53 protein-coding genes and 7 pseudogenes (2 of these 60 only partly in view) are annotated in these 56,052 nt (G+C 57.5%); 19 read left to right on the top strand and 41 right to left on the bottom strand.

Annotated features, from left to right (window positions below):
- A protein-coding gene (locus AC4PCC_RS08180; protein ID WP_345827968.1) for an NAD-dependent epimerase/dehydratase family protein crosses the window boundary here: on the top strand, positions 1–630 show its 3' portion. It extends 123 nt beyond the left edge of the window; the window shows 630 of its 753 coding nt (coding positions 124–753); its start codon lies beyond the left edge, outside the window; the stop codon is at positions 628–630.
- 142 nt (positions 631–772) lie between these two features.
- Here AC4PCC_RS08180 and AC4PCC_RS08175 read toward each other — a convergent pair whose 3' ends face one another.
- A complete protein-coding gene (locus AC4PCC_RS08175; RefSeq protein ID WP_345827969.1) occupies positions 773–1,237 on the bottom strand; it encodes a winged helix-turn-helix transcriptional regulator in 465 nt (154 codons plus the stop codon).
- A gap of 192 nt (positions 1,238–1,429) precedes the next feature.
- Between AC4PCC_RS08175 and AC4PCC_RS08170 the strand changes: the two are divergent.
- From AC4PCC_RS08170 to AC4PCC_RS08150, 5 genes and pseudogenes are all read left to right on the top strand, one after another.
- Positions 1,430–1,690 (top strand): annotated as a pseudogene (locus AC4PCC_RS08170) (MFS transporter); the annotation flags it as partial.
- 115 nt (positions 1,691–1,805) lie between these two features.
- Complete coding sequence (locus AC4PCC_RS08165; RefSeq protein ID WP_492127020.1) at positions 1,806–2,693, top strand: EamA family transporter; 888 nt, start codon at positions 1,806–1,808, stop codon at positions 2,691–2,693.
- 244 nt (positions 2,694–2,937) lie between these two features.
- Positions 2,938–3,501 carry a DUF4142 domain-containing protein gene (locus AC4PCC_RS08160; RefSeq protein WP_492127019.1) on the top strand — a complete coding sequence of 188 codons (564 nt, stop codon included), beginning with the start codon at positions 2,938–2,940 and terminating at the stop codon, positions 3,499–3,501.
- Between the two features lie 156 nt (positions 3,502–3,657).
- Positions 3,658–3,816, top strand: a pseudogene (locus AC4PCC_RS08155) (IS3 family transposase); the annotation flags it as partial.
- Between the two features lie 3 nt (positions 3,817–3,819).
- A pseudogene (locus AC4PCC_RS08150) lies at positions 3,820–4,365 on the top strand (substrate-binding domain-containing protein); the annotation flags it as partial.
- Positions 4,366–4,494: 129 nt separating this feature from the next.
- Here AC4PCC_RS08150 and AC4PCC_RS08145 read toward each other — a convergent pair.
- Complete coding sequence (locus AC4PCC_RS08145; RefSeq protein WP_492127018.1) at positions 4,495–4,677, bottom strand: hypothetical protein; 183 nt, start codon at positions 4,675–4,677, stop codon at positions 4,495–4,497.
- A 241-nt stretch (positions 4,678–4,918) separates the two neighbouring features.
- Here AC4PCC_RS08145 and AC4PCC_RS08140 point away from each other — a divergent pair, with 241 nt between their 5' ends.
- The 4 genes from AC4PCC_RS08140 (at position 4,919) to AC4PCC_RS08125 (ending at position 8,771) form a co-directional block, all read left to right on the top strand.
- Complete coding sequence (locus tag AC4PCC_RS08140) at positions 4,919–5,680, top strand: hypothetical protein (RefSeq protein ID WP_492127017.1); 762 nt, start codon at positions 4,919–4,921, stop codon at positions 5,678–5,680.
- 73 nt (positions 5,681–5,753) lie between these two features.
- On the top strand, positions 5,754–6,392 hold the full coding sequence (locus AC4PCC_RS08135) for a TetR/AcrR family transcriptional regulator (protein ID WP_345827989.1): 639 nt from the start codon (positions 5,754–5,756) through the stop codon (positions 6,390–6,392).
- Positions 6,393–6,548: 156 nt separating this feature from the next.
- The gene (locus tag AC4PCC_RS08130; RefSeq protein ID WP_492127016.1) at positions 6,549–7,931 is read left to right on the top strand and encodes a D-arabinono-1,4-lactone oxidase; all 1,383 of its coding nucleotides are present in this window, start codon (positions 6,549–6,551) and stop codon (positions 7,929–7,931) included.
- Between the two features lie 18 nt (positions 7,932–7,949).
- On the top strand, positions 7,950–8,771 hold the full coding sequence (locus AC4PCC_RS08125) for a glycosyltransferase family 8 protein (RefSeq protein WP_492127015.1): 822 nt from the start codon (positions 7,950–7,952) through the stop codon (positions 8,769–8,771).
- A 50-nt stretch (positions 8,772–8,821) separates the two neighbouring features.
- Here the strand turns inward: AC4PCC_RS08125 and AC4PCC_RS08120 are convergent, their stop codons facing one another.
- From AC4PCC_RS08120 to AC4PCC_RS08015, 22 genes are all read right to left on the bottom strand, one after another.
- On the bottom strand, positions 8,822–9,259 hold the full coding sequence (locus tag AC4PCC_RS08120) for a lysozyme (protein WP_492127014.1): 438 nt from the start codon (positions 9,257–9,259) through the stop codon (positions 8,822–8,824).
- On the bottom strand, positions 9,243–9,578 hold the full coding sequence (locus tag AC4PCC_RS08115) for a phage holin, lambda family (protein WP_345827993.1): 336 nt from the start codon (positions 9,576–9,578) through the stop codon (positions 9,243–9,245). Before AC4PCC_RS08115 ends, AC4PCC_RS08120 begins: the two co-directional genes overlap by 17 nt.
- Before the next feature lie 72 nt (positions 9,579–9,650).
- Entirely contained in the window at positions 9,651–11,024 is a 1,374-nt protein-coding gene (locus AC4PCC_RS08110; protein WP_492127013.1) for a lytic polysaccharide monooxygenase, read from the bottom strand.
- Between the two features lie 27 nt (positions 11,025–11,051).
- On the bottom strand, positions 11,052–12,287 hold the full coding sequence (locus AC4PCC_RS08105; RefSeq protein WP_492127012.1) for a glycosyl hydrolase family 18 protein: 1,236 nt from the start codon (positions 12,285–12,287) through the stop codon (positions 11,052–11,054).
- Positions 12,288–12,797: 510 nt separating this feature from the next.
- Positions 12,798–13,643 (bottom strand): oxidoreductase, encoded by an 846-nt coding sequence (locus AC4PCC_RS08100; RefSeq protein WP_492127011.1) that lies wholly within the window; start codon positions 13,641–13,643, stop codon positions 12,798–12,800.
- 40 nt (positions 13,644–13,683) lie between these two features.
- The gene (locus AC4PCC_RS08095; protein WP_492127010.1) at positions 13,684–15,477 is read right to left on the bottom strand and encodes a thiamine pyrophosphate-requiring protein; all 1,794 of its coding nucleotides are present in this window, start codon (positions 15,475–15,477) and stop codon (positions 13,684–13,686) included.
- A gap of 93 nt (positions 15,478–15,570) precedes the next feature.
- Positions 15,571–16,077: an Lrp/AsnC family transcriptional regulator gene (locus AC4PCC_RS08090; RefSeq protein WP_492127009.1), complete on the bottom strand. Its 507-nt coding sequence runs from the start codon at positions 16,075–16,077 to the stop codon at positions 15,571–15,573.
- 138 nt (positions 16,078–16,215) lie between these two features.
- Positions 16,216–17,532: a 4-aminobutyrate--2-oxoglutarate transaminase gene (gene gabT / locus AC4PCC_RS08085; protein ID WP_492127008.1), complete on the bottom strand. Its 1,317-nt coding sequence runs from the start codon at positions 17,530–17,532 to the stop codon at positions 16,216–16,218.
- 118 nt (positions 17,533–17,650) lie between these two features.
- Positions 17,651–18,778 (bottom strand): M20 aminoacylase family protein, encoded by a 1,128-nt coding sequence (locus AC4PCC_RS08080; RefSeq protein WP_492127472.1) that lies wholly within the window; start codon positions 18,776–18,778, stop codon positions 17,651–17,653.
- Between the two features lie 130 nt (positions 18,779–18,908).
- Entirely contained in the window at positions 18,909–19,835 is a 927-nt protein-coding gene (locus tag AC4PCC_RS08075) for a 2-hydroxyacid dehydrogenase (protein ID WP_492127007.1), read from the bottom strand.
- Complete coding sequence (locus AC4PCC_RS08070) at positions 19,835–20,680, bottom strand: GNAT family N-acetyltransferase (protein ID WP_492127006.1); 846 nt, start codon at positions 20,678–20,680, stop codon at positions 19,835–19,837. The genes AC4PCC_RS08075 and AC4PCC_RS08070 overlap by 1 nt, the downstream gene beginning before the upstream one ends.
- An 8-nt stretch (positions 20,681–20,688) precedes the next feature.
- Positions 20,689–22,020 (bottom strand): NAD(P)/FAD-dependent oxidoreductase, encoded by a 1,332-nt coding sequence (locus AC4PCC_RS08065; RefSeq protein WP_492127005.1) that lies wholly within the window; start codon positions 22,018–22,020, stop codon positions 20,689–20,691.
- Between the two features lie 109 nt (positions 22,021–22,129).
- Positions 22,130–23,794, bottom strand: coding sequence for an ABC transporter ATP-binding protein (locus AC4PCC_RS08060; protein WP_067710067.1), 1,665 nt, complete (start codon positions 23,792–23,794; stop codon positions 22,130–22,132).
- Entirely contained in the window at positions 23,791–24,642 is an 852-nt protein-coding gene (locus AC4PCC_RS08055) for an ABC transporter permease (protein ID WP_345831599.1), read from the bottom strand. Before AC4PCC_RS08055 ends, AC4PCC_RS08060 begins: the two co-directional genes overlap by 4 nt.
- Before the next feature lie 2 nt (positions 24,643–24,644).
- Positions 24,645–25,598: an ABC transporter permease gene (locus AC4PCC_RS08050; RefSeq protein ID WP_492127004.1), complete on the bottom strand. Its 954-nt coding sequence runs from the start codon at positions 25,596–25,598 to the stop codon at positions 24,645–24,647.
- Between the two features lie 29 nt (positions 25,599–25,627).
- Positions 25,628–27,229, bottom strand: coding sequence for an ABC transporter substrate-binding protein (locus AC4PCC_RS08045; RefSeq protein WP_492127003.1), 1,602 nt, complete (start codon positions 27,227–27,229; stop codon positions 25,628–25,630).
- Between the two features lie 31 nt (positions 27,230–27,260).
- Positions 27,261–28,538 carry an NAD(P)/FAD-dependent oxidoreductase gene (locus AC4PCC_RS08040; protein WP_492127002.1) on the bottom strand — a complete coding sequence of 426 codons (1,278 nt, stop codon included), beginning with the start codon at positions 28,536–28,538 and terminating at the stop codon, positions 27,261–27,263.
- A gap of 20 nt (positions 28,539–28,558) precedes the next feature.
- On the bottom strand, positions 28,559–29,227 hold the full coding sequence (locus AC4PCC_RS08035; protein ID WP_067710075.1) for a haloacid dehalogenase type II: 669 nt from the start codon (positions 29,225–29,227) through the stop codon (positions 28,559–28,561).
- A gap of 240 nt (positions 29,228–29,467) precedes the next feature.
- Positions 29,468–30,937 (bottom strand): aldehyde dehydrogenase family protein, encoded by a 1,470-nt coding sequence (locus AC4PCC_RS08030; protein ID WP_492127001.1) that lies wholly within the window; start codon positions 30,935–30,937, stop codon positions 29,468–29,470.
- A 377-nt stretch (positions 30,938–31,314) separates the two neighbouring features.
- A complete protein-coding gene (locus AC4PCC_RS08025; RefSeq protein ID WP_492127000.1) occupies positions 31,315–32,775 on the bottom strand; it encodes an NAD-dependent succinate-semialdehyde dehydrogenase in 1,461 nt (486 codons plus the stop codon).
- Positions 32,776–32,902: 127 nt separating this feature from the next.
- Positions 32,903–33,859 carry an HTH-type transcriptional regulator Cbl gene (cbl, locus tag AC4PCC_RS08020; protein ID WP_067710079.1) on the bottom strand — a complete coding sequence of 319 codons (957 nt, stop codon included), beginning with the start codon at positions 33,857–33,859 and terminating at the stop codon, positions 32,903–32,905.
- A gap of 232 nt (positions 33,860–34,091) precedes the next feature.
- The gene (locus AC4PCC_RS08015; RefSeq protein ID WP_492126999.1) at positions 34,092–34,622 is read right to left on the bottom strand and encodes an O-acetyl-ADP-ribose deacetylase; all 531 of its coding nucleotides are present in this window, start codon (positions 34,620–34,622) and stop codon (positions 34,092–34,094) included.
- A gap of 181 nt (positions 34,623–34,803) precedes the next feature.
- Here AC4PCC_RS08015 and AC4PCC_RS08010 point away from each other — a divergent pair, with 181 nt between their 5' ends.
- Positions 34,804–35,013 (top strand): SymE family type I addiction module toxin, encoded by a 210-nt coding sequence (locus AC4PCC_RS08010; protein ID WP_492126998.1) that lies wholly within the window; start codon positions 34,804–34,806, stop codon positions 35,011–35,013.
- A gap of 278 nt (positions 35,014–35,291) precedes the next feature.
- Here the strand turns inward: AC4PCC_RS08010 and AC4PCC_RS08005 are convergent, their stop codons facing one another.
- The 4 genes and pseudogenes from AC4PCC_RS08005 to xerC (AC4PCC_RS07990) form a co-directional block, all read right to left on the bottom strand.
- Positions 35,292–35,570, bottom strand: a complete 279-nt coding sequence (locus AC4PCC_RS08005) for a hypothetical protein (protein ID WP_492126997.1) — start codon at positions 35,568–35,570, stop codon at positions 35,292–35,294.
- Positions 35,571–36,094: 524 nt separating this feature from the next.
- A complete protein-coding gene (locus AC4PCC_RS08000) occupies positions 36,095–36,418 on the bottom strand; it encodes a type II toxin-antitoxin system RelE/ParE family toxin (protein WP_067710085.1) in 324 nt (107 codons plus the stop codon).
- Positions 36,415–36,678, bottom strand: a complete 264-nt coding sequence (locus AC4PCC_RS07995; RefSeq protein ID WP_067710087.1) for a type II toxin-antitoxin system ParD family antitoxin — start codon at positions 36,676–36,678, stop codon at positions 36,415–36,417. The genes AC4PCC_RS08000 and AC4PCC_RS07995 overlap by 4 nt, the downstream gene beginning before the upstream one ends.
- Positions 36,679–36,731: 53 nt before the next feature.
- A pseudogene (gene xerC, locus AC4PCC_RS07990) lies at positions 36,732–37,544 on the bottom strand (site-specific tyrosine recombinase XerC); the annotation flags it as partial.
- 52 nt (positions 37,545–37,596) lie between these two features.
- Here xerC (AC4PCC_RS07990) and AC4PCC_RS07985 point away from each other — a divergent pair.
- Positions 37,597–37,860: pseudogene (locus AC4PCC_RS07985) on the top strand (helix-turn-helix domain-containing protein).
- Positions 37,861–38,023: 163 nt separating this feature from the next.
- On the top strand, positions 38,024–38,176 hold the full coding sequence (locus AC4PCC_RS07980; RefSeq protein WP_492126996.1) for a SymE family type I addiction module toxin: 153 nt from the start codon (positions 38,024–38,026) through the stop codon (positions 38,174–38,176).
- Positions 38,177–38,233: 57 nt separating this feature from the next.
- On the opposite strand, the gene AC4PCC_RS07975 is transcribed toward AC4PCC_RS07980, so the two are convergent.
- From AC4PCC_RS07975 to AC4PCC_RS07960, 4 genes and pseudogenes are all read right to left on the bottom strand, one after another.
- Positions 38,234–38,611: a CDI toxin immunity protein gene (locus AC4PCC_RS07975; RefSeq protein WP_492126995.1), complete on the bottom strand. Its 378-nt coding sequence runs from the start codon at positions 38,609–38,611 to the stop codon at positions 38,234–38,236.
- Positions 38,612–38,616: 5 nt separating this feature from the next.
- Positions 38,617–39,018 (bottom strand): annotated as a pseudogene (locus AC4PCC_RS07970) (hypothetical protein); the annotation flags it as partial.
- Positions 39,019–40,242: 1,224 nt separating this feature from the next.
- Positions 40,243–41,298: a site-specific tyrosine recombinase XerC gene (gene xerC / locus AC4PCC_RS07965; protein ID WP_492126994.1), complete on the bottom strand. Its 1,056-nt coding sequence runs from the start codon at positions 41,296–41,298 to the stop codon at positions 40,243–40,245.
- A gap of 28 nt (positions 41,299–41,326) precedes the next feature.
- Complete coding sequence (locus AC4PCC_RS07960; protein WP_492126993.1) at positions 41,327–44,389, bottom strand: CHC2 zinc finger domain-containing protein; 3,063 nt, start codon at positions 44,387–44,389, stop codon at positions 41,327–41,329.
- Between the two features lie 112 nt (positions 44,390–44,501).
- On the opposite strand from AC4PCC_RS07960, the gene AC4PCC_RS07955 reads away from it, so the two are divergent.
- Together AC4PCC_RS07955 and AC4PCC_RS07950 are read left to right on the top strand one after the other, a co-directional pair.
- Positions 44,502–44,927, top strand: a complete 426-nt coding sequence (locus AC4PCC_RS07955) for a helix-turn-helix domain-containing protein (protein ID WP_492126992.1) — start codon at positions 44,502–44,504, stop codon at positions 44,925–44,927.
- Positions 44,928–45,008: 81 nt separating this feature from the next.
- A complete protein-coding gene (locus AC4PCC_RS07950; protein ID WP_492126991.1) occupies positions 45,009–45,218 on the top strand; it encodes a SymE family type I addiction module toxin in 210 nt (69 codons plus the stop codon).
- Positions 45,219–45,258: 40 nt separating this feature from the next.
- Here the strand turns inward: AC4PCC_RS07950 and AC4PCC_RS07945 are convergent, their stop codons facing one another.
- From AC4PCC_RS07945 to AC4PCC_RS07930, 4 genes and pseudogenes are all read right to left on the bottom strand, one after another.
- The gene (locus AC4PCC_RS07945; RefSeq protein ID WP_492126990.1) at positions 45,259–45,555 is read right to left on the bottom strand and encodes an immunity protein CdiI family protein; all 297 of its coding nucleotides are present in this window, start codon (positions 45,553–45,555) and stop codon (positions 45,259–45,261) included.
- Positions 45,552–46,364 (bottom strand): annotated as a pseudogene (locus AC4PCC_RS07940) (VENN motif pre-toxin domain-containing protein); the annotation flags it as partial. The gene AC4PCC_RS07945 and the pseudogene AC4PCC_RS07940, both read right to left, overlap by 4 nt.
- Positions 46,365–47,196: 832 nt before the next feature.
- A complete protein-coding gene (xerC, locus tag AC4PCC_RS07935; protein WP_492126989.1) occupies positions 47,197–48,252 on the bottom strand; it encodes a site-specific tyrosine recombinase XerC in 1,056 nt (351 codons plus the stop codon).
- Positions 48,253–48,280: 28 nt separating this feature from the next.
- Positions 48,281–51,340, bottom strand: a complete 3,060-nt coding sequence (locus AC4PCC_RS07930; RefSeq protein WP_492126988.1) for a CHC2 zinc finger domain-containing protein — start codon at positions 51,338–51,340, stop codon at positions 48,281–48,283.
- 111 nt (positions 51,341–51,451) lie between these two features.
- Between AC4PCC_RS07930 and AC4PCC_RS07925 the strand changes: the two genes are divergently transcribed.
- The 4 genes from AC4PCC_RS07925 to AC4PCC_RS07910 all read left to right on the top strand — a co-directional run bounded on the left by AC4PCC_RS07925 (position 51,452) and on the right by AC4PCC_RS07910 (position 52,770).
- Complete coding sequence (locus AC4PCC_RS07925) at positions 51,452–51,877, top strand: helix-turn-helix domain-containing protein (RefSeq protein ID WP_492126987.1); 426 nt, start codon at positions 51,452–51,454, stop codon at positions 51,875–51,877.
- Positions 51,878–51,960: 83 nt separating this feature from the next.
- The gene (locus AC4PCC_RS07920) at positions 51,961–52,170 is read left to right on the top strand and encodes a SymE family type I addiction module toxin (protein WP_492126986.1); all 210 of its coding nucleotides are present in this window, start codon (positions 51,961–51,963) and stop codon (positions 52,168–52,170) included.
- 14 nt (positions 52,171–52,184) lie between these two features.
- On the top strand, positions 52,185–52,568 hold the full coding sequence (locus AC4PCC_RS07915) for a RepB family protein (RefSeq protein ID WP_492126985.1): 384 nt from the start codon (positions 52,185–52,187) through the stop codon (positions 52,566–52,568).
- Positions 52,480–52,770, top strand: coding sequence for a hypothetical protein (locus tag AC4PCC_RS07910; RefSeq protein ID WP_492126984.1), 291 nt, complete (start codon positions 52,480–52,482; stop codon positions 52,768–52,770). The genes AC4PCC_RS07915 and AC4PCC_RS07910 overlap by 89 nt, the downstream gene beginning before the upstream one ends.
- A gap of 34 nt (positions 52,771–52,804) precedes the next feature.
- Here AC4PCC_RS07910 and AC4PCC_RS07905 read toward each other — a convergent pair whose 3' ends face one another.
- From AC4PCC_RS07905 to AC4PCC_RS07885, 5 genes are all read right to left on the bottom strand, one after another.
- Positions 52,805–53,101, bottom strand: coding sequence for a contact-dependent growth inhibition system immunity protein (locus tag AC4PCC_RS07905; RefSeq protein ID WP_313856306.1), 297 nt, complete (start codon positions 53,099–53,101; stop codon positions 52,805–52,807).
- Positions 53,098–54,801 carry an RNase A-like domain-containing protein gene (locus tag AC4PCC_RS07900; RefSeq protein ID WP_492126983.1) on the bottom strand — a complete coding sequence of 568 codons (1,704 nt, stop codon included), beginning with the start codon at positions 54,799–54,801 and terminating at the stop codon, positions 53,098–53,100. The genes AC4PCC_RS07905 and AC4PCC_RS07900 overlap by 4 nt, the downstream gene beginning before the upstream one ends.
- A gap of 529 nt (positions 54,802–55,330) precedes the next feature.
- Positions 55,331–55,492, bottom strand: coding sequence for a hypothetical protein (locus AC4PCC_RS07895; RefSeq protein ID WP_492126982.1), 162 nt, complete (start codon positions 55,490–55,492; stop codon positions 55,331–55,333).
- Between the two features lie 184 nt (positions 55,493–55,676).
- On the bottom strand, positions 55,677–55,976 hold the full coding sequence (locus tag AC4PCC_RS07890) for a type II toxin-antitoxin system RelE/ParE family toxin (RefSeq protein WP_492126981.1): 300 nt from the start codon (positions 55,974–55,976) through the stop codon (positions 55,677–55,679).
- Positions 55,973–56,052 carry the 3' end of an antitoxin of toxin-antitoxin stability system gene (locus AC4PCC_RS07885; protein WP_492124953.1) on the bottom strand. The gene runs 199 nt beyond the window's last position, so the window shows 80 of its 279 coding nt (coding positions 200–279); the start codon falls outside the window, past its right edge — the gene reads right to left on this strand; it ends in the stop codon at positions 55,973–55,975. Before AC4PCC_RS07885 ends, AC4PCC_RS07890 begins: the two co-directional genes overlap by 4 nt.

The following is a 56,052-nucleotide window of genomic DNA, read 5'->3' as shown; positions in this document are numbered from 1 at the left end:
AATTCTCCTCACCTCTTTTTTCAGGCAGACCTTTCAAAGCCGAACGCGGCAGAGGCGCTACTGAATGCGTCGGAGCCTGACGCAATAGTCCACCTGGCAGGGATCCCTCACGCCGATGCCCCATTCGAACAGCTGTTGCCGGCTAACATTTTGTCCATTACCTGGCTGCTTGAAGCGGTTGCTGCCACATCTTGCCAACGCTTTGTTTTTGCCAGCAGTGCGCAGACGATTGAGGGTTATCCGGTTGATATACAAATCCATCCGGGTCTGCCCGTGGCACCAGCCAATATCTATGGCGTCACGAAATGCTATGGTGAGGCGCTCTGTTCCTTTTATGCCACTCAGCATGGGCTTTCCTGCGTAGCGCTCAGAATAGGCGCTTTTGAACCCAAAGATGCCGATGCGCTTAAGACTGCCCGGGATTACAGCGCCTGGCTCAGCCCGCAGGATGCAGTTAGCCTGATAACCAGCGCTATAGAAGCTGCAGATATAACCTTTTTTGTCGGCTATGGGATTTCAGATAACAGGTTTAAACGATTTGATCTGTCACATACCAGAAAGGTATTGGGTTATCATCCAGTCGATGATGCCTTTCGGGAATTTAAACCGGGTCCGGATCTGTTTAAATAACATATCTAGCATGAGAACGTCTTCATGCTTAAAAAATAAAGATAGCCGAAATTATGCTGCTGGCATGTAGCTTTGCCTGTAACAGTACCTGGCGCAAAACGGACGCTATCTCTGGTTAATTCTTCATCAAGAAATATTAAGGTCACTCTTGTTTTTTTCCTGATATCACGCGCTGACGATAACAATCGGCTGGCTCAAGTTTATGCCCCTGCAATGAGTATACTTCTAACGGTTGCAAAGGCTCTCCATTCACATTATCCAGCAATACAGAATGTGTCTCGCCCTCTTCAAACATATAACGTTCGCCCCATTGCCGCATGGCGACAACAATTGGAAAAACAGAACGGCCCCTTTCGGTCAGGATGTATTCCTTATACGCGCTGCCATCTGAAGCAGGACAAATCTCAAACAAGCCGAGCTCAACCAGGTGCTTAAGGCGTGAAGCCAGAATATTTTTCGCCAGCCCCAGATTCTTCTGGAACTCACTGAATCTGCGTACATCATCAAACGCCTCACGAATGATCATTAAACACCAGCGCTCGCCTATCGATTCCAGGGTCCTGGCGACGGGGCATTCACTGGTTCTCAGCGATTCCTGCTTTGCCATCTTTACTCTCTCCATACTCACGCTTAGTGACGCCAGCATAATCTGTCTGAAAAGTAGTTGCAAAAAAAAACCGTTACTGATAATTATGCCTCTTTCTGGTTGCAAAAAAAAACCAAAAAGGAAACCAATATGTGCTGTGCAGCAGGTAAGGATTCTGGCTCCCGGGCAGACAGGCTTTCAGTAGAAGCTTCGATGCCATCATCTCGGATAGTATTTCTGTTTTCACTTACGTGTGCGCTGGCGGTGGCCAATGTTTATGCCACTCAGCCCTTACTGGAGTCGATATCCGCGAGCCTGCATGTCTCGCCCGGAATAATGGGCACTGTTGTCACCGCGACGCAGACAGGCTATGCAATTGGTTTACTTTTTCTGGTACCGCCTGGCGATCGGTTTGATCGGAAAAAGCTGGTTATTGCCCATCTGCTGCTTTCAGTTCTGGCGTTAACAGCGGCAGCGGCGGAATAGCCGCAACCCAGCTTTATGCGCTATGGGGATGGCATTCAGTCTGCTACGCAGGCGCATTCGTAAGTGCCTGTGCCCTAATTTTCTGGTTTGGAACCCGTCAATCATGAAATTACACCATTTGCTACTCGCCGTTTTGATCACCGCAGTCTGGGGCGTAAACTTTTCCGTTATTAAGTTAGGGCTGCACTCGGTCGATCCTTTTATTTTGGCAGGTATTCGCTTTATCTTGTGTGCCATACCGGCGATGCTATTTATTAAAAAACCGAATGTCCCATGGCGCTATCTTATTGGCTATGGTCTGGTTTTTGGTATTGGTCTATGGGGGCTGGTCAATCTGGGTATAAAAACCGGGCTCTCTGCAGGAATTGCCTCGCTTCTGCTACAGTTCAGTGCCTTTTTCACCCTCTTCTCTGGAAGCTGGGTGTTTAAAGAGCGCCTCAGCCGCTATCAAATTGCTGGTTTTGCTTTCTCATGTGCAGGATTACTAAGCATATTTTTTATCACTGATGGTTCCGTCACCCTCTCGGGGCTGCTTCTTGTGCTTATGGGGGCGATAGCATGGAGTATTGCCAACATTATTATCAAAAAAGCAGATACAAAACAGGTGTTTGCTTTTTTAGTTTGGTCCAGCGCCATTTCTCCAGTCCCCCTTTTTCTGCTGGATGGGTGGGTGAATGGCACCTCTGGCTATAGCTCGCTATTCAGCCATATTGATGCTCGTGCTGTGATATCCATACTTTTTCAGGTATATCCCAATACCTTATTTGGTTATTGGATATGGAATTCTCTGCTTAAACAATATCCCGTCTCCACGGTGGCCCCCCTCTCCCTGCTGGTGCCGGTTTTCGGCATTCTGGGCTCAACGGTGATATTTGGCGAAAACATCCCGCCGATGAAGATCGTCGCTCTGTTCCTGATTCTCATCGGGTTGGTTTTAGGTCTGTATGGCCAGCGGCTAAAGCGATATTTTTTTGAAAGGCGCATCGAATAAGGGGAGTTTTCCTTTCTATTCTCAAGGTCTGCTATAGGCGAATAGTGGACCCTGGCCGCTGGGAGCGCGCTTATGAAATCAGGACATAAACTTCCGTCATTCCCGCCCTCCTCCGTTGAGAACCCTAACTTAAACTGCTTCAAATCGTTGATCCACTATACTGATCTTTGCAGGTGTCATTCACATACAAGGCTGAAGTTAATTACCTGAGACCAGCCTTACCCATGACCATCAGGAGAACAACATGCAAAAAGATAAAATCTTAAAAGGGCTGCTAACCGTTTCGGCAGTGGCAGCCATGTTCTGCGCTGTCGGCGTGCAAGCCCAGACGCCGCCGAGCGCCGCGCAGAATAGCGCCGCCAGTCAGAGCGGTACGAGCGCCAGGCTTAGCTCCGGTGACGAAAAGGCGTTGAAGGACATGGCGCAGGCCGATATCAATGAAGTCGCCGCCGCCAAAATCGCGCTGAGCAAAGCCCACGGCAGCGAAGTTAAAGCATTCGCTCAGCAAATGGTCGATGACCATGGTGGTGCTCTGACCAAAGTACAGGCAGTTGCTCAGCAAAAAGGCGTGGCACTGCCGACTGAGCCGGACGCCAGTCACAAGGCCATGGCCGCCAGGCTGGAAAAACAAAGCGGCGCCACATTTGACAAAGTGTATATGGAAAATGCCGGCACTAAGGACCATAAGATGGTGCTGTCGACGCTGAAGAGTGACGCCAGGAAGATTAAGGATCCGGATGTGAAGGCCCTGGCCGACGCGCACCTGCCGGTCGTTGAGCAGCACCTGAAGTCCGCCCAAAAGCTATAGATGTTACCAGGCATGCCAGCAGATAAGTAAACAGGTCGTTCGGTGAGCACGCAGTCCTGCGACCTGGACTGACCTTTGCTGAAAGTATTGCGGCAAGTCACAACGGGGTTGGGAGCGCTTTTCCTCACCGGGCGTGATGCGCTATTGGCGTGATGAGGTTACGTAAGCTTCAGCGATGCGACTCACGCCATAACGGACTATATCGTTGGATATTACAGCGCACTCAGGCCGCACGAATATAACGGTGGGTTGCCACCAAACGAATCAAAAAATCGATACTGGAAAAACTCTAACGCGGTGGCCAGTTTTTGTTGACCACATCAGCCGGTCGCGAGCTATATTCCAGATGATGAAAAAGGGCAATATTCTGTGGTGCAGGCACTCCTGTCCGCAGGCTATCGTCGTCCCCTCTGTTTACACTTGCCCGTAAACCATCTTGCTACCGCCAGACGGCGTAAAGGTCTGGAAAAGGCCTGCAGGGAAGCCGGTATCGATCCTGATAAGCTTGACCACTGTTACATGGAGTATGGCGATGAACACTACCGTGATATTCCCGACATGCTTATGGCGCATATCCACCACGGCAGAGCTCATTTCGATTCCGTGGTGTGTGGGAACGATCGTATTGCGTTTATGGTCTATCAGACACTGCTGTCGCAGAGGTTGAGGATCCCGCAGGATGTCGCGGTAGTGGGCTACGATAATATGGTGGGTATTGGCCATCTCTTCCTGCCCCCGCTCTCAACGGTGCAGCTGCCCCATTATGAGATTGGACGCCTTAGCGCGCTGCATATCATCAACGGTGAGACGCATCGGAAAACGGTAGAAGTTGAAAGCCCATTACTATTTCGGGAATCGGTGTAGCAGTATGTCGTTTACTGTCACGCTGCTATACCGATAGCCTGACCGCATCTCACTTACGCGGCGTACGAATGCTGCGCCAGAGTGCACAGTTCATTCCAGTAGCAAAACCTGACGGTCAGCTGGTAGCGGCTATTTTTCATAGATCTCCCGCGTACGGTAGTCGCTCATTCCAAAACCATACAGCTGACTGACGGGCAGTAATGACTCGGCGATCCGGGACGCATCTATACCTTCATCAGAACGCGCCGCTGAAAACACCCGACTCAGGATAGTGGAAAACGAACGCCTGACGGTCAGTAAAAATCGCTTCATGGTTCTGCTCCTGCTCTGACAAGTAACATGCTGTGCGGTAGAGCTGATTTAACCTCAACGGGCAGAATGGGGGAAATATCTTATTGTTCGGAGAATAGCCAGAAATTGGCTTAGGGCAGTCTGGGCATTCTCCTGAAAAGGGTCTGCCCCTGGCAATCTTGCCGCCATCTTATGCCATACTGAGATCTTTCAGGCAGAGCCATGTCTGCTCTTTGCCTATTTCCCGATAATGAGATTTTCCATGAGTAACTTCCTCACCCCCGCCGCCGCTTACCTGAACCGACGTAACGAGCTCCTGGCCGAACGCTCGGTGGTAGACTCTCCGGTGGTGATACAAACGGTTAATAAGGCCCTGATGGCCAGCGAAATCGCCATGGCGACTTTCCATGACCTGGAAACGCTGCGATCCCTCCAGCTTCGTAAAGCCAGGCCGATTGAGCAACACAGCCTGCGCATCCAGCAGGAATTGCAGCACTTTGAATTGGCCAGCAACGAGCTGGTATTGACCGATACCGCCGATGAGGCTGCTTACCTTTGCTACCAGACCGCCTTTTTTCAGCTGAACGGCACCTTTCCCTGGCAGTATGCCAGCCTGCAAAGGGTACAAAATGAACTATTTGCAACGACATTCACCCTGTGGCAGGAAACGCTGGAGGAACTGTTCACCTCAAAGCATCGCCGCCTGCTGCTCGTCCGGGTGGAAAAAATTCTGGCCTTTTCCATCAGTAAAATCCCCGTGCTGGGCGAAGCGATGGATGTCTATCGGCAGCTGGTGACCGCCATGCTGACCAGCCATCAGCGTGCGCAGGAGACAGACGATTATTTCCGATCGCTGGAGAGCTACAGCGATGCCGCTACGCTGTGCAGCCGCAGCATCCTGATTTTCTGTTTTACCACCGAAGCGGTACTGCGCGGTCGTCCCCTGCCGGATGAGGCCCAGCTAAATAAGAGAATTAAAACCCACCACCAGAGCGTGATTGAAGGGACCCACTCCTACTTTTAATCGCCAGTAGTGATAGTATTACCCACCTTGTCACCCCATTACGCCCTGCAAAAACTGGACTGACCCATCTTTTATGCCCGCAACTGAGAAAAGAAAAAATGACCCGCAGGGGTTAAAGCTGCGCATCCTGGCCGGTGCGCTCACCACCTTTGCGGAATTTGGCCTGCAGGGCGCGCGCATGGAACAGATAGCCACCCTTGCCCAGACCACCAAGCGAATGGTGGTGTACCATTTCGCCACCAAAGAAAACCTGTACATACAGGTGCTGGAATCGGTGTATCAGCAGATCCGCAGCCATGAAACCGGCCTGAAACTGGCTGATTTACCCCCTGAAAAAGCGATGGCGAGGCTGGCCGAGGCGAGTTTTGACTATCACATTTCCCATGCGGATTTTATGCGGCTGGTCTGTAGCGAGAACCTGATGCGCGGGCGTTATATCAGTCAGTCCACGCGCCTTAAAACACTGAACCAGAGCGCGCTTGAAGTGCTTGATGCCATTCTCCTGCGGGGTAAAGCCGCAGGCGTCTTTGATACCGAGGCCTGCGCCGTTGATGTTCATCGCCTGATCAGCAGCATCTGCACCCACAACGTGTCTAACCGTTACACTTTTCACGCGCTCTTTGGCGGCAGTGAAAACGAAGAGCAAAGCATTGCGCGCAATCGCCAGCTGGTAGTAGATGCCACGCTTCGCTATCTGCGCCCACGAGGATAAATCTGTACAATAAATTCAACCCTGTACAGTTTTTACCTGTCCGTGGCTGTATTTTAGGGGGCGGATCGGCTACGCTTGGGGGGAGTGAATATAAATTCAACCCCTGCGCCTTTGTGCTTAATCCCCCAGATATTGTCCAGATCAAAGGAGCTGTCAATGACATGCGAAAACCCTGGTTACCCACTCCGTAAGCCTCATTTGAACGAAAACGATTCGCGGCTGTGGAACTGGGCACAAAATGGCCCTATTGCCGATAAACGTGCCGTGCAATCACCTCAGACTGAGGCTGAGCTGCAAACGCTGGTGGCGGCGAGCGAAGGAAAGATTCGCGTTACGGGCAGTAAAATGTCTCCCAGTCGGATGCTAAAGGTGGCCGGGCAACAGGATACGCTGGTTGACCTGAGCAACCTGAGCGGTCTGATTGCGATTACCGACGATAGCGCCACCTTTGCGGGCGGTACGCCGTTACATGAAGTGTATGAAATGCTGACCGGTATAGGCCGCATGCTTCCCTCCTCGCCGGGCGTGATTGCTTCCCAGACGCTGGCGGGTGCCCTGGCAACGGGTACCCACGGGCAGGGTTTGCAGCAGAGCTCCATCGCCGATGAGGCGCTAAGCATCCGCATGGTGCTAGCCGATGGCAGCATTGCCGAATATACCCGCGACCACCGTTGGTTCCCGGCGGTCCAGCTTGGGCTGGGCGCACTGGGTGTGGTCACCCAGGTCACGCTGCGTACTCAGCCCCTGACCATTTACACCTGTTTCAAAAACGCCGTCAGCGCCGACAGCCTGGAACAGGATTTGCTAGACTGGAATCATGACTATGCGCTAAGCAAAGCCTGGTGGTTCCCCAATGAAAACCAGGTTCACGTCTGGACGGCCCGCGAGGCCAGCGACGTTGAGATCCGCCAGTATCGTGATAACAACGAAGAGTTGGTGACCCAGGAAGAAACCAGCGATGCGATGAATGAAACTATCGATCAGACGCTGGAGCATATGCGTAGCGACACGAAAATCGTCGACGAGAACGGCAAGCCATTTCGTACCGTCACGCGTTTCAAGGATTTTTCCGACGTTACCGGAGACGTCTATCAGGTCTTTTGCCGGGGCATTGCCACCCCGCAGATTAACGTTGAAATCGGCATTCCACTGGCGCGAGCGCCTGCGGTCATTGCTAAGATTAAGGCCTGGCATACTGAAACCCAGCCGCATATGCACTATCCGATTATTTTACGCTGTACCGGCCCGTCATCCTCATGGCTCAGCCCGTCAGCACCAGAAGCGACCTGCTTCTTTGGCTTTGTGGTTTACTATGCCGAGGACGGTTCCCTCTCTGAAGAGGGCGTGAACTTTCTGCAGGCGGTGGAGAAGCTGCTGGCCGCAGAGGGAGGCAAACCGCACTGGGGGAAATATTTCGACGCGTCGCTCTATGACTGGTCAGCCCTTTACCCCGAGTGGCCTGCCTTCCTGGAGGCGCGGGAAGCGCTGGATCCGCAGCATAAATTTGAAAACCACTTTACCGCAGCTTTATTTGACTGATTATAAAGGAGAAGGCCAATGAAGGCATGGGCAACCCTGTTAACACAGCCGGGCTACGCCGTCGGCGTCAGGGCGCTATCAACGTCTTTGAAAAAGGCCGGCAGTATCTACCCGCTGGTGGTGATGGTGACCGAGAATATCAACGTCGCGACCCGGCAGTCGCTTGAGGACTTGGGCTGCCGGGTGCAGGAAGTGCAGGCGCTCAGCCCGGACAGCAGCCTGAAGCACAACTATGCCAATGCGCGCTTTTCAGAAGTGTGGACCAAGCTGGCTGCCTGGAAAATGACCGACTACGATCGCATTGTTTTTCTGGATGCCGATATGCTGGTCACGCAGAATATGGATGAGCTGTTCTCGCTAACGCTGGAAGAGGAAGGGATTGCGGCCTGTCACGCCTGTCGCTGCAACCCCAATAAGATTGCCAGCTATCCGAAAAGCTGGCGACCTGAAAACTGCTTTTACAGCTACTGTCGGGGCCTGGAGCATACGGAAGAACCGGCGGAAGTCGACAATTACCTGAACGGCGGATTTCTGGTGCTCACACCCAGCCAGGCGGTATTTGATGATATGGTACACCGATTGTCCGAACTGGATGATTTATCCCGCTATCTCTTTGCCGAGCAGGACTTCCTCAACGATTACTACCATCAGCGCTGGAAGCCGCTTCCCTATATCTATAACGCGTTAAAGACGCTGCCTTTCCAGCATGCGGCAATGTGGGATCTCGCCGAGGTTAAAAATATCCACTTTATTCTCGATAAGCCCTGGGAAAAAGCGCCGGATAAAAACGACCGGTACTCTGCGTTGAATGCCCTGTGGTGGGAAATTTCTGCCAGTTGACGACAGATAAATAGAGGTTGATGAGGTGGAGCCGTTAGCGCTCCACCTCTTCAGGACATAAAAAGCGCCCGCTCGCGCTCGCGGCGCGGTAGCAAAATATCTTTCGCACTACCGGCACGCTTCCACATCAGGAAAGCATCGGCTGCGCCCTTATAATCCCCGGCGTTCAGCCTTTTTCGCAGGGTTGAATCACGAAAAGCACCAATACCAATATTAAATATCAGACTGCACAGGGCATCGTACTGATTTTGATTCATCGCCGCGATGACATCTTTATTAATCGCCCTTTCAACCGTGCGCAGATCCATCAGTAAGAGTTCAGTCGATTTTTTGGCATCAATTCTCATCTCTTTATGCACGGGGAGACCGTCAACACTCCCGGTGTGGCCCACGCCTATCGTCCAGATGCCCACCACATCACGGTAACTTACCAGCCGCTCGCCCTCTTCCTGTTTAATAAACCTGATACCTCTATCGCTTATTTTCATCGTCGTCGGCTCCAAATCGTTTATATAAGATGCCCGTAATGACATTGCGAATTCTTTCCACCCCTGAGAAACCTATAATTCCTCCCACCAGCGTGGCCGCACTGTCTGGCAGACCCAGATGCTCCAGTGAGCTACAGACGGCCAGGGTAAATACGCCACAAATGCAGGTGCTGGAAATTATTTTCCACCATGATTTGCCATCATAAATTCCCATAAAAAAAGCGATCAGCATTCCCGATAGGGCAGAGAAAAAGGTGGGCAAATATTCGACTATCCACTTTGCGCACTCTTCCAGAATAAAATTTATCGTGGAATTCATCGCGACCTCTGAACAGTCATACCGTTCTGGCCCGGTCAACGGGCCAGAACGCTGCGTGATGACCTAAAAACCCTATTTAAATTCCCGCCAGAGCGTCGGTGCCAGACCTGGCGCCCATTCCGGCGAATAGGCAATATGCGTTTGCAGGCAGGTCCAGTTACGCCTGCCATGTGAAACGATATCACCGGCATTAAAGCGCTCACCCAGAATCCAGGCAGGATAAACGTTACCCCCGCCGGTATCCTCATCAGCCAGGGTGGTGACGGCGAGAACATTACTGGGGACGGAGAGCTGGCCTTTGACGTCGAGTGCCGCCACAAAGTAGCGCAGCGCGGTTTCAGGCCGCAGACCGGCGTCGCTGTAGCTTTGCCGGGTCAGGGGAACCCGTGCAATCTCATGGCCCTCGCGATAAACGATATACTCCAGCAGTGCGTTCACGCTGGTCGACGCGGTCCACATCAGATCTACCCGCGTTGACGTGACTGCCATGCTGTGCAGATGCGTCGGCGCGGTCGGCGGCGTATCCGGGAAGACGGTTCCACTGGTATCAACCGACAGGGATTGACTCTGGGCAGATTCCACCCCGGCCTGATTAACCGAAGAGACGGCATAGCGATAACGACGACTCTCCTGGAGTTCGGTGTCCTTAAAAGTCAGCTGCGGACCGTTGTAAATCAGCTCGCCATCACGATAGAGTCGATACGCCGTGGCTGCCGTCGATGAGGCATTCCAGCTGAGCGTCACGCTGTCAGAGGTAATGTTATCCGCGCGCAGTCCCGCGGGTGCCGCTGGGACTTCCTCACCGGGCTGGCTATCGCCGGTAAAATCCAGATCGATAACATGATAAAAAGCGTTACCGGTATTCGCCACTTCCCACACCGCAAGCAGCACATGATAGCCCTTCCGCTGAGGGAGCATCACATCATGAACCGTTGGCTTCGGCGGCGTAAGCGCTGCCCCATGGCTCCAGTAGGGCTGTTCGGTTAATTCAACCTTAAAGAAGGGCTGGCTTTCAAACTGCGCGCGACTGAGCGGCAGAGACGGATCCCATCCCTCACGGGTGATGAAATAGGTCCAGCGTCGGGTGGCATGCACGGCGCTATAATCCCAGGATATTGTCAGCAATTCAGAAGAGAGGACTGCATGTTTTTTCCAGTGGCTGCCCGGCGCATCGAGGAATTCTGCATTACCCTGATTGGCGCTGGCAATTTTACCGTCCGGGGGCGGAGTACTGTTTGTCATATCGGAGGGAGCGACTGCATCAGTCAGGCCCGACTGAACGGCAGGGAAAAATTTTCCCGCCTCGCGCTGATTCAGCTGACCGTTATCGATCAACCCTTCCTCCCAGGCTAACCAGGCGCGGGAGGGCGGTGAAAATACGTGACCATGACGCGTATTGCCCTTCGATTTTGCGGTACTGATAATCGGTGTATTCGTATTAGACATAATTTTATCTTCCAGTTGAGAAACGGCTCAGATCAAATTCCAGAGGGAGTGGGCAAGATTCGGCTGCCAGAAGCGGTTAGATTCATGCGGCATCACACAGAGGTAGTGCTGATGGTTCCATCTGACCCGGTCGTTATCCTGGTAGCGTATGCCTGCCTGCCACTGCGGCCAGTCTGGATCGGGCGTTGGGTCGGGCGTTGGGTCGGGCGTTGGGTCCGGTGTGGGATCGGGCGTTGGGTCGGGGGTAGGGTCCGGATTGGGTGCAGGATCGGGTAGCGGACCAGACAGATAGCCATAGCGCTTAATAAACTCACCATCGTAAGCCACGCCGGAACTTGAGTAGCCTTCATCCCAGTTGACCGACCAGGTCATTAAGCCCGCAATCGACAGACCGGCCAAATCAAGACGGCTGAGGGCGCGAGTAAGGTCACCCGCTTCAGCCACATAGCCGGTTGCCGCGGCATCATTATTCGCAGGCAGGCCAATAATAAATTTTTCCGGCGGGATCTTGATAAATTCTCCCTTCCCGGTGACGAGGCTTTCCGTCAGATAATAGAGAAAATCCTCTTTTACACTGTCATTATTCTGCGGCAGAAAGCCTAAACCGTTGACGTGAAGACCATCGCCTCCCTGGTTGTAAAACTGCGGTGCCACATAATCGTAATATCCTTCAAGCTGGTTGATATAAGGCACATAACTTCCGTTTCTGCGCAGATAGGGGAATTCCGGCGCCATGCTAATAATGAAGTGCTTACCCTGCCGACGAAAATGATCTTTCACCTGCTTGAGCGCCGCCGGGATAACGTCCTGATTATCCGCTTCAACGATCGCCGTCTGCTCAAGGTCAATATCAAGCCCATCAAAGCCATACTGATCGGCCAGCGAGATAATACGCTGGATCAGGGCGCTTTCATCCGCCTTTCGCAGTGAGATATGCGCATCGGCTCCGCCTAACGAAATAAGGACCTTACGCCCCTGGGCATGCACAATATCAACCTGGTGGCGAAATTCCTCCGCGCTCCCTTTATAAGGTTTAAAGTCAGGAATATTATCGCTTCCGGGCAACACCTTCATAAAGGCGACGGCAATGACGTTGTACTGAAGCGGCACCTGAGACAGCAGCATCTCACTGAAACGGCCACGCTGATAGCCGATGCCATCACCTGCGCCCCAGTTATGCCAGAAACCGATAATAACTTTATTTGCACTTTTAGATGCAGCAGGAGCTGTTGAATATGCCGACGCTCCAGTGGATTGATTCATAAAACCTCCAGGTCAGTAACAGAGTGAATAAAAATTATTTTTTTAGCTATTAATAACAGGGAATGTATTTAGCAGCAGAGTAAGCTTTTGCACATCCACCAGGAAAAGTATTTCTCGCGAGGAGAGGGATTTTCAACTGAAATAATTTCACAAATCATAAACATCAAAATATTCATTCATACTTATTCGCTGGCAGCCCAGTCAGCAGAGGCTTCTGAAGCCAAAGGATAAATAAAAAAATCCCGTACTGGCGTATAAAAAACCAAAAATAGTTGCCATCCTAAATAAAAAGATATTAAGCAATACATTCTATCGGCTATAACGTGGTTTTTATGCCAGGCCTGCTGACTGAGCGTTAATTATCAGCGAATGTATATCGGAATGACGTGACTTAATTTAGCGTCAGCGCCCAAAAAATTTATGGCAAATAAAGATAAAAAAAACCACCGCGGCATACCTGCCCGGTGGCTGTGACGGCGCGCGGCTGACGCGAGGCCAGCGTTCAGTGGCTTATTTCGGGAAGTCCGTATCGACCGACATCTCTTTCCAGGCTTCTATTTCGTTCAGACGCGACTGAAGCTTCGTGGTCACCGCATCATGGCCCCATGCGCCCATGACCAGATGGCGCGGCGGATTTTCCGCTTCGGTCAGGGCAATCATCGCCTGAGCAGCGCGGACCGGGTCGCCCGGCTGCTTGCCGCTGCCTTCAGAGGTGCCTTTCAAGCGCACGCCTGCCGTTTCGGCATAGTCAGCGAGGGTATTCGGTGTCTGACGCAGCGAGCGACCCGCCCAGTCGGTACGGAATGGCCCCGGCTCCACGCATGTGACGGCAATACCCAGCGGGCCTACTTCCGCCAGCAGGGCATCTGACCAGCCTTCAACAGCGTGTTTGCTGGCGGAGTAGTAGCCAGAACCGGGGAAGCCGATCTGTCCGGCGACGGAGGTAATGTTAATAATGTGGCCGCTTTTCGCCTTGCGCAGGACGGGCAGCACCGCGCGGGTCATCGCAAACAGGCCAAACACGTTGGCGTCAAACTGCGCGCGAATCTCATGCTCCTCGCCCTCTTCCACCGAGGACTGATAGCCATACCCGGCGTTATTAACCAGCACGTCGATAGTGCCGAATTTATCAACGGCAGCCTTAACTGCCTGCTCAATCCCGGCACTGTCGGTGACGTCCAGCGAGACGGCCAGCGCACGATCTTCCACACCGGAAACCAGATCGCTGACCTTCGCTTTATCGCGGGCGGTGACCACGACGTTGAAGCCTTTTTTCAGCACTTCTTTTGCCAGTTCGCGGCCGAAGCCGGTGGAACAACCGGTAATAAACCAGACGGGATGGGTGTTTGTGATCATGGAATATCCTCAATTAATATGATTGTGCATAAATGTTACATCACGGCTTACCTGGCATCACCTGATTGAGCAGCTGGCTGGCGGTATCTGCCAGCACCCTGCCCGCGCCGCGATCGCCTTTAACCATCGACGCCATAAAGGCCTTTGCCTGCTTCAGGGTAATATGCGGCGGCAGCGGTGCCACCTCCGGATCGGTTTTCACTTCCAGTACTACCGGACGGTCTGCGGCCAGCGCCTCCGCCCAGGCCGCGCTAAGCTGCTCCGGATCGTCCACGAAAATCCCCTTAAGCCCCAGCGATTCAGCAAACTGAGCGTAATGCACGTCGGGGAGCTGCTGCGACGCGGCGAAACGCGGATTACCCTCCATTACCCGCTGCTCCCAGGTGACCTGATTGAGATCCTGATTGTTGAATACGCAGACCACCAGCTGCGGCGTGGCCCACTGCTGCCAGTATTTCTGAATGGTGATAAGCTCCGCCATATTATTCATCTGCATCGCCCCGTCGCCCACCAGCGCTATCACCGGCTTTTCAGGCTCGGCAAACTTAGCCGCAATGGCGTAGGGTACCGCCGCCCCCATGCAGGCCAGTCCACCGGACAGGCTGGCGCGCTGGCCCTGCTTCACGCGATAGTCCCGGGCGAACCAGTTCGCACAGGAGCCGGAGTCAGAGGTCACGATGGCGTTGTCCGGCAGCAGTGGCGACATCTCCCACACCACGCGCTGTGGATTTACCGGGCTGGCAGACGCCATGGCCCGCTCCTCCATCACCTTCCACCATGCCTGTACCTGTACGGCGATATCCTCCTGCCAGCTGCGATCCGTCTTTTGCTCAAGCAGCGGCAGCAGCGCGCGCAGCGTTTCGGCCGCGTCACCGTGCAGGTTCACCTCCGTCGGATAGCGCAGCCCGAGCATCGCCGGGTCGATATCAATCTGCACGCCGCGCGCCTGTCCCTCTTCGGGCAGGAATTCGGTCCAGGGGAAGCCGGAACCGATCATCAGCAGCGTATCGCAGGACTTCATCATCTCCGCCGAGGGTTGCGTGCCGAGCAGCCCCACCGCGCCGGTGACAAAAGGCGCATCGTCGGGTAACACGTCCTTGCCGAGCAGCGCTTTCGCCACGCCTGCGCCAAGCAGGTTTGCCGCCTGCACCACCTCGACCGCCGCCCCGCGTGCGCCTGCGCCAATCAGTATCGCCACGCGCTTACCGGCATTCAGCACCTCTGCAGCACGCTGCAGGTCTTCCGGGTAGGGAATGACGCGCGGGCGCTGATAGCCCACCGCCGAGTGGGTAAAACCGTGGGCGTGGGCGGGTTCTTCCCAGGGTTCATCCTGCACGTCCTTGGGGATAATCAGTACCGCTACGCCATTTTGCGCTTTCGCCAGGCGCACGCCGCGATCGACCAGATGACGCAGCTGTGAGGGCGTGGCGGTTTCCTGCACAAAACTGGCCACGTCGGAAAATATTCGATCGAGGTTCAGTTCCTGCTGATAGCTGGAGCCCCTTGCGGTGGTTTCAGCCTGTCCGGCGATGGCCAGCACCGGCGCATGATCCATTTTCGCATCGTACAAACCGGTCAGCAGATGCGTGGCACCCGGTCCACCGGTCGAGAGGCAAACGCCCATTTCGCCAGTAAACTTGGCGTGGCCGACCGCCATAAAGGCCGCCATCTCCTCATGTCGCACCTGGATAAACTCTATCCCTTCACCGCGTTTTTCTGCCCTTTGCAGCGCGCCCAGCACGCCGTTGATGCCGTCGCCAGGATAGCCATAAATACGCGTCACGCCCCAGGCTTTGAGGCGCTCAACGAAGAAGTCACTGGTTTTTTTGCTCATTATCAGCCTCGTGTTTTTTTACGCACAGGCTGTTAATGATAGTAGAGTCACCCCGACGCGCTGCGATATCCGCACCGGCGCGCAAAGGTGCGGTCAGTATTCGACCTGGGTATGGCGGGAAATAAGCGAGCGCAGCGGCACGCTGCTTTTAATAATCGGGGATTTGATCACAATGTAGCTGAAGTACTTATCAATACCGACTTTGGCATCCAGCAACCCTTCAATCACTTCCTGGTAGTGCTCAATACTGCGGGTAATAAAGCGCAGCAGATAGTCATAGCCGCCGGTGATCAGGTGGCACTCCATCAGCTCATCTGTCTCACTCAGCGCCGCTTCAAAGCGCATAAAGTCTTCGCGACGATGTCCGGCCAGCGTAACTTCGGTAAATACGGTGACCGAGTCGGTAATTTTGGTCAGATTGATATGCGCCTCATAGCCGGCAATAAAACCGGCCATTTCCAGGCGCTTAACGCGCTGCAGGCAGGGGCTGGGAGAAAGGCCGACGGCATCGGCGAGATTGACGTTGCTGATGCGGCCATCTTTCTGGAGCTGCACCAGAATATTGATGTCAATGCGGTCGAGTTTCATTAAACCGTTCATAGCACCCTCAATGTGGCAACATTGTTAACCGATACGATGGTATAGCATGCTTTCCGCCAGCCGCGCCAGCGTTTTACCGCGTGGCGCGGGCGTCGCACCTTGCCTGTAATCCCTTATAAATCAATAAACAGGAAGTATTCAGCCCAGCCTGCCGGTGGCGCGGGCCAGGGCAATATCAACGATATGCAGCGCCTCTTCCAGCTGCGAATCACTGGTGACCAGCGGGGCCAGGAAGCGGATGGTATTGCGCTGCACGCCACATTTGATCAGCAGCAGCCCCTCTTCGCAGGCGCAGTCGAGGATCCTCTGCGTCAGGACCGCATCGGGCTGGCCGCTTTCGACGTCAATAATCTCTATCGCCCGCATAAAGCCGATGCCGCGCACGTCACCAATGCAGGCATACTTTTCTGCCAGCTGATGTAGCCGGGCGTTAAGCTGTTCACCCAGCTGACTGGCCCGCGCCAGCAGGTCGCCCTGCTCCAGCAAATCCATTACCGCCAGCGAGGCCGCGCAGGCCAGCGCATTGCCGCCATAGGTGCCGCCCAGCCCGCCGGGCAGCGGCGCGTCCATGATTTCCGCCCTGCCCACGACGCCGGATATCGGCAGGCCGCCGCCGAGGCTCTTGGCTACGGTTATCAGATCGGGCAGGATGCCGGTATGCTGGAAGCCGAACATTTTGCCGGTGCGGCCAAACCCTGTTTGCACCTCATCGCAAATCAGCAGTATGCCGTGACGCTGGGTAATTTCCCGCAGCGCCTGCATAAACGCCGGAGAGGCAGGCAGGAAACCGCCGTCACCCTGTACCGGCTCGATAATGATCGCCGCCACGCGATCCGGACTGATTTGTACCGCAAACAGCGTATCCAGCGCCGCCAGGCAGGCCTGCTCGCTGATGTGATGGAAGGGATTAGGGAAAGGCACGCGGTAGATGTCGCCGGGAAAGGGCCCGAAATTTTGCTTATAGGGCTGGCTCATGCCGGTCAGGGTACAGCCCAGCAGCGTCCTGCCATGAAAGGCACCGTCAAAGGCGATAATGCCGGGGCGGTTACTCCATGCGCGGGCGATTTTCACCGCATTTTCGACCGCTTCTGCCCCGCTGGTAAACAGCACGCTTTTGAACGCCTCGCCATTACCGACGGCCTGATTCAGCCGCGTCGCCAGTTCGATATAGCCCGGATAGGCCGCGACCTGAAAGCAGGCGTGAGAGACCTGTTGCAGCTGATCGCTGACCGCCTGCACCACCGCCGGATGGTTATGTCCGACGTTTAACACGCCGATCCCGGCAACAAAATCCAGATAGCGGTTCCCCTCCACGTCCCACACTTCCGCCCCTTTGCCCTTTGCTATCACCACCGGATGCGCCGTAACCACCCCGCGCGGAACCTGCTCCTGCCGTTTATCCAGCAGCAGGGAGTTATCAGAAAATGTCTGCTGCTCAGCCAGTAAATTGTGCATCTCACTTCCTCATCGCATGTCGTTATGGGGTTAAGTATCGCAATAAACTTTTTTGTCCCGCTGCCGTACTGCGCGCGGCAGCAGCATTACCTGTTGAAATGGGGAGTGAAACAGCGCATTACGGTTTCAGGGCCAGCCTGTCCCTGACCACTTCGCAAAACCAGCGGATACCCAGCGGGATTAGCGCATCGTTAAAGTCATAGGCAGGATGGTGTAGCGGGCGGCTCTCTGCCGACCCCAGCCAGAGGTAGGCGCCGGGAACCGCCTGCAGCATAAAGGAGAAATCCTCCGAGGTCAGCGCAGGCTTATCCGCCACCGACGCGCGCAGCCCGGAACGTTCCGCGGCGCGCAGGGCCACCTGCGCTTCGGGTGCCGTATTCAGGGTCGCCGGATAGTAGCGCTGATAGGATACCTCCGCGTTTAGCCCCTGCGCAGCGGTAACGTGGGTCGCCATCTCGCGCAGGCGGCGTTCGATAATGTCCTGCACGCCGCGATTAAAGGTGCGCACCGTGCCGGTGATGGCGGCCTCGGCGGGGATCATATTGTGCGAGAAGCCGCCCTGAATGCGGGTGACCGTCAGCAGCGCCGGTTCGCAGGGATCCACCGCGCGGGCGATGAGGGTGTTCAACTGCACCACCAGTTCGCTGGTCGCCAGCAGGGTATCCGGGCTGAGATGGGGCTGGGCGGCATGGCCGCCGCCGCCGGTAACGCGGATATCAAAGCGGTCAGCGGCGGCCATTATCGCGCCGGGGCGGGTTTGCGCCGCCCCCAGCGGCAGTTCGGGCCAGTTATGTACCGCATACACAGCATCGCAGGGGAATCGGCTGAACAGCCCGTCATCGATCATCGCCTTCGCCCCCGCCAGCCCCTCTTCGGCGGGCTGAAAGATAAAAATCACCGTGCCGTCGAAATCCGCCTCGCGGGCCAGCCGATCGGCCGCGCCCAGCAGCATCACCGTATGACCATCGTGGCCGCAGGCGTGGCAGCGGCCCGGATGCTGGCTTTTCCACGGCTGCCCGCCCGCATCCTCCATCGGCAGGGCATCCATATCGGCGCGCAGGCCGATAACCCCGCTACCCCTGCCGCGCCGCAGCACGCCGACCACCCCGGTTTTGCCGATGCCGCGATAAACGTCAATCCCGCGCGCGCTCAGAAATGCGGCCACTATCCCGGCGGTACGGTGCTCGGCAAACCCCAGCTCCGGGTGCGCATGCAGATCGCGGCGCAGGGCGACCAGCGCTGCGATCTCAGCGTCAGCTGCCCCGTTCAGCCCCCTGCTGCCTGCCTCAACCGTACCGTTCAGCCCTGCGTTATTTATTCCAGCCGCATCGCTCTTATGCATGTCACTCTCCACCCGTCGCTCCTCGCTCTGCATTTCAGTACCCCCGCGCCCGATCGACCCGCCCGACCATCGGCTCACCGCGCTGGTGGCGGCGAATATTGTCCAGCAGCGCCCGCACCGCGCTTTCTGCCCGCGTCTGGCTGGCGATATGCGGCGTCAGCCAGATGGCGGGATGCTGCCAGAATGGATGCTCCGGCGGCAGCGGCTCCGGAGCGGTGACATCAAGCACCGCTGCGCTCAGCTGCTGGCGCGCCAGTGCGGCCAGCAGATCGGCGTGGTTAAGCTGCCTGCCGCGCCCCGCCTGCACCAGCGCGGCACCCGGCGGCAGCTGGCTGAACAGCTTAGCGTTAAGAATGCCCTCGGTACGGGTCGTGAGCGGCAGCAGGCAGACCAGGATATCGCTGCGGGCGAGAAAATCGCCCAGCTGCGCATCGCCCGCATAGCTGCGCACGCCGTCGACCTTTTTTTCCGTCCGGCTCCACACCGCACAGTCATAGCCCAGCCCCACCAGCGGTCCGAGCACCGCCAGGCCGAGCGTCCCGGCGCCCATCACGCCCACCCGACAGGCCGCCGCCCCGGTAACCGGATGCGCCTGCCACCGCTGCTCCCGCTGCTGCGCCAGATAGCGGGGCATCCCGCGATGCAGGCCCAGCACGGCGAAGGTGACGTACTCCACCATACCCTGCGTCAGGCCCGGTTCAATCATCCGCACCACCGGCAGTTCAGGCGGCAGCCCGGCGTAGTCGAACTGGTCGGCACCGGCCCCCACCGAGAACAGCGCTTTCAGATGAGGAAACTGCTGCATCAGGTTGTCCGGCGGCTGCCAGGCGATTAAATAGTCCACCGCCTGCGCATCCCCGATGTCAGGCCAGAGCCGGAAGGTCGCCTCCGGTGCCAGCCGCGCCACCAGTTCCGCCCACTGGCGTCCCCGTTCGGGCTCAGATTTATAGACGATATTCATCAGGCCATCGCCTGGGACATCAGTCCGAATGCCTGCATCTCCTGCGGCTGCCAGGGTACGCCGCGGATCATGGTGACAGGCCGATCGACTTCGATCAGGCCCAGCGTGGTGAGCCACTCTCCCAGCCCGCTGGCCGCATCGGTGTCAATCCGCACAAATTCACCGCGTAACTCAGCCAGCAGCGCGCTTATCAGCAGCTTCGCGCGGGTGAGATCCTGACAGATAATGGGACCCACGGCATAGCCGTGTCCGAAGCGGCGCAGGCAGGCAAAGCCGGTCGCAGTACCCTGCTCTTCCAGCACCTCTGTGCGCAGGGCGGCATCGTCCAGCAGCAGCCGAATCAGCCTGTCACGCTGCTGCCCGTGGGCGCGCGTGTCCAGCCGGATTAGCGCCGGGGCGTCATCGGGGCAGGCGGGCCGACGTCGCTGCCCCCCGCCCGGCAACAGCGGGGTCACCCGTTCCAGCGCGCGGCACTGATGCTGCGCGACGGCACCGACGCCCGCGAAGCCAAGCTTCTGGTACAACACCCTGCCCGCCCCGGTGGCGTGCAGCCGGACCTGATACCCTTCCAGCTTTGCCAGCGCCGCCTGCATCAGCGCCTTACCAATGCCTTTGCCCTGCGCCTCATCGGCGACAATGACCAGCCCAACCGTGGCGGCGTCGCTGCCCCATCGCCAGTAAAGCGTGGTGCCAAGCAGCACTCCATCCTGTTCCGCGACCACGCCCTCTCCCAGCTGAAGCGCCTGCCGCCAGTCTTCGCGACGGTGCGGCCAGCTCAGCCGCTGGGTCAGGCCAAAGGCGGCGTCCAGATGGCTCTCATTCAATGCGTTAATCTGCATCGTCATCCTGCTCCCTACATCATGCCCGGCGCGTTAAGGCCGGATCCGTCAATCAGCCGTGAATAGCGAAACGGCGTGGGGTCCACCACCGGGGTGGCATCGGTCGCCAAATCGGCGGCCAGGCGACCCGCACCGGGGCCAATACCAAAACCGTGCGCGCTGAAACCCGCAGAGATAATCAGCCCGGATAGCGTCGGTACCGTTGAAATCACCGGCACCGCATCGGGGGTATTGTCGATCATCCCGCCCCAGGCCTGTTCGACGCGGATCTCGCCCAGCGCCGGGTACTCTTTGCGCATCGCGGCGATGCCTTCCGCCACCATCGCCCTGTCGGCGGCCGGGTCGAGAATGCGCACTTTTTCAAACGGCGAGACCCGGTCAAACTGCCAGCGCGCCAGCGACTCCGGGCCGCTAATAAAAGGCCCCAGCCCCAGTTCCAGGCTGAGGTTTTTACGGCGGGATTTAAAGGTCGGCCAGAACTGACGCGCATAGCGCAGCCCCTGCGCACCCGGTGACAGGCGACCGCGACCGGAGACCGAGACGGTGTAGCTGCCATCCAGCTGGGGGCGGCAGGCAAAGGTGGGTGTATAAAGCGGCACGCGGATCGCCTGCTCAACCGGCGTGGTGCGAAACGCCGTGCCGATGACGTTGCCGAGCGGCAGGTCAATGCCATGCCGTCGGCAGAACATCGAGGTCCAGGCTCCGCCCGCGCAGATTACCCTAGGCGTTTTTATCAGGCCGCGTTCGGTGATCACGCCGCTGACCTTACCGGCGGAGATATCCAGCCCGCGCACCGCGCACTGCTGAAAAACACCTGCGCCCAGCCGCTGCGCCGCAATCGCCAGACCGGCCGAGGCCAGCGACGGCTCTGCATGTCCATCCGTGGGGGACGAGACGCCGCCCAGCCAGCGGCTGGTGCTGCCAGGAGTCATCGCCTTCGCCTGCGCGGCGGTAAGGATGTCGCTGCGCACGCCGTAGGCTTTCGCCATCTGGCCCCAGCGATCCCAGGCGTTAATGTCCTCCTGGCTGCTGGTGGCATAGACCAGTCCGCTGCGGCGAAAGCCCAGCTCCTCGCCGGTCTCCTCGCCCAGTTCCTGCCAGCGCTGGAGCGCGTAGATAATCAGCGGCAGCTCGCGCTCGTCGCGGTTCTGCTGGCGGCACCAGCCCCAGTTGCGGCTGGACTGCTCGCCGCCGACCAGGCCCTTCTCTATCAGCACTACGCTGACGCCCTGCTTTGCCAGCTCGTAAGCGGCGGCCGTGCCGGCAATACCGGCGCCAATTACCACCACATCCGCCGACTCGGGGAAGAATCGGCTGTCCTGTACGTATCGAATCGGTGCGGGCATCTTCTTTTAACCTCGTCTTCGCATCATAGTGTTAACTCATCATCAGCTGCGGCATTTTGCCCGCCGTTAAAGCGCAATATCGCTGGCATCATGCTCGTCCCGTCCGCCGTTAAAGCGCAATATCGCTGGCATCGTGCTCGTCCAGCCAGCCCTGTCGCAGCTCCGGCACCGCCCGCTTCAGTCGCTCGTAATAGAGATCGGTGGAAGGCTTATCGTAGTCGGCCCGCGCCACCTGCGTCACCATCCGGCCACTTTTCACCACGATGATTTCGTCACAGACCGACCGCACCGCATGCAGATCGTGGCTGATAAACAGCACCGACAGCCCCAGCTCGCGGCGCAGCTCGGTGATCAGATCGAGGATCGCCGCGGCCACGACCGTGTCCAGCGCCGAGGTCACCTCATCGCAGAGGATCAGGTCGGGTTCAGCCGCCAGCGCGCGGGCCAGATTCACCCGCTGTTTCTGGCCGCCGGAGAGCGCCCAGGGGCGACGCCACAATACGCTGCGCGGCAGCCGGACCAGTTCAAGCAGGCTAAAAAGGCGCTGCTGGAGCGCGGCACCGCGCAGCCCGTGGAACAGCTTCAGCGGTCGGCTGAGAATTTTTTCAACGCTGTGCGCCGGGTTCAACGCGGTATCGGCCATCTGGAACACGTACTGAATGCGCCGCAGCTCATTCTCCGGGCGCTGCCGCAGCGCGCTGGCAATATAGTGGCCATTAAACAGCAGATGCCCCTTTGAAGGGGGATTCATCCCGGCAATGGCGTGCGCCAGCGTGGTTTTGCCCGAGCCGGATTCGCCAATAATGCCGATCGCCTGCCCGCGATAGAGACGAAAATTAATGTCGTGCAGGATCGGGATTTTCGGCTCACCCTGCGCATTGAGCGGGCCATAGCCCGCCGACAGGTCGCGCACCTCCAGCAGCGGCTGGATGCCTGACTCTTCCGGTCGCCACGGGCTGGGGCGGGGCTTCTGTCTCGCCGCTTCCAGCAGCTGCTGGCTATATTGTGCCCCGGGCGCGCGGAGCAGGTCTTCAGTGGTGGCATATTCAGCAACCCTGCCTTTCAGCAGCACCAGGATGCGATCGGCCATCTGAGCCACTACCGCCAGATCGTGACTAACATAAATGGCGGTCATGCCGCGCTGGCGCACCACGCGCCGGAATGCCTTAAGCACTTCAACCTGCGTGGTCACGTCCAGCGCGGTAGTGGGTTCGTCAAGGATAACCACCTCGGGGTCGCCGATCAGCGCCATCGCGGTCATCAGCCGCTGTAGCTGCCCGCCGGAGACCTGGTGCGGATAGCGGCTGCCGATGGTGTCAGGATGAGGCAGCGCCAGTTCGCGGAACAGCGCGATGGCTTTCTCCTCGGCTTTGGCACGGCTCATCACCCCGTGGATCACTACCGGCTCCACCACCTGATCCATAATTTTCATCGCCGGATTAAACGACGCCGCCGCACTTTGGGCGATATAGGCCACTTTATTACCGCGAAACTGACAGAGCTGTTTTGCCGTCAGCGCGGTGACGTCGGTTCCCGCCACGTGGATATCGCCCTCCGCGATGCGGCAACCATGGCGGGCATAGCCCATCAGCGCCAGCGCGATGGTGGTTTTGCCCGATCCTGACTCGCCGATCAGCGCCAGCACCTCGCCCTTCTGCACGGAAAAGCGGATATCGGAAACCAGCGAAATCTCCTGCCCCTCATCCGACCGGGCAGTGACGCGGAGATGGTTTACCGCGACGACAGGTCGTGCCGTGTGTGCCGTTACCGTCATGCTACCCCCTTCGCCTGGCTCAGCGGACGCATTGCCTGAAGGCTGTCGATAAACAGATTGGCACCGATGGTCAGGCTGGCAATAGCCAGCGCGGGCATCAGTACCGCCGGAGACCCGTCAAACAGCCCCTGTAAATTCTCACGTACCAGCGTCCCCCAGTCCGCATAGGGCGGCTGCACCCCCAGGCCAAGGAAGCTCAGGCCGCTGAGCAGCAGAACGATATAGACAAAGCGCAGGCCGAAGTCGGTCAGCATCGGGTGCACCATGTTGGGCAGGATATCGTGAAGCGCAATATAAATGCGGCTCTCACCGCGCAGCCGCGATGCCTCAACGTAATCCATTGAGCGCAGGTTGGCCGCCATCGCCCAGGCGATACGATAGGCACCGGGCCAGTAGGTAAAGACGGCGGTAACGATCAGCATCGGCAGCGAGGAGCCGAAGACCGCCACGATCATCAGTGCGAGGATTTTGCCGGGCAGCACCAGCATGGCGTCGTTGATCCTGCCGAGGATCTCCTCTAACCAGCGTCCCGCCACGGCGGCCAGCAGCGCCAGCAGCGTACCGATCAGGCTGGCCAGCAGCGCGGCGCTGAGCGCCAGGCCAATCGAGTAGCGCGCGCCAAAGAGGATGCGGCTCAGCATGTCGCGCCCGAGATAATCAGTGCCGAACCAGAAATCCCTGCTGAATCCGCCGAGCATCGGGCCTGCGCCAATGTCCTCCAGATTATGCGGGGCCAGTGCGGATCCAAACAGGGCGAGAAATATCCAGATCAGAGTCACCACCAGACCCGCCCGCCCGCTGCCGCTGAGCGACAGAAAGAAACGCCAGGGAAGTGTGAGAACCGACATCATCAACCCCTCCCTTTGGGATTAAAAGCAATGGTGAGGATATCCGCCAGTAGCAGCAGCAGCAGATAACAGACGGCGAACAGCATGACGCAGAGCTGCACCACCGGCAGATCGCGGTTGCTCACCGCATCCACCAGCTGGCTGGCTACGCCGGGATAGCTAAAGATGCTTTCGATAATAATGACCCCGCCAAACAGGTAAGAGAGACTGAGAGAGATGGCATTAGCAATCGGCCCGACCGCATTCGGCAGCGCATGGCGCAGTATCGCGCGCAGCGGCGACACGCCTTTTAGCAGCGTCATCTCCAGATAAGGGCTGTCCATCTGGTTAATCAGCGCCGAGCGGGTCATACGCGCCATCTGTGCCACCAGCACGCAGCAGAGCGTCAGCACCGGTAGGGCATAATTCCGCAGGTAGCTGAGAAGGTCAGCCGGGGGCGTGCCGGGCGACATCGCGGGTACCCAGTGCAGCCTGACGGCAAAGATAATCACCGCCACGGTCGCCACCAGAAACTCCGGCACCGCCACCACCGCCAGGGTCGCCATCATCAGGCCGCGATCGAAGCGCGAGCCGCGCTTCATTGCCGCCGTCAGCCCAATCAGCAGCGCCAGCGGCACCGACACCAGCGTAGTCAGCCCGGCCAGCTCAAAGGTGGCGGGCAGGCGCTGGGCCACCAGCTGCGAGACCGGCAGATGACTGGCAAACGAGGTGCCGAAATCGCCGTGCAGCATACCGGTCAGCCAGTGCAGATAGCGCATCAGCAGGGGCTGATCCAGCCCGAGCTGCTGCCGCAGGGCTGCGACCGTTTCCGGGGTGGCACTCTGGCCCAGTATCATCTGCGCCGCGTCACCCGGCAGCAGGCTGGTGATAAAAAACACCACCGCCGAAACAATCAGCAGGGTCAGCACACCCGCCCCACAGCGGCGGGCAATCAGGAGGAGCATATAGCGGTTCATCGCCGTTCTCCTTTATGGATTAGCGGTTATCAGGAAAGCCAGGCGAATTCGTGGAAGCGATAGCCCATCATCATGCCCGACGGCCAGGCCTCCACCCCTTTCACCCGGCTGCTGTGCCCATCCAGTGAGCTGATAAAGGTGGGAATAATCGTGCCGCAGTGGTCGTAAATCAGCGCCTGCATATCGCCGTACATCTGTTTGCGCTTTGCCTGGTCGCGTTCGCCGCGCGCCGCTACCACCAGCTGGTCGAACTGCGGGTTTTTCCAGCCGGACTCATTGTTGGGGGCGTCGGAGAGGTAAAACTGTGAGAAGAGCAGATCGAGCGTCGGGCGCGGGTTGATGGAGCCGTAGCCGAGCGGATCTTTAGTCCAGTGCGTTGACCAGTAGCCGTCGTAGGGAACGCGTCGTACCTGGAAATTCACCCCGGCCGAACGGCCGAGCTGCTGAATAAGCTGTCCGCCCTCCACCGATCCCTCGATATTCTGGGTGGTGATAATTTCGGCGCTGGCGCCCGCCATCCCGGCTTTTTTAAAGTGAAAGCGCGCCTTTTCAACGTCCATCGACCGCTGGGGGATCGCCTTATTAAACAGCGGATGCCACGGCGGCACCGGCGTATCGTTCGCCACCTCGCCAAAGCCCTGCATCACGGTTTTCACCATAATCTCGCGCGGCTGGAGATACTTCATGCCCAGCACGAAATCCTCACTGCTGCCGGGCTTCATATCGGTACGAACAATCAGGTTGGTGTACATGCCGGACTTGCTCTCCAGCACGCCAAACTGGCCGGACTGGCGCAGACGCTTAACATCATTAGCGGTAAGCGTGGCAACGATATGCAGATCGCCGGACATCAGGGCGTTAACGCGGGCGGCCTGATCGGTGACGCCCATCAGCTCCACCTCGTCCAGATGCGGCAGGCCAGGCTTCCAGTAGTGGGGGTTCTTCACCCCGACCGTACTGACGCCGGGCGTAAAGGATTTGCACTGGTAAGGGCCGGTGCCGACGGCCTTATTGAAATCCTTCGTGCCGTCCTGAAGAATTAAAAACGGGCTGGTCGCCAGCACGGTAGGTATATCGAAATTAGGCTGGGTCAAAACCAGCTTCACTTCGGTGGGGCTGACGGCGGTGATGCTGCTGAACTGCTTCGCCTGGTTAATCGCTGTGGAAGCAACGGCGGGATCTTTATGGCGGCTGAGCGAAAAGACCACATCCTGCGCGGTCAGCGTTTTGCCATCGTGGAAGGTGACGCCCGGCCGCAGTTTGATCTGCCAGCTGATACCGTCGCTGCTTTCAATGGATTCGGCCAGCGCGGGCTGGGCGACCAGCTTTTTATCCAGCTCGGTCAGGCCGCTGTAGAACATAAACTGGCGGGTGTAGTCACCGCTGTTGTTGCCCTTTGCCGGGTCCAGGGTGTCGGTCGCTGAGGCATTCGCCACCGCCGCGCGCAGCCTGCCGCCCTTTACCGGCGTCTCAGCCGCGGCGCTTATCGCCGGGAACGCCACCAGCCCGGTACTCATTACCGCCCCCGCCGACAGCAGCTTCATGATGCTGCGGCGCGACAGGGAGACCTCATTAATCGCCTGGCTTAAGGACGGGTTAACACGACCAAATTCTTTGCGAAATTTACTCATCTGCACACCCTCAAAGTCGAACGTTAGAGGCTCAGGAGATTAGATCCCGAGCTTTGTAATACAGCCCCGCCACCGGCAGGAACCAGGGTTTTCCAAAGTAGCCGGGTACGGCGGGCCAGCTGTCGCGCTGCCAGGGGTTAGCGGACGCTTTTTCGGCCATGATGTCGGCCATCACGCGGCCCATCCATACCGACATCTGGGTGCCGTGACCGCTGTAGCCCAGCGAATAAAACACCCCCTCCTGTTCGCCCGCATGCGGTAGCCTGTCTGCCGTCATATCCACCAGGCCACCCCAGCAGTAGTCGATTTTTGCCGACGCGAGCGCAGGAAAAATGTTGCTTAGGCCAGCCTGTAACACCCGGCCGCTGCGCGCATCGGAGGTGGGATTACTGATGGCGAAGCGGGCGCGGCCGCCGAACACCAGGCGCCGATCGGCGGTGGTGCGGAAATAGTTGCCGATATTCAGGGAGGTAACGCAGGTGCGGTTAGTGGGCATCAGCGCGTAAAGCTGTTCAGGCGGCAGCGGCTCGGTGACCACGATAAAGCTGCCCACCGGGACAATGCGGCGCTGGAACCACTCAAAGGGGCCGACGTTCGAGCAGCCGGTGGCCATCAGCACTTTATCGGCGAGGATCTCACCGCCGGGTGTGCCGACCCGATGTCGGTATCCCTGGAGACGCGTCAGTCGGGTAACCGGCGTATGCTCGAAAATCTCAGCGCCGCTGCTGACCGCCGCCTGCGCCAGGCCCACGCCAAATTTCCCCATATGCATCTGCCCGCCGCGCCGCTGAATCAGCCCGCCGTGAAAGGCAGCCGAGTTGACCTCACGCCGCACCTCGTCGGCCCCCAGCAGTTCGACCTCGGGATCGACGGTGCTTTTCAACGCCTCGTAGGTGGCCTTCAGCCCGGAAAAGTGCGCGGGCTTGCTGGCAAGTTTAATTTTTCCGCAGCGCAGAAAATCACAGTCGATCTGCTCCTCTTCCACCAGGCTCTGCACGTAGTCAACCGCGCTGGCGAAGGCGCGATAGTAGCGGCTGGCCTGCTCAACGCCCCGGCTGGCCACCAGCGAAGCGAAGTTCTGCGATACGCCGGTGTTGCAGTGGCCGCCGTTACGGGAGGAGGCCTGGCTCATCACCGCCCCGGCTTCCAGCACCACCACCTTAAGTCCGCTGCGCGCCAGACTGAGCGCCGCGGAGATACCGGTAAAACCGCCCCCAATCACCACCACATCTGCCGTGGCGGGCAGTTCGCCCTGCGACGCGCCGGTAAATACCGGGGCCGTGACCTGCCAGAAAGATTCCAGTTTCATGCCCTGCTCCTGGTAAAGGGTTACAGACCCACCACGGCCGGAAGGCCGCCAATGTCCTGGATTTCGGTATAGCCATAGGCGGGATTGGCCGGATCGTGCCCGCGGTTAACGAACACCGTATGGGTGATCCCCAGGTCAAAGGCGGTCATCAGGTCATAGCGCAGGCTGCTGGAGACGTGAAGGATTTCGTCAGGCGCACAGTTGAGCTTGCTGAGCATGTACTCAAAGCCCTTCATCTGCGGCTTGTAGGCGCCCACCTCTTCGGCGGTAATCGTCATATGGATCGGGGCGCCCAGCCGGGGAACGTGATGCTTAATCAGCTCGTCGGTCGAGTTCGTCAGCAGCACCAGCGGAAATTCAGTAGCGACTTTCGCCAGGCCAGCGGGGACATCCGCATGTGGCCCCCAGCTGGCGCAGGCGGTCATTATCGCCGCGCAGTCCTGCTCCGTGCACTCCACGCCCCACTTGTTACAGGTGCGGTAGAGCGCATCGCCTACCACCTGGGGATACAGCTTAAATGCGCCCAGCACTTCGTCCCGGCGATAGTAAGCAAAATCGGTGGTGAAGGCGGTCATCTTCTCCGGGCTGACGCGGCTGGCGAAGCGGGCCGCCGCCGCACCTGCCATATCAAAGTTGATCAGCGTGCCGTAACAGTCAAAGGTGATAAATTTCGGTTTGAACAGGGCCATGGTGCATCCTCCTGGGTTTCAGTGACTGAATGTTGAACGTTGCCCGGCACAATGCGACCGGCTGACGAAGCGGTAACGGTTGATAAATGACATGCTGACTTCGCTGACGAACGCGCAAAGCTCGCCCATCACGCGCCGAAGACTTTTGTCAGGGGCTCAGAAGTCGTTCAGCACGCGCTGACGACTGTTGTCAGGCGCTCAGAAGTCGTTCAGCACGCGCCGACGACCCTTAGCAGGCGCTTAAAAATCGATCAGCACGCTTTTGTAACGCTGGCAGGCTTCAAATGCCTGTCGGCCCAGATCTTTGCCGATGCCCGATCCCTGAAAGCCGCCGGTGGGAATAATGAAGTCGCCGGAGCGGCCGTAGCGGTTAATCCATACCGTACCCGCGGCAATCCCACGCATCGCCCGCATCGCGCGGTCAAGATTTTTGGTGTGTACCCCCGCACACAGGCCGTAGGTGGCATGGCCTGCCAGCGTCAGCCCCTCCTCTTCCTCATCGAATATCTGCACGGTCAGGACCGGGCCAAAGATCTCCTCCTGCACCGCGGGACTGTCGGGCGAGACGTTGGCTATCAGCGTCGGCTGCCAGAAACAGCCCCCACCCGTGTCAGCAAATCGCTGGCCGCCCACCAGAATTTCACCGCCTAGCCGCCGGGCCTCCGTGACGATCTGCTCCACTTTCGCGGCCTGACGGCCATCAATCATGGGGGCATAGCGGCTGTTCTCGTTCCAGGTGACGCCCGGCGTAAAGCCCTGACAGAGCGCAGTCAGCCGTTCGATCAGCGCCGCGGCAATGCCACGCTGGACGATCAGGCGGGTACCGGCCACGCATGCCTGACCGCCGTTGGCGGTAAAACCGCGCAGGATCCTCAGCGCAACCTCCTGCACATCATCCGCGTCGTCAAAGACCAGCTGCGGGCTTTTGCCACCCAGCTCCAGCGTAACCGGCTTCATCCCATGCCAGGCGGCCTCGCTCATAATGCGTGCGCCGGTCTGCGTTGAGCCGGTAAATGAAATTTTTCGCACCAGCGGATGCGCCACCAGCGCGCTGCCGGTTACCGCACCGCTGCCCTGTACGATGTTCAGCACCCCGGCTGGCAGCCCGGCCTGCACCGCCAGCTCGGCGAGCCGTACGCTGGAATAAGGCGTCAGCTCGGACGGCTTGAGCACCACCGCATTGCCTGCCGCCAGCGCCGGGCCACACTTCCAGGAAGCCATCGACAGCGGGAAATTCCACGGGGTAATCGCGGCAATCACGCCGTAGGGTTCCGGGATCAGCATCCCAAGGCTGGCGTGCCGGGTCGGCAGCAGGTCGCCGCTGTATTTATCTGCGCACTCGGCATAGAACCGAATCGCCTCGGCGGTGAACGGAATTTCGTGATTAACGACATCATGGATCGGACGGGTGGAGCCCAGTGCCTCAAGCTGCGCGAGCGGCAGGTCATTTACTATCAGATCGGCCCAGCGCCGCAGTACCGCACCTCGCTGGCGGGGAGGCGCGCTGGCCCACCCACTCTGCCTGACGGCCCGATCGGCGATGACGACTGCTTCATCTACCTGCGCGGCGTCGGCGTCGGCCAGTTCGCCGGCCAGCAGCCCGTCGGAGGGGCGCTTTACGGCGAATCCTTCCCCCTCTCCCCGTCGGTGCTGGCCGTTAATATAGTGGCCTTCTGGCAGTGCAATCTTTTCAGGATCGAAACTTAGCATTAATAAACCTCTATATTTACCGGACCTGTTGCCCATGCGATCCCGCCTGTATTTAGCCTGCTAACTAAATAACCGTCCGGCGGTTCTGGCCTGAATTAACTAATGCAGTAAGCATGCCAGTCCGTAAAAAAATATAAATGCGTAAACCCTGGCTGAAAAAAATTTTATGCCGTAATTAGCGGCTAAATCTCACTGATTAGCCGCTTCCGTAAGCAGATGATTTTTATTGTTTTATAAACGCACCATTGCAGAGCAAATGCGCCTTTGGCTGCACCAGACATGAGAAAAAATCAGAAATGCATGGCCGCAATATAATAAAAAAAAAGCCCGCAGCAGGTTAACCAGTGCGGGCACGTAATAGTTTTTCACGGCTAACGTTAACTCAAACTCCCGAAATGAAAGGCCTTAATTTCAAGATATTCGTCCAGACCATGATGTGCGCCTTCGCGCCCCACGCCGGACATTTTTATGCCGCCAAAGGGCGCCACTTCCAGGGAGATGGCGCCAGTGTTATAGCCCACCATGCCAAATTCCAGCGCCTCACCCACGCGCCACGCGCGGCGCAGATCTTCAGTGAAGAAGTAGGCCCCCAGGCCATAAGGCGTATCATTGGCCATGGCGATCGCCTGATCTTCCGTGTCAAAAATAAACAGCGGGGCGACCGGACCAAACGTTTCTTCACTGGCGATGCGCATGTCGGGTGTAACGTTACCGAGCACCGTAGGGGCAACAAAGGTGCCAGGCCCCTGACTGAGGCCGCCCGTCAGGAGCGTGGCACCCAGGCCGAGAGCATTTTCAATATGGGCATTAACCTTGCTCACCGCCGCCGCATTGATCAGTGGCCCAAGTGTAGTACCTTCCTTAAAGCCATCACCGACGGTAAGGCGGCTGACCTCTTCCAGCAGTCGCCGGACAAAGCGGGGATAGATGCCGCGCTGAACCAGTATCCGGTTGGCGCAGACGCAGGTTTGTCCGGCGTTGCGAAATTTGCTGACTATCACTCCGGCGACGGCAATCTCCAGATCAGCATCATCGAAGACGATCAGCGGCGCATTACCGCCCAGCTCAAGGCTGAGACGCTTAATGCTGTCTGCGCTTTGCTGCATCAGCAGCTGGCCCACGTGGGTGGATCCGGTAAAGGAGATTTTACGCACGGTGCGGCTGGCGGTGAGTTCGCCACCAATGCCCTGCGGCAGGCCGGTAAGGATTTGCAGAACGCCGGGCGGGATGCCCGCGCGGGTGGCCAGCTCCATCAGCGCCAGCGCTGAGAGAGGCGTCAGTTCAGAGGGTTTAACCAGAATGGGGCAGCCAGCCGCCAGCGCCGGGGCGACTTTCCGGGTAATCATCGCAATCGGGAAGTTCCAGGGGGTGATGGCCGCCGCCACGCCGACCGGCTGCTTGATGACCAGGATGCGGCGATCGTTTCCCGGCGCGGGGAGGGTTTCGCCGTAGATACGTCGGGCCTCCTCGGCAAACCACTTCACAAAGCTGGCGCCGTACAGCACCTCTCCTTTCGCTTCGGCCAGCGGTTTACCCTGTTCAGCGGTCATAATCACCGCCAGGTCATCGGCATGGTCGAGGATCAGCTGGTGCCAGGCTTCCAGCCGCTGCGCGCGCTGGGCATTGGGCGTTTTCGCCCACTCGTGCCGGGCGGCCTCAGCAAAGGCGATGGCGCGGGCGGTCTCCTCCGCACCCAGAGCCGGGATGGTGGCTATTCGCTCGCCGGTGGAGGGGTTAATAACGGGCAGCGTTTCACCGTTATCGGCGTCGCGCCAGCCGCCCGCAAAGAAGGCCTGCTGGCGCAGCAGCAATGGATCGTTTAAACGTTGAGTAAGCATGTCGTCCCCTTATAAGTGTTATTTCCACTCTAGCGGAGGGCCGGGAACGAATGCTGCGCTATGTACAGGGCGGTCCACGGGCTAAACGCCCATTTTCAGCCCCAAACAAAATTTTATGCCGTGGGGGTCAGATCTGGAAATCTATAACCGGCTCCTCCTCGCTGGCGGAAAGCGCCTGACGCTTGATCTCCTCCAGGGAAAGGTTGGCATTACAGAGTTCCAGGAACTGCCAGACATAGTTACGCTGGAGCTGCCCGCGCTTCAGCCCCAGCCAGACGGTATTCGACTCGAACAGATGCTTCGCTTCCAGCCGCGTCAGGGACGAATGCTCATCCAGCTGACAGGCCTGATCGGCCAGCACGCCGACGCCCAGACCCAGCTCCACATAGGTTTTCACCACGTCTGAATCCTGGGCGCTTAATACGATATCAGGCTTAAGGCCCGCCCCGTGGAAAGCGCGGTCAACCCGGGAACGCCCGGTGATGCCCTGACGATAAGTGATCAGCGGATAGCGGCTCAGCGCGGCCAGGGACACCGGCTGCTGCTGCTCAAGCTCATGCCCCTTAGGTACCAGCAGCGCATGGTGCCAGCTAAACCAGGGGAAGGCCGCCAGCGACGGATTATTAACCACCTGTTCGCTGGCGATCCCCACATCGGCCTCACCTGCCACCAGCATCGAGACGATTTCCTGTGGCGATCCCTGATTCAGTTCGAGCCTGACGTTGGGATAGAGCGCACGGAAAGCTTTAATTACCCTGGGCAGGCTGTAGCGCGCCTGGGTATGGGTGGTGGCGATGGTCAACACGCCGCTGGACTCATTGGTAAAGACATCGGCCAGTCGGCGCACCTTGCCCGCCTCATCCAGGATACGCTCGGCGATGGTAAGCAGCGCCTTACCCGGCTCGGTCATGCCCAGCAGCCGCTTGCCGCGCCGGATAAAAATCTCAACGCCCAGTTCATCTTCCAGATCGCGGATATGGCGGCTGACACCGGACTGGGAGGTGAACAGCGCGTTTGCCACTTCGGTAAGATTAAACTCGCAGCGTGCCGCTTCCTTAATAATTTTAAGCTGTTGAAAATTCACGCGCGTCCCTCCCTCTGTTAACTGATATTTCACATCATGTTAAGGAGGCATACTCATAGCAACAAATAATAAAAAGAGGTTTTATATGCTTTTTAGTGATAAGGGTATGGGTAAAGAGACAGGTGGACAGATACAGATAAACTGCACGTCGGGAGGGAGGATGCATAAGCTGGAGCGATATCAGGCGCTTTTACGCCGCTTTCGCGGCGGGCCACCTGCAGAGATACCGTTATCAACAATAATGATCTTTTTCTAATGCCTTATAAATAGCGTAATTCTCCCTTTCAAAGCAGACGATAATTATTTTTTCAATATTATGATGATTTATCAGGCCGCTGGCGATCGTTTTCAACGCGATTTCTGCGGCTTTCTGTTTCGGGAATCTGTAAATCCCGGTGCTGATATTCGGAAAAGAGAGGGTCTTTATATGATTATCCTCTGCCAGCCGGAGGCAATTGATATAACAGTTTGCTAAAAGTGCCTCCTCGTTATTTCCACCCTGACTCCAGTGGGGCCCGACGGTGTGAATGACATATTTGGCAGGCAGGTGCCCCGCGACCGTAATCACGGCGTCGCCCACGTTACAGCCCCCCTGTTTGGCCCGTATAGCCTGACAGGCTTCAAGTATTTGTTTCCCTCCCGCGCGATGGATTGCCCCATCCACTCCCCCGCCTCCCAGGAGAGAACTGTTAGCCGCATTAACAATCGCATCAACGGGGATTCGAGTGATATCCCCCTGGATGATTTCTATTCGATTATCCATCGGTTGAAGCCCCCGTTAAGATCATTTTCAGAAGGAAGGTGCTTATCTCAGCGCCTGAGAAGTGGTTTAAGTTTAGGGTAATAATTCGGGTTTAACAGTAACAGACGTTGACTGAACGCGGCAGGAGTGAGTTCGCACCTCATCCCGCCGCTAACCACAACAACTTTACGAGATAGTTATCATGGCTGCGCAACATCATAAATCTGAACAGGTTTCAACCAAAGCCCGCCGTTATACCGTGGGTTATGGCCGGGTTCACATTAAGCTCCAGCCGTCACCGTCGATCACGCTGCGGGGCCACTGGATGGGGGCGCTGGGTTTTGAGACGGGCAGGAAGATTGAGGTGATTTGTGAGCAGGGCGAGTTGATCATACGGCTGGCTGAGGAGTGATCGGCAGGTAAAAAGATCCCGGCCTGGTGGCCTGGGTTTGCTTGTGTTACCTGGGATTTAAAGGCGAGGCCGGTTTCTCTTTCGACATGAGGCATTGCCCCACACCAATAATAATCCCGCATCCGATTGATATTTCAGTGTCTCTGATTAAGTGATTTCGATCAAAATCACTCACTAAAAAATAGGATGCCAAGGATATAAGTAATCGACCACCTACGAGAGTAATGAAAAAACCAACTATCCACGAAGTGACCAATAATAATAAGAGCTTAATTTTCTTATTTTGCATCACTCTTTTTCTCCAATTTTTGCTGAACTTTTTCGGCTGGATTCTTTGCGGAACTTCCAGGATATTCAGAACCGGCAGATTCAGCGACTGCCCCTGTTATTTTAGGTATAGTGAATTGAGGAATTGTTGCTTGTAGTCGCTCCACACCTTTTCCTATGGTAGCACCTTCAAGGGTTCTCAAGCCTGCATCGGGGATCGGAGCTGTAGCATCTTTCCCCTGCAATTTAGCGCCTGTATAAGCACCAGTAACACTTGCTACTTCAGTCAACCAGTATCCTTTACCCTGAGTTAGTCCGCTGATATCTGTGGCTATAAGCGCATCCGTAGCACTGAAAAGCCCCCCGCTGTTTAACTGATTGAATACATTTGCCTGGCCGCCGCAGACAGACGCAGCCGGGCGGGCATAAAGCCCTTCGGCGGAGGCCGTCAGGCGGACCTGCCTTATTGCTGTTGCCTGAACACGTTGAACAGGCCAGCGCCGCCGTGGAGGGCGGCCCCACCCCGACGCTGAACGCGGGGGCGCACGACATAATGTGTATTATACGCATACAGCACGCACGATAACGGCGGGCCGGGCGCTGAGACTGAGCGGGACGGATGCGTATAATACCCACACATCATGTTTAATGGCCGGGCAGCGGCCACGCCTGAACCGCCATATTGTGCGCCGCCTGTACCGCTGTACGGCCATTTACCCTCGCGCACACCGAACGTGATGAAGGCAGAGCCCCGCACGGACGCGGCGCGTTGCCGCACAGCGAACAACTCAGCTCACAGACGGCTCCGCTAACTTTACGGGCTATCCGGTGGCTCTGATGCTCCGTCCGGTTCAGTGAACAGCGTTATAATATCCCGTGAGCCATGCAGCAGCCTCTCTATACGCACTTCAGTATCAAGCACCCTGAACACGATGAGATAGCGCCCGTAGGCACAGCTTCTGACGCACTGCCCCAGCTCGGGTCTTTCTCTGTAGATGCCCGGTGATTCCCCTATCAGCAGGCACTGCTGATACAGCTCTTCCGTGAAGCTCACTGCCCGTACCGGGTTATCCTGCGCGATATAGTCACCTATGGCTTCCATATCCTGCTCTGCCAGTGGTGATATACCCAGTTTCATTTCGTCTGCTCACCTTCGCCCATGCGTTGGTATTTGCGTGACAGACGCCCGAACACCTCTTCAGCACTTTTGCTTTCACCGCTGTTTATCCCTGCGCTGACCGCTTTTTGCAGTGTTTCAAGTTTCATCTGCTGCTCCCGTTCTTCCAGTGCTCTGAGTCCCGCACGGATCACTTCACTGGTGTTGTTGTAACGCCCGCTTTCTATCTGTTCGCGGATGAACGCTTCGAAGTAAGGACTGAGTGCTACGCTGGTTGGCATGGTCGTTTCTCCACCCGGATTACTATCAGTTAATAACTGTTAGTATTTCAGAGTTACTCTTCTCCATCAACTTTCGGTTTATCTGCCTCCCGCTGCTCCGCAGGATGCGTACGCGCATGCACCGCCTGCAACGCCCGGATACTCACCTGCGTGTAGATTTGCGTACTCTGTACGCTCCGGTGGCCCAGCATCGCCTGTATCCAGCGCAGGTCCGCGCCGTTCTCCAGCATCTGCGTCGCCATTGCGTGGCGGAACAGGTGGCAGCTCCCTTTGTCGATACCCGCCGCTCTTAAGTAAGGCACCACCGCCATTGTGATGCCGCTGGCCGTCAGACCTGCCAGACCGTCCATAGCCAGGAACAGCGCCTTACAGTCCGCTGCCGCCAGCAGCTCTGGCCGCACATGATGCAGCCAGCGGTTAAGCCACCACAGCGCCCGCTCACCCACCGGTATCACTCTGTCCTGCTTTCCTTTGCCCTGCACGATGGTCAGTATCTTCCGGCTGAAGTCCACGCTGTATATCTCAAGGCTGGCCACCTCACCCCGCCGGATACCCGTTGACCACAGCAGCTCAAGCAGCGCCCGGTCACGGATGCTCTGAAGCGTGGTCAGGTCGCACAGGTTCACTATCTCTTCCACCTGTTCCACGCCCACGCTCAGGATGGTACGCGGCAGGCGTTTTTCCAGCCGTGGCAGCTCAAGGTCTGCCGCCGGATTTGCCAGTATCAGCCCCTGTTTTACCATCCAGGAGAACCACACCTGAAGCGGCTGGAGCGTGGTGCGCTGCCTCCGGCTGGAGAGCGGCTTACCGTTGGTTTTGCGATACTGGTACAGATGCCGCTGATAACGCTCCAGCACCGGGCGGGTACCTGCGCGACTTAACTTACTACGTAAAGAGCCTGGCCTGTCCCAGCAGGCGATGGCTGATGCCGTTGGCCTGCACGTTAACAGCTGGAAGTAGTACGAGAGCGGCCAGGCGATGCCTTCTCTTGATGCACTGAAGAAGATTGCCACCACGCTACATGTCAGTACCGATTTTTTGTTGTTTGATGGACATGAACGTGGACCTGAAGGTGAGCTGGCGCTTCAGTTTGAAGCCATCAGCCAGTTGCCGGTGAACGAACAGGCGATAGTCCGTGAAGTACTGGAGAGCCTGATTACCGAGTACCAGTCCCGCCGCTAGGACTCTGCAAGGAAGGCGGCTAAAGAAGAGAGTTAACACGAGCGCGGGCTGAAGGTGGTGGAACACCGACAACCCGCTGACCACAACCAACTAACTAAGAGTTGATTATGGCTGCGCAACATCATAAGTCAGAATACGTTTCAACCAAGCCCGGCTCTATACCGTGGGTTACATTAAGGATCATATTAAGCACCGTCCGTCACCGTCGATCACGCTGCGGGGACACTGGATGGGGGATCTGGGGTTTGAGACGGGGAAGAAGGTGGAGGTGATTTGTGAACAGGGGGAGTTGATCATCCGGCTGGCTGAGGAGTGATCGGCAGGTAAAAGGATCTCGGCTCGTTGGCCGGGATATTAATTTTTCAGATTATCTTTATTTAGATCTTATTCCCAAACGGAACATTTCAGTTGGGAATAAAGGTTGCAGTATGATTTCATTATTAAAAATAAATAACTTCGGTGATAAGGCTGTTACATCATAAATATTTTCAGCGATTAAACTAAAATTTGCCCTGAAAATAGGAATACTGGCATCATCAACAAGAACGAATACATCAGAGTTTTTCATGAAACTTATATTCAATAAATCATCAATATCTTCATAATCGGAATATTCAATTTCCGGCCAAGAAATGGCTCCCGTTACAAAGGGGTATTTATTAAAAATATCAAGAGCTTCTTTCTTTTCTTGCCCTTCGACAATACTAAAATCAGCACTAAGTGCTTCTTGACACTCTTCAAATAAAGTCATGTTCTCTACCTGTTTAGCTGCTTCAATATCGTTTCAAAAGCTTTTTCGTTACCCCCAAATGGTATGACCTGCTTAACCGCTTTTCCTGGTCCCTTACCTTGAGAATAATCCCATAAGTTAATATGTGTGCCTTTGTCTGGATCATAATCAACACGCCAACCAACTTTACCGTCACTAGATTGCCGCCCAATAACTTTCCCATTTCCAGCACTTACTTCCAACCGTCCAATCACAGGTTTAGAATCAGCACCTAAATTACCGACAATATCCAATGCTTTATTTCGAGCGCTTTCCCAATTTTTCTCAGGGGAAAGTGTTTGTTCAATTCGATTTCCTGGTTGTGTACCAGGTTTAATTTTCCCGATTCCAGCAGCGATCCCTGCCGCACTTGTTCCTGCCACCTGAGCCAGCGAGTTTATCGCAAGCTGCCTCGCTTCCGCTGAATCTCCGGACATCAATGCGTTATGAATCGCCGCATTTCTGTCTGCCTCAAGCTGGATCGAAGTCACTTGCAGAATGGATAATTCATCCTGATCTGCCGGACTCAGACCGCCATTAGCGCGCGCTTTTTCCATCAACTCGTTGGTACGTATAGCGTAATCTGCCTGTAACTTGCCGACTTCATTAGCCTTATCAACACAGTCTTGAGCACCGGAACAGTTCACAACACTTTCATGCTGTTCGGCGTTAATCTTCTTGTATTTCTCAACTACGGCGGTGCAAGCCTCACTTCCCTGGCACTGAGTCATTTCTTTGGCGCGCTCTTGGTTTTCCTTAACACTCAGCGCATTATTCTCAACAACAACTTTATCCGGGGCACAGCCTGACGACGAACAGCATTTTTCCCTGTGCATTCCGCAGGTTAGAAGCATTTTTTCCTGCTGCACTTCCGGGGCAACAACTTTTTGCCCCGACGCGCTTTTTCAGCCCCGGACACGCTACCGCCACGCCGTGGCATCACGCCTGCACCCGCGTATTTTAACAACTTCAGACCGTCTGTCATTACCGCTTTTACATCGCGGCGGGAGCCGGGTCACAGCTCGCTGTGGCCCGGGGAACCGTCTGCCGGGCGCGGGCTGGCGAGGCCCGCAGCGCTGGACAGCGCTCTGAAGCGCCGACGCTGGAGGGAACGCACGGTTTTGCATGACCACACCGGACCGGGGCGGGCAGCGGAAGCGGGCGAACGGGGAAGGAGCAACGGAGCGAAGCGCAGTGCGACCCCGTGCAGCCAGACGCAGCCGGGCGGGCATGAAGCCTTTCAGCGGAGGCCCTGGGGCCGACCTGCCTTATTGCTGTTTGCTGAGGATTTGCACTGCTGCTGACGCCGCCAGGGAGGGCGGCCCCACCCCGCCGTACAACGCGGGGGCGCACGACATAATGTGTATTATACGAAGACGGCCCGCTCGTTGAGGGCGGGCCGGGCTGAGGGGCTCTGCGGGACGACTGCGTATAATACCTGCACATTATGTTTAATGGCCGGGAAGCGGCCACGCCTGACCGGCATTGTGCGCGTGGCCCGTGCCGCTGCACGGCCATTTACCCCCGCGCACACCGAACGTGATGAAGGCAGATCGCCGCACGGACGCGGCGCTCTGCCGTGCACTGAACCCGCCGCACTTACAGAGAACCGGCTAACTCACCGGGCTGTCCGGCGGCTCCGCTGCTGCGTCCGGCTCCGGGTTCTCCCGCTGCTCTGCCGGATGGGTTGAGGCATGCACTGCCTGAAGTGCCCGGATACTCACCTGCGTGTAGATTTGGGTTGATTCAACGCTCCTGTGACCCAGCATCGCCTGTATCCATCTGAGGTCCGCGCCGTTCTCCAGCATCTGTGTCGCCATCGCATGGCGGAACAGGTGGCAGCTCCCTTTGTCGATGCCCGCCGCTCTCAGGTACGGCACCACGGCCATTGTTATACCACTGGCCGTCAGCCCCGCCATGCCGTCCATCGCCAGGAACAGCGCCTTGCAGTCAGGGACGGCAAGAACCTCCGGGCGTACATGATGCAGCCAGCGGTTAAGCCACCACAGCGCACGCTCTCCCACCGGTATTACCCGGTCCACCTTTCCCTTGCCCTGCACGATGGTCAGTATCTTCCGGCTGAAGTCCACGCTGTATATCTCAAGGTTTGCCACCTCACCCCGCCGGATGCCCGTTGACCACAGCAGCTCCAGCAGCGCCCGGTCACGGATGCCCTGAAGCGTGCTCAGGTCGCACAGGCTCACGATGTCCTCCACCTGTTCCACGCTCAGGATGGTACGCGGCAGGCGCTTTTCCAGCCGGGGCAGCTCAAGGTCTGCCGCCGGATTCGCCAGTATCAGCCCCTGCTTCGTCATCCAGCTGAACCACACCTGAAGCGGCTGGAGCGTGGTGCGCTGCGTCCGGCTGGTAAGCGGTTCGCCGTTACTTTTGCGATAGCCGTACAGGTAACGCTGGTAGCTTTCCAGTACCGGGCGCGTGACGTCACCGGCATGGTACAGACCGCGTTCGCCAGCCCAACAGATAAAGCGGTAGCTATGATGGGTCTGCGTCTTCAGCGTGGTCTCTGACCAGTTCCGCTCACGCCGCCACTTCACGAACCGCAGCAGCAGCACGTACAGGCTTTTCGGGTGGGTGGCCGGGCCGACCGGCTGGCGGTAGATTTCATCAACGGTAAGAAGACAGTTTGAACGGGTTTTACGGTTGGCCATATTGACGCTCCGGTGTCAGGGCTGGCGACTAAGAAGAGGATTCAGATAACGAGGGCGAAGGCGGTAGCGGGGTTTTCTTTTTTTCCCTTATTACTGCGTTTTGCTCCGGACAGACTTGTGTAGCGCTTAACCCGTGTTCTGCCTGCTCTGAGACCATATTTTGCGGGGCAGACTCAGCCCTGACTTGCACCAGACCTGGGGCAGACCTGCCTGCCCCCACATCAGACTTGCTATTAATATGACCAGACTTACGCTCACTGCCCTCGCTGTTTTCTCCGTTTCCGGTCACATTCAGCAGCCCGCACAGGTAGTTTTCATCACCGTTACCGCCGTTCCACAGCAGCTCGTAGCGCAGCAGATGGCCACGACTGCCGCCGTGCAGCAGCAGGTACTCCATTTCAGTGAGGCGCATACAGTGGTTCTTTAACTGGCTGTCGCTCCAGTTCGTCCAGCCCCGGATATCCCGCCGCGTGAACCGTACTTCACACGGCTGGCAGTTCTGCGCCGTGGCCATCTCCTTCACCATCGCCTGTATCAGTACCAGCAGCTTTCGCGTCTGCGGCGGCATCTCGTCCAGCGTTCTGCCTAACACCTCATGAGCCAGCCGGTTCGCCAGGGCGATATCAGACGGCTGCACCTCGATATACTCCAGCACCTGCCCGCGATGTTCAGCCCGTTTCACCTCCCGCTGGTACTGGTGCAGCAGCGCCACCGACTGGATTAACGTCAGGTACTTCATATGGTCGCGCCGCGTCCGGGTTTTATCACTGAGGAAGGTGAGCTGTTCCGCATACGGGTTGACCACCTTCAGCGGGCGTAACAGCCGCTGGGCGTTCTGGTGCAGCTTCGTCAGATAACTCTTCTCCGACTGCGCCAGCAGCCCGGCCAGCGTCTGGCTTTTACGTTGCGCGGCGTGTATCGCTTCGGTCTGCGCCCGGCTCTCGTTCACCGTCAGTACCAGGCAGCGGTTCAACAGCTCCTCGTCTACGTCGATGGCCGTGGTGGTCAGCATCAGCATCACCGGCCCCTGCACCTTGTACTCCCGCGTCACCAGGTCGCCGCTGGATTCGTCCTTGCCCGTCGAGGCGATTTTCAGCTCGCCGTCCGACTGCAACAGCTTCAGCGCGTAGGCCGCCTGCCTGACGCCTTCTTCCTCCGCTATCGCCAGGATTTTATGCTGCAATGACGTCTCACCGAGGTAGTAAAGGCTCTGCCCGGTCATGGCGCTGTACTGGATGCGCTCTTCCTCCGGTATCAGCGACAGCACCGCGTCCATCAGCGAGGACTTGCCCGCCGCCGAGCTGCTTTGTATCAACACGGCTAACGGCTTATCCAGCTTGCGCGAGGTTGCCGCAAGATAGCCGGTCAGCAGGTTGGCCGACTCGCCGACCACGCCACAGGATGCGAGGTCACTGACGATGCGTTCTGTAAGAAGAGGTGATTTCAGCAGCGCCAGCGCTTCGGCTTCTTCGTCACCGGAGACTGTCACAGCGCCGGAAGCCTGCTCCGTCTCTGCCGTCCGGCGCTGTTCGTCCTGCTGCTGTTCCAGCGCCAGCAGCACCCTGCCAGCCTCGCGTTTTATCACTGCGATATCGCAACCAAGCTCGTTTGCGGCACAGCTGATATACGCCTGGCGCTGCTTCGCGTGGTACATGTCGAAGCTGTCCACATGGAACGCGCCTGTTGACTCGTCCAGCACCTGCACGTTGACCTTCATCACCTCTGCCAGGGTGTTCTTCTGCCAGCCGCGCACCCGCCACACGCGCGGGCCGGAACGCAGCAACAGTTCACCGGAGGGCGTGATTTCGCAGGCGATGGCAACGGTTGCAGGGGCAACGTTTGCCGTCTGAACGACCGGCCGGGCGGCTGAGGAAGGGAGGTTTTCACCGCTGACGGGCACGGCTTCAGCCGCAACACCTGAGCCGCTGTCGGATATCACCGGTGCCGCCATTCTGACTGCCTGCTCCAGCGCCAGCGCGAAGGCGGATTCAGGACTGCCACTTTTTAGCGCATACGCATTCGCATCCAGCCCTGCCGGGAACCGCACCCGCCAGGCCTCGATCCCCGCCCCGGCAAGCTCTGCCGCGACAGCTTCCGCCCCCCGATCCCCGGCCTCGTCCCTGTCGAAGGCGATCATCACCCGCTTCACCCCGTGAGACTGCAACGCCGCCAGGTGATCGGCAGTAAAGCCATTCACCCCGTAAGCAGCGATCACGTTGTGGTAACCGGCGCACCAGAAGGTCATGGCGTCGATCAGCGCTTCACACAGGATCGCTTCGTCACAGCTGGTTAACGCCTGCTCATTCCACACCCCGGCCAGCGGCGATGGCAGATACAGATGTTTTGCCGATCCCTTTTTTATCTGATGATCCGCCATCGTGCGGCGACCGTACAGCTGCAACACACGGCCACGGGTAGCCGGATCATAACCCTCTGACCAGCCGCTAACCGGTACGATCAGACAGCCCCGGAAGTGATCCTGCCGGCTTGACTCACGCACCACGCCCAGCGCCGTAAGCCTTGCGCGGAGGGATTTGCCTTCCTTCGAGTGCGGCGACGGCAGCGCCCCCGCCACGCCGTGCGCCCCGGCGAACCCCAGCTTAAAGTGGCTGACCAGCTCAGGATGGTTCAGGCCGCGTTTTTCCAGCCAGGCCAGCGCATCCGGGCTGTTCAGCAGGTTCTGGTGATACCAACCGGTGACCTGATGCAGCAGCGCCTGGCCGTCGTCGTCCAGGTCGGTAAGCGTCTGACGGGCCACAGGCGGCGAAGAAGGTGCAGGAACGGCAGCGGCTGAGGAACTGGCAGAGCCAGCCAGCTCCCGTAGCCGTACCAGCGTCTGCGGATAAGTCAGCCGTTCAGTGTGTTGCAGCCAGTCCAGGACCGAACCGCCCGCCTCGCAGCCGAAGCAGTGCCAGAGGTTTTTGTCCGGGCTGATTGAACAGGAAGGCGTTTTCTCATGATGGAACGGGCAGAGGGTGACGAAGGCCTTTCCCTGCTTACGCAGCTTATGGCCCTGGCTTTGCGCCACCATAACCAGCGACACGTCACACTTTAGCTGCTCCAGTTCTTCCGGGGTCATTCTGCCTTTCATACCGCTGCTCCCTTAAAAACCTGTCAATAGGGTTTCAGTAAAAATAACTCGACAAGCATATACTACAGTAGGTAGTATTTACAACAGTGAGATGTAAAACAGGGGGTAGATTATGGTCATCAAGTCACAGGTAATACGGATAAAACCGACGATGGCCGCATCAATCAGCAGTGAAGAACAGGTATTTATGACGGAGTTAGGTCTCCGCATCAGCGCCCTGCGTAAAGACGCCGGGCTGACTCAGGTACAGATGGCTGAAGCGCTTAACGTTTCCCAGCAGGCGGTACAGTCATGGGAAGCAGGCAGAAGACGTATCCAGATCCCGATACTGCCCGCTGTAGCTAAGCTACTTTCGGTTTCGCTGGAAGGTTTGCTGGGAGAGGAAGTGGAGAACGCACCACGCAAGCGAGGCCCGGCCTCACGGCTGGAACAACAGATCCAGACGATCGGCCAGTTGCCGAAGAGTAAGCAGAAGCTGGTTTCGGAGATGCTCGACGCCGTCATTGCGCAGGCACAGCAGGCAGGAACTGACGGCTAAAAGAAGAGATTTAGCGCGGGCTGAAGGTGTCTCACCACCGACAGCCCACTGACCACAACCAACTATGCGAGGTAGTTAACCATGGCTGCGCAACATCATAAGTCAGAACACGTCTCAACCAAAGCACGGCGTTATACCGTGGGATATATCCGCGACCAACGGAAGTTTCAGCCGTCACCGTCCATCACCCTTAAAGGGCACTGGATGGCAGATTTTGGCTTTGAGACCGGGCAGAAGATCGAGGTGATCCCGGAACCGGGACAGCTGATCATCCGGCTGGCTGAGGAGTGATCGGCAGATAAAAAAATCCCGGCTCGTTGGCCGGGATTAATTAATACTTAGAGTGGTAAATAACAATATAGTTATCTCCAAGTTCTTCTTGAAGAAGATAAGTCAACTTATAACCATCATCAATAAATCGTTTTTCTTCCTCTTCACTTTTAAAACCAGATGACGCCGGATCATCCATATTAAGTATGGCATCATATCGTTCAGCCCATTCTCTGAGACTGCATTTCAACTCCGATGATATCGGTAGTTCTTCAGGAGATATATCTCCAAAATCTCCCAGAGTTGTCCCCCATAATGGATGACAATGGTAGTCAGCCATCAATTTTATTTTTTTCATTTTACTGAACCTCGTAAGTTAGCACCCACGATATACCCGTTATTCCCTACAGTAATAGCAATATTGTATTTTTTACCGTTTATCATCGCTTCATATATTGGCCGACCAGTTCCAGACCCTTGGTAACCAACTATTTTACCATCCGTGACAGCTTTCATTACCACATCAGGAATTCGTGCTTCTGATACACCTATTTTTGCAAATTGACTACCATGTTCTTCGACAATATGTTGTAGCCCTGATTTAAAATTACCCTTCTCAAGGAAAATGATCTTTCCACTATTATCCTTTGCAGCACCCACAACATTTTCTGGTGTAAATTTAATACCCTGAGTTGTCATCTCTTTAAATAAGGATTTAGTTGCAAAACTATTTTTTGCTATCAGGAAAAGATCTTTACCCAACATTCCCAGCGATGCTACTGCTGCCTGATTCTCAGGATCAGACACGAACGCAGCATACTTCGTCCACTCAGGACTATTTGTATCGATCTTCGCCAAATCCTGACCGTTCCACTGCTGAACGTAAGCTTTTGCTTCGTCGCTGGTCATCACATCCACGCCGGGAAGATTCCCCAGCCAGCCGGGGCGCTCTGTCATATCAACGCCGCCCTGAGCCAGCTCCTTATCAACAACCACGGCTTCCAGCGGGTTATCTTTCAGCTTCTGGTCGGTTTCGGCGCTTTGTTTATCACTGACCTGTTTCCACTTATCAATAACCGACTGGCAGTTACCCCCCGATTTCCGGCAGTCCGACAGCTCTTTATCGAACGTCAGCGCCTGATCTGCATGAAGATAGTTATTCTCAACAACAACTCTTTCCGACGTTCACTTAGCCAGCGTACACCATTTTTCCCTGTGCTTTCCGTGGGTTAGAGGCTGTTTTCCCTGTTGCACGTCCGGTGCAGCAACTTTTTGCCCCGACGCGCTTTTTCAGCCCCGGACACGCTACCGCCACGCCGTGGCATCACGCCTGCACCCGCGTATTTTAACAACTTCAGACCGTCTGTCATTACCGCTTTTACATCGCGGCGGGAGCCGGGTCACAGCTCGCTGTGGCCCGGGGAACCGTCTGCCGGGCGCGGGCTGGCGAGGCCCGCAGCGCTGGACAGCGCTCTGAAGCGCCGAAGCTCGAGGGAACGCACGGTTTTGCATGACCACACCGGACCGGGGCGGGCAGCGGAAGCGGGCGAACGGGGAAGGAGCAACGAAGCGCAGCGCAGTGCGACCCCGTGCAGCCTGACGCAGCCGGGCGGGCATGAACGCCTTTCAGCGGAGGCCCTGGGGCCGACCTGCCTTATTGCTGTTTGCTGAGGGTTTGCACTGCTGCTGACGCCGCCAGGGAGGGCGGCCCCACCCCGCCGTACAACGCGGGGGCGCACGACATAATGTGTATTATACGAAGACGGCCCGCTCGTTGAGGGCGGGCCGGGCTGAGGGGCTCTGCGGGACGACTGCGTATAATACCTGCACATTATGTTTAATGGCCGGGAAGCGGCCACGCCTGACCGGCATTGTGCGCGTGGCCCGTGCCGCTGCACGGCCATTTACCCCCGCGCACACCGAACGTGATGAAGGCAGATCGCCGCACGGACGCGGCGCTCTGCCGTGCACTGAACCCGCCGCACTTACAGAGAACCGGCTAACTCACCGGGCTGTCCGGCGGCTCCGCTGCTGCGTCCGGCTCCGGGTTCTCCCGCTGCTCTGCCGGATGGGTTGAGGCATGCACTGCCTGAAGTGCCCGGATACTCACCTGCGTGTAGATTTGGGTTGATTCAACGCTCCTGTGACCCAGCATCGCCTGTATCCATCTGAGGTCCGCGCCGTTCTCCAGCATCTGTGTCGCCATCGCATGGCGGAACAGGTGGCAGCTCCCTTTGTCGATGCCCGCCGCTCTCAGGTACGGCACCACGGCCATTGTTATACCACTGGCCGTCAGCCCCGCCATGCCGTCCATCGCCAGGAACAGCGCCTTGCAGTCAGGGACGGCAAGAACCTCCGGGCGTACATGATGCAGCCAGCGGTTAAGCCACCACAGCGCACGCTCTCCCACCGGTATTACCCGGTCCACCTTTCCCTTGCCCTGCACGATGGTCAGTATCTTCCGGCTGAAGTCCACGCTGTATAGCTCAAGGCTGGCCACCTCACCCCGCCGGATGCCCGTTGACCACAGCAGCTCCAGCAGCGCCCGGTCACGGATGCCCTGAAGCGTGCTCAGGTCGCACAGGCTCACGATGTCCTCCACCTGTTCCACGCTCAGGATGGTACGCGGCAGGCGCTTTTCCAGCCGGGGCAGCTCAAGGTCTGCCGCCGGATTCGCCAGTATCAGCCCCTGCTTCGTCATCCAGCTGAACCACACCTGAAGCGGCTGGAGCGTGGTGCGCTGCGTCCGGCTGGTAAGCGGTTCGCCGTTACTTTTGCGATAGCCGTACAGGTAACGCTGATAGCTTTCCAGTACCGGGCGCGTGACGTCACCGGCATGGTACAGACCGCGTTCGCCAGCCCAACAGATAAAGCGGTAGCTGTGATGCGTCTGCGTCTTCAGCGTGGTCTCTGACCAGTTCCGCTCACGCCGCCACTTCACGAACCGCAGCAGCAGCGCATACAGGCTTTTCGGATGGGTGGCCGGGCCGACCGGCTGGCGGTAGATTTCATCAACGGTAAGAAGACAGTTTGAACGGGTTTTACGGTTGGCCATATTGACGCTCCGGTGTCAGGGCTGGCGACTAAGAAGAGGATTCAGATAACGAGGGCGAAGGCGGTAGCGGGGTTTTCTTTTTTTCCCTTATTACTGCGTTTTGCTCCGGACAGACTTGTGTAGCGCTTAACCCGTGTTCTGCCTGCTCTGAGGCCATATTTTGCGGGGCAGACTCAGCCCTGACTTGCACCAGACCTGGGGCAGACCTGCCTGCCCCCACATCAGACTTGCTATTAATATGACCAGACTTACGCTCACTGCCCTCGCTGTTTTCTCCGTTTCCGGTCACATTCAGCAGCCCGCACAGGTAGTTTTCATCACCGTTACCGCCGTCCCACAGCAGCTCGTAGCGCAGCAGATGGCCACGACTGCCGCCGTGCAGCAACAGGTACTCCATTTCAGTGAGGCGCATACAGTGGTTCTTTAACTGGCTGTCGCTCCAGTTCGTCCAGCCCCGGATATCCCGCCGCGTGAACCGTACTTCGCCCGGCTGGCAGTGCTGTCGCGCCGCCATCCCCTTGACCATCTCCTGTACCAGCAACAACAGCTTGCGCGTCTGCGGCGGCATCTCGTCCAGTGTCCGCCCCAGCACCTCATGCGCCAGCCGGTTCGCCAACGCGATATCCTCCCGCGTCACCTCGATATACTCGATAACGCTGCCCCGGTGCTCGGCCCGTTTCACGTCACGCTGGTACTGGTGCAGCAGCGCTATCGACTGTATCAGGGTGAGGTATTTCATATGGTCGCGCCGGGTACGGGTCTTGTCGCTCAGGAACGTGAGCCGATGTGCGAACGGATTGACCACCTTCAGCGGTCGGAGCAGCCGTTGTGCATTCTGGTGCAACGCCGTCAGATAGCCCTTTTCGCTCACCGCCAACAACCCTTCCAGCGTCTGGCCATGGCGCTGCATCGCGTGTATCGCCTGCGTCTGCGCCCGGCTCTCGTTCACCGTCAGTACCAGGCAGCGGTTCAACAGCTCCTCGTCTACGTCGATGGCCGTGGTGGTCAGCATCAGCATCACCGGTCCCTGCACCTTGTACTCCCGCGTCATCAGTTCGCCGCTCTGCTCGTCCTTGCCGGTCGAGGCGATCTTCAACTCTCCGTCCGACTGCAACAGCTTCAGCGCATACGCAGCTTGCCGTACCCCTTCCTCTTCCGCTATCGCCAGGATCTTGTGTTGCAGGCTGGTTTCCCCCAGATAGTAGAGGCTCTGCCCGGTCATGGCGCTGTACTGGATACGTTCTTCTTCCGGCATCATCCCCAGCACCGCGTCCATCAGCGACGACTTGCCCGCCGCCGAGCTGCTCTGGATCAGTACCGCCAGCGGCTTGTCCAGTTTGCGCGATGTAGCCGCCAGGTAGCCGGTCAACAGATTGGTGGACTCTCCCACCACCCCGCAGGCCGCCAGATCACTCACTATCTGCCCGGCCAGATCCGGGGATTTCAGTAGCGCCAGCGCGGCGGTTTCGTCCTCGGCACTCAACGCCACGGCAGCAGGCGCGGCCTGCTCCACAGCCAGGCGGGCTTCATCCTGCTTTTGCTCCAGCATCAGCAACACCCGGCCACATTCACGCTTGATCACGCTCAGCTCACAGCCCAGCTCGACCACCGCCGTACTGATATAGCTCTGGCGCTGTTTGGCGTGGTACATGTCGAGCTGGTCAACATGGAACGCCCCGCTGGCCTCGTCCCGCACCTGCACATTGGCCTTCATCACCTCCGGCAACGTGTTCTTCTGCCAGCCCCGCACCCGCCAGATACGCGGGCCACAGCGTAACAACAGCTCACCCGTGGCGGTCTGCTCGCACGGCACGACGTCAACGCCCGGCGCAGGGGCGGCTAACGAAGAGATGGATGCACCTCCCTGGCCCTCCGCGTCGTCATCGTTACTGCGTAACGGCGTCTCATGGGAGAACACCGTACCCGGCCCGGTGCCGTGACCCATCCAGGCCGCCTGTTGCAACGCCAGCCCCAACGCCGCCTCCGGGTTACCGCTTTTCAGCGCGAACGCGTTCGCATCCAGCCCTTGCGGGAACCGCACCCGCCACGCTTCGATCCCCAGCTCCAGCATATCACCGGCGATCGCATCCGCCCCGCGATTCCCCGCCTCGTCCCGATCGAAGGCGATCAACACCCGCTTCGCGCCGTGGTACTGCAACGCCGCCAGATGATCCGCCGTGAAGCCGTTGCAACAGTAGGCGGCGATCACGTTGCGGAACCCGGCGCACCAGAAGGTCATGGCGTCGATCAGCGCCTCACACAGGATCACCTCTGAGGAGGCTTTCAGCGCGGCTTCGTTCCACACCCCAACCAGCGGCGAGGGCAGATACAGGTGCCGGGACGATCCCTTCTTGATCTGGTGGTCTGCCAACGTCCTACGCCCGTAGAGCTGCAACACCCGGCCACGCTGCGCCACATTGGCCGACTCAGACCAGCCGATCACCGGCATCACCACACAGCCCCGGAAGTGATCCTGACGGGTCTGTGAACGCAACACCCCCGCCTCAACCAGGCGTTCCCGCAGCCGTTTACCCTCCTTCGATTGGGTTGACGGCAACACCCCGGCCTCACCGCCGATCCCATGTGTCCCGGCATAGCCCAGCCGGAAGTGGCTCACCAGTTCGGGATGGGTAAGGCCACGGCTGCTCAGCCACTCCAGTGCCTCTGGGGAGGCCAGCAACTGCTGATGGTAAAAGTCGATCACCTGGTTGAGCAGCGCCTGGCCGTCGTCGTCCAGATCGGCGAGTTTCGGGCGCGAAGGGGCAGCAACAGATTCGGCTAAAGAAGACGTTGCCCCACCTTCAACACCCGGTTCGTTACGCAGTAACGCGACGGCCTTGGGCAGTGAGACCGAGTGGGTTTTCATCACCCAGTCAACCACCGACCCCGCCGCCCCACAGCCGAAGCAGTGATACAGGTTCTTGTCCGGGGAGATGACCAGCGAGGGCGTCTTTTCCTGATGGAACGGGCACAACAGCACATAGTCCCGGCCCTGCTTGCGCAGCTTATACCCCTGCGATCGCACCAACGTCACCAGTGACACTGACCGTTTCAGTCCATCCAGTTCGTGCTGTGGGATACGCGCCATCGCTCAACTCCTGTAAAACCTGTCAATAGGGTTTGGATAAAAATAACTCAACCACAACATACCACAGTTGGTAGTATACACAACAGTAAGTTGTAAAACAGGAGGTAGATTATGGTCATCAAGTCACGCACAACCACGGTAAAAACGACGATGGCCGCTCCTGTCACCAATGAAGAACAGATATTTATGGCTACGCTGGGCAAGCGTATGGCTGCGCTGCGCAAGGCATCCAGCCTGACTCAGGCACAGATGGCGAAGGAACTGAACGTGTCACAACAGGCCGTGCAGTCCTGGGAGGCAGGCAGGCGGCGGATACAGTTATCCATACTGCCCGCTGTAGCGAAGCTGCTTTCGGTTTCTCTGGAAGGATTACTCGGGGAAGAGACGGAACACACCCCGCGCAAGCGCGGCCCGGCATCCCGGCTGGAACAGCAGATTGAGGCGATCAGCCAGCTCCCGAAGGCCCGGCAGAAGATGGTGGCAGAGATGCTGGATGCGGTGCTCGCCCAGGCACAGCAGCAGGAGACCGACAGCTAACGAGACGATTTTTAGAGCGCGGGCTGAAGGTGGTGGAACACCGACAACCCGCTAACCACAACAACTAGTTAGGAGTAGTTGATATGGCTGAGCAACATCATAAGTCAGAACCCGCCACACCCCAAGCCCGCAAGAGCATTGTCGGCTACCGCCCCAACGGCGGCAGGCCCAACCCGCTCCCTCAGCTCACCCTCAAGGGACGTTGGCTGGGATCGCTGGGATTCACCACCGGCCAGAAGATCGAAGTGATCACCGCGCCGGGTCAGTTGATCATCCGCGTCGTTACGCAGTAACAGGGAGGTTCATCATGGCCAAGACCAACGCACAACGTCAGGCCGAGTACCGCGCACGCCGTCGCCGCGATGGGGTGAACACGCGCCTGAACATCGAGGTGAGCCTCGTCGCCCATTTTGCGCTTGAACGACTGGCGCACCATCACGGCCTGACCCAGCGCCAGATGCTGGAACAGCTGATCACCGGTCCCCATGAGGCCCTGTGCAAGAGCCTCGAGGGCGACGACTTCCGGCGCTATATCGATATGGGTCAGCATGAACATCACCTTCACACCCCAACCGATCCCGGAGCTGACGATCGACGGCGGCATGCTGGCCGGGCTGGGTTTTACCCCCGGCACACCGTTACAGCTCACGCTGCGGCCCGATGGCCTGTGGATCACCCTCGTCACCGATGAAGCCACCTGGAACGCACAGTGTGAAGCCAGCCAACAGCGGCAAGATTTGGGGGCGGACTGGGTACGGGAGAACGGCGAGCTGATCATCGCCGGAGACTGGATCATCGAGTCCGGGATCACCGATGTGGCACAACTGGAGATCACCGCTGCGCCCGGGGTGATCCGGTTGCAGCGCCGGGAAGATGGGGGATTTCTGGCGTAGAAGCAAAGCTCCCGGCCAGTTGGCCGGGAGCTTTTCAGCTCATTTTTTTATATATATGCTTCAACCACTCTTCAGAAGAAGACCATTCATTAGGGTAATAATAGCTACAATCAATTTTGTTAAGTAGGATGTCCTGTAATTCTTCATCTGATAGAGAAAGTGCCAGCAGATAATCTATTTCAGATTTCATCTGCAACCGCTCCTCCGCAGTCTCGGTAGCTTTGTAAGCAGCCAATGTTTCATCCGCATTACCAAACAGCACCTCAAAATCCTGGTTAAAATAACACCTCAGCAGATATGACAAAGAAGGATACTTTTCTTTAATACTCATGGTGTTGGATACCCAGTAATGATTTTATACCCATCAGGCATTGAAGGATCTCTTCCAATGATAATTCTGGCATTTGTGGCTGGTACAGCACTTGTAGCCCCGCTAGTAACACTAATACCAATAGCAGTAGAAGATTGATAATCAAGTTCCAGGTAACCCTTTTGGCTACCAGATAAATAACTCTGGATCTTCGACTGATTGCTATCAATAACTTTGCTTGTCACAGCTTCTGCTGTAGCTCTATCAGTAAATGTAGATGCTGTTTTTGTATTGCCTATAGACACTCTATCAAATAACTCCGCTTCAGTTTTTCCTACATGCCGATCAATCAAATGGCCACCTGCTTTCTCATGGGCCGCCAATCCACCGCCGGGCACAATGGTGCTGCTTTGTCCCGTCGCTGTTGTTTCTTTCGCCCCTGATCCTTTACCGATCCCTGCCGCAATTCCCGCTGCGCTAGTTCCTGCCACCTGGGCTAGCGAATTGATAACAAGCTGCTTCGCTTCAGATGAATTGCCAGACATTAGCGCGTTGTGGATCGCCGCATTTCTGTCTGCTTCCAACTGGATAGTAGTGACCTGAAGAATAGATAATTCGTTCTGTTCTTCCGGGCTTAAACTACCGTTAGCCCGCGCTTTTTCCATCAACTCGTTGGTACGATTAGCGTAATCTGCCTGTAACTTGCCGACTTCATTAGCCTTATCGACACAGTCTTGAGCGCCGGTACAGTTCACAACACTTTCATGCTGTTCGGCGTTAATCTTCTTGTATTTCTCAACTACGGCGGTGCAAGCCTTACTTCCCTGACACTGAGTCATTTCTTTGGCTCGGTCTTGGTTTTCCGGCACACTCAGCGAGTTATTCTCAACCGCATTCTTCCCTGCCTGGCCGCCAGCCACCGCGGCCGATGTACTGTCTCCGGCTACGCCGCCGGCCAGTGCTGCGGCCAGCGTGCCCAGGGCACTTATCTTCTGCTTCTCTTCTTCAGTTAGTTTATCATGCGGGACGCCCGGGTAAAGCTGCTGGGCAATATATTCTCCCGCCGCTGCACCTGCCGCGCCCGCCAGCGCTGAGTTACCCTGCGCCTGCGCCACCACCGCGCCCAGTACCGCGTGCGCTATCAGATTCGCCTCGACGTTTATCACGTCCTTGCCGTCAGGGCCCTTTGTCATCGTTTCTTTATGGATAACTTCTGCCAGATACGGTGCCGCTGCACCCGCTATCGCCGCATTCAGGTTACCGCCCGCCAGGCCCTGCACCGCCGCCGTGGCGGCCTGAATACCCTGTTGCAGGCTGCTTCCCGTGCCGAATTGAGCCGTTGCCGTTATATAGGCCTGTTTGGCTATTTCATCGGCGCTGGGACGCAGGTTGCCCTCGCTCGCCAGCTTTTCTCTCGCAGTCTGAAGGGCAGACGGCTCTTTCTTCGCTTTCTCACCGGCTATCTCACCCTGCGTCCGCGCGATATCCCCAACCTGACTCCCTATCTCCCCTATCAGCTGATCGCGGATGTCCGATGCGGATTCTGCTTCCTGACCGTTTTTTCCCCTGTGCATTCCGTCAGTTACATCAGGTTTTACCTGTTGCAGAACCGGCGTCACAACTTTTTGCCCCGACGCGCTTTTTTCGCCCGTGCACGCTACCGCGCTGGTGAACATCACCAGGCATAACAGCCACGCCAGCACTTTCCTTATCCGCTTCATCCCGCTTTCTCTGCGTTATCCTGCCGCGCATTTTAACAGCATGTTCTCCGCTGTCATTACCGGTTTTCCCTTTGCGGCGGTTCCCCGGGCCGCAGCTTGCCTGTGGCCCGGGGAACCGTCTGCCGGGTCCGGGCTGGCGAGGCCCGCAAGCGCCGGGAAGGCGCTCTGAAGGCAACTCTGTCGCTTCACTGGATGACTGGCTGCAAGACGGCTCATGGCCTCCCTCTTTAGCCGTCGGTTCACTGTTGTATGAAGAGGTGACGATCATGCATGACCGCGCGGTGCCGGACAGCCTTTAGCCGCCTGTGCGCCGGAACCTGAGGTGACGCCGGGCTTACATATCACTGCGGGCCAGGGTGGGAGCGGAAGCTGGCTGTGGCGGGAACGAGTGACGCGCTTCTTTACCGCGCGGCATGAGCCGACGCAGACAGACGCAGCAGGGCGGGCATAAACTGTTTTCAGCGGAGGCCGGAGGCCGACAACCCTTATTGCTGTTGCCTGAAGACGATGAGGGGACTGAGGCGGGTTCTCACAGACGGCGCTGTGGCTGAACCGCCAGGGACGGCGGCACACCCGTTGCTGAACGCGGGGCAAGCCGCCCACTGAAGGCCGGTTTTATGCGCAGCGCCCGGTACTTCAACGGCGCAGGCATAATGTTCGTTTCGCGTTGTGGCACGCCACGACGGGCCATTTCGCGTAATACCCGCACATTATGTTGAACGGACGTTCGGCCAGCAGCATGAACGCAGAGAACGTCACCGCTTAGCGCTGGCCGGGCGGCCGTTTACCCCCGCGCATACGGGACGCGATGAAGGCAGATCGCCGCACGGATGCGGCGCTCTGCCGTGCACGGAACAACCCGGCTCACAGAGGGCTTACGGGCTTTCCGGCGATACCGGCGGCCAGCACCGGGCTGTGTGGATCAGCGTCACTATCCAGACGATACCGGCCTCTTCATCCGTCTCGTACACAAGCCGGTAATGCTCATGCGGTATCAGCTCTCGCGTACCGGCTATTTTCCCCGCTTCACCCATCAGCGGATGCTCCGCCAGCCTGGCTGCTGCTTCGTTGAACCGTTCATCCAGTTCCATCGCAGCCAGCGGATTTCGTTCTGCCAGGTAATCCCATATTGCTGTACGGTTGTTGAGCGCTTCCTGCGCCCAGAGCACCTTCATGCTTTCCCCGTCAGTTTCGCACGACGCGCGGCGAACTGCGCTTCAACCTCTTCATTGCCCACAACGTTACCTGCCC

Source organism: Erwinia sp. L03-1 (assembly GCF_058686115.1).
The sequence above is the reverse complement of the archived record's forward strand: the minus strand, read 5'-3'. Positions and strand labels throughout refer to the sequence as shown.

What these genes read in the sequence shown, in the direction of transcription:
- AC4PCC_RS08175 (WP_345827969.1), bottom strand. Translation starts at nt 1,237, where the DNA reads ATGGCAAAGCAGGAATCGCTGAGAACCAGTGAATGCCCCGTCGCCAGG.
- AC4PCC_RS08165 (WP_492127020.1), top strand. Translation starts at nt 1,806, where the DNA reads ATGAAATTACACCATTTGCTACTCGCCGTTTTGATCACCGCAGTCTGG.
- AC4PCC_RS08160 (WP_492127019.1), top strand. Translation starts at nt 2,938, where the DNA reads ATGCAAAAAGATAAAATCTTAAAAGGGCTGCTAACCGTTTCGGCAGTG.
- AC4PCC_RS08145 (WP_492127018.1), bottom strand. Translation starts at nt 4,677, where the DNA reads ATGAAGCGATTTTTACTGACCGTCAGGCGTTCGTTTTCCACTATCCTG.
- AC4PCC_RS08140 (WP_492127017.1), top strand. Translation starts at nt 4,919, where the DNA reads ATGAGTAACTTCCTCACCCCCGCCGCCGCTTACCTGAACCGACGTAAC.
- AC4PCC_RS08135 (WP_345827989.1), top strand. Translation starts at nt 5,754, where the DNA reads ATGCCCGCAACTGAGAAAAGAAAAAATGACCCGCAGGGGTTAAAGCTG.
- AC4PCC_RS08130 (WP_492127016.1), top strand. Translation starts at nt 6,549, where the DNA reads ATGACATGCGAAAACCCTGGTTACCCACTCCGTAAGCCTCATTTGAAC.
- AC4PCC_RS08125 (WP_492127015.1), top strand. Translation starts at nt 7,950, where the DNA reads ATGAAGGCATGGGCAACCCTGTTAACACAGCCGGGCTACGCCGTCGGC.
- AC4PCC_RS08120 (WP_492127014.1), bottom strand. Translation starts at nt 9,259, where the DNA reads ATGAAAATAAGCGATAGAGGTATCAGGTTTATTAAACAGGAAGAGGGC.
- AC4PCC_RS08115 (WP_345827993.1), bottom strand. Translation starts at nt 9,578, where the DNA reads ATGAATTCCACGATAAATTTTATTCTGGAAGAGTGCGCAAAGTGGATA.
- AC4PCC_RS08110 (WP_492127013.1), bottom strand. Translation starts at nt 11,024, where the DNA reads ATGTCTAATACGAATACACCGATTATCAGTACCGCAAAATCGAAGGGC.
- AC4PCC_RS08105 (WP_492127012.1), bottom strand. Translation starts at nt 12,287, where the DNA reads ATGAATCAATCCACTGGAGCGTCGGCATATTCAACAGCTCCTGCTGCA.
- AC4PCC_RS08100 (WP_492127011.1), bottom strand. Translation starts at nt 13,643, where the DNA reads ATGATCACAAACACCCATCCCGTCTGGTTTATTACCGGTTGTTCCACC.
- AC4PCC_RS08095 (WP_492127010.1), bottom strand. Translation starts at nt 15,477, where the DNA reads ATGAGCAAAAAAACCAGTGACTTCTTCGTTGAGCGCCTCAAAGCCTGG.
- AC4PCC_RS08090 (WP_492127009.1), bottom strand. Translation starts at nt 16,077, where the DNA reads ATGAACGGTTTAATGAAACTCGACCGCATTGACATCAATATTCTGGTG.
- gabT (WP_492127008.1), bottom strand. Translation starts at nt 17,532, where the DNA reads ATGCACAATTTACTGGCTGAGCAGCAGACATTTTCTGATAACTCCCTG.
- AC4PCC_RS08075 (WP_492127007.1), bottom strand. Translation starts at nt 19,835, where the DNA reads ATGAATATCGTCTATAAATCTGAGCCCGAACGGGGACGCCAGTGGGCG.
- AC4PCC_RS08070 (WP_492127006.1), bottom strand. Translation starts at nt 20,680, where the DNA reads ATGACGATGCAGATTAACGCATTGAATGAGAGCCATCTGGACGCCGCC.
- AC4PCC_RS08065 (WP_492127005.1), bottom strand. Translation starts at nt 22,020, where the DNA reads ATGCCCGCACCGATTCGATACGTACAGGACAGCCGATTCTTCCCCGAG.
- AC4PCC_RS08060 (WP_067710067.1), bottom strand. Translation starts at nt 23,794, where the DNA reads ATGACGGTAACGGCACACACGGCACGACCTGTCGTCGCGGTAAACCAT.
- AC4PCC_RS08055 (WP_345831599.1), bottom strand. Translation starts at nt 24,642, where the DNA reads ATGTCGGTTCTCACACTTCCCTGGCGTTTCTTTCTGTCGCTCAGCGGC.
- AC4PCC_RS08050 (WP_492127004.1), bottom strand. Translation starts at nt 25,598, where the DNA reads ATGAACCGCTATATGCTCCTCCTGATTGCCCGCCGCTGTGGGGCGGGT.
- AC4PCC_RS08045 (WP_492127003.1), bottom strand. Translation starts at nt 27,229, where the DNA reads ATGAGTAAATTTCGCAAAGAATTTGGTCGTGTTAACCCGTCCTTAAGC.
- AC4PCC_RS08040 (WP_492127002.1), bottom strand. Translation starts at nt 28,538, where the DNA reads ATGAAACTGGAATCTTTCTGGCAGGTCACGGCCCCGGTATTTACCGGC.
- AC4PCC_RS08035 (WP_067710075.1), bottom strand. Translation starts at nt 29,227, where the DNA reads ATGGCCCTGTTCAAACCGAAATTTATCACCTTTGACTGTTACGGCACG.
- AC4PCC_RS08030 (WP_492127001.1), bottom strand. Translation starts at nt 30,937, where the DNA reads ATGCTAAGTTTCGATCCTGAAAAGATTGCACTGCCAGAAGGCCACTAT.
- AC4PCC_RS08025 (WP_492127000.1), bottom strand. Translation starts at nt 32,775, where the DNA reads ATGCTTACTCAACGTTTAAACGATCCATTGCTGCTGCGCCAGCAGGCC.
- AC4PCC_RS08015 (WP_492126999.1), bottom strand. Translation starts at nt 34,622, where the DNA reads ATGGATAATCGAATAGAAATCATCCAGGGGGATATCACTCGAATCCCC.
- AC4PCC_RS08010 (WP_492126998.1), top strand. Translation starts at nt 34,804, where the DNA reads ATGGCTGCGCAACATCATAAATCTGAACAGGTTTCAACCAAAGCCCGC.
- AC4PCC_RS08000 (WP_067710085.1), bottom strand. Translation starts at nt 36,418, where the DNA reads ATGAAACTGGGTATATCACCACTGGCAGAGCAGGATATGGAAGCCATA.
- AC4PCC_RS07995 (WP_067710087.1), bottom strand. Translation starts at nt 36,678, where the DNA reads ATGCCAACCAGCGTAGCACTCAGTCCTTACTTCGAAGCGTTCATCCGC.
- AC4PCC_RS07975 (WP_492126995.1), bottom strand. Translation starts at nt 38,611, where the DNA reads ATGACTTTATTTGAAGAGTGTCAAGAAGCACTTAGTGCTGATTTTAGT.
- xerC (WP_492126994.1), bottom strand. Translation starts at nt 41,298, where the DNA reads ATGGCCAACCGTAAAACCCGTTCAAACTGTCTTCTTACCGTTGATGAA.
- AC4PCC_RS07960 (WP_492126993.1), bottom strand. Translation starts at nt 44,389, where the DNA reads ATGAAAGGCAGAATGACCCCGGAAGAACTGGAGCAGCTAAAGTGTGAC.
- AC4PCC_RS07955 (WP_492126992.1), top strand. Translation starts at nt 44,502, where the DNA reads ATGGTCATCAAGTCACAGGTAATACGGATAAAACCGACGATGGCCGCA.
- AC4PCC_RS07950 (WP_492126991.1), top strand. Translation starts at nt 45,009, where the DNA reads ATGGCTGCGCAACATCATAAGTCAGAACACGTCTCAACCAAAGCACGG.
- AC4PCC_RS07945 (WP_492126990.1), bottom strand. Translation starts at nt 45,555, where the DNA reads ATGAAAAAAATAAAATTGATGGCTGACTACCATTGTCATCCATTATGG.
- xerC (WP_492126989.1), bottom strand. Translation starts at nt 48,252, where the DNA reads ATGGCCAACCGTAAAACCCGTTCAAACTGTCTTCTTACCGTTGATGAA.
- AC4PCC_RS07930 (WP_492126988.1), bottom strand. Translation starts at nt 51,340, where the DNA reads ATGGCGCGTATCCCACAGCACGAACTGGATGGACTGAAACGGTCAGTG.
- AC4PCC_RS07925 (WP_492126987.1), top strand. Translation starts at nt 51,452, where the DNA reads ATGGTCATCAAGTCACGCACAACCACGGTAAAAACGACGATGGCCGCT.
- AC4PCC_RS07920 (WP_492126986.1), top strand. Translation starts at nt 51,961, where the DNA reads ATGGCTGAGCAACATCATAAGTCAGAACCCGCCACACCCCAAGCCCGC.
- AC4PCC_RS07915 (WP_492126985.1), top strand. Translation starts at nt 52,185, where the DNA reads ATGGCCAAGACCAACGCACAACGTCAGGCCGAGTACCGCGCACGCCGT.
- AC4PCC_RS07910 (WP_492126984.1), top strand. Translation starts at nt 52,480, where the DNA reads ATGCTGGCCGGGCTGGGTTTTACCCCCGGCACACCGTTACAGCTCACG.
- AC4PCC_RS07905 (WP_313856306.1), bottom strand. Translation starts at nt 53,101, where the DNA reads ATGAGTATTAAAGAAAAGTATCCTTCTTTGTCATATCTGCTGAGGTGT.
- AC4PCC_RS07900 (WP_492126983.1), bottom strand. Translation starts at nt 54,801, where the DNA reads ATGAAGCGGATAAGGAAAGTGCTGGCGTGGCTGTTATGCCTGGTGATG.
- AC4PCC_RS07895 (WP_492126982.1), bottom strand. Translation starts at nt 55,492, where the DNA reads ATGGCCCGTCGTGGCGTGCCACAACGCGAAACGAACATTATGCCTGCG.
- AC4PCC_RS07890 (WP_492126981.1), bottom strand. Translation starts at nt 55,976, where the DNA reads ATGAAGGTGCTCTGGGCGCAGGAAGCGCTCAACAACCGTACAGCAATA.